This window comes from Eubacterium sp. F2, from assembly GCF_046244355.1.
GTDB lineage: Bacteria > Bacillota > Clostridia > Peptostreptococcales > Anaerovoracaceae > Aminicella.
Genome location: NZ_CP176393.1, coordinates 1,956,774 through 2,014,444, shown reverse-complemented (window position 1 = coordinate 2,014,444; position 57,671 = coordinate 1,956,774). Strand labels below are relative to the sequence as shown.

The 57,671-nt window shown below is 47.8% G+C and carries 56 protein-coding genes and 4 pseudogenes (2 of these 60 cut by a window edge); 7 read left to right on the top strand and 53 right to left on the bottom strand.

The features are described from left to right. Positions 1-248, top strand: partial view of an EamA family transporter gene (locus tag ACI77B_RS08735; protein WP_409336458.1) — the final stretch only. It extends 634 nt beyond the left edge of the window; the window shows 248 of its 882 coding nt (coding positions 635-882); its start codon lies beyond the left edge, outside the window; its stop codon occupies positions 246-248. Positions 249-471: 223 nt separating this feature from the next. Here the strand turns inward: ACI77B_RS08735 and ACI77B_RS08730 are convergent, their stop codons facing one another. The 12 genes from ACI77B_RS08730 to ACI77B_RS08675 form a co-directional block, all read right to left on the bottom strand. After that, the gene (locus ACI77B_RS08730) at positions 472-918 is read right to left on the bottom strand and encodes an Rrf2 family transcriptional regulator (protein WP_409336457.1); all 447 of its coding nucleotides are present in this window, start codon (positions 916-918) and stop codon (positions 472-474) included. Positions 919-955: 37 nt separating this feature from the next. After that, entirely contained in the window at positions 956-1,741 is a 786-nt protein-coding gene (locus ACI77B_RS08725) for a protein-ADP-ribose hydrolase (protein WP_409336456.1), read from the bottom strand. 19 nt (positions 1,742-1,760) lie between these two features. Further along, positions 1,761-2,699 carry an SIR2 family NAD-dependent protein deacylase gene (locus ACI77B_RS08720; protein WP_409336455.1) on the bottom strand — a complete coding sequence of 313 codons (939 nt, stop codon included), beginning with the start codon at positions 2,697-2,699 and terminating at the stop codon, positions 1,761-1,763. A gap of 387 nt (positions 2,700-3,086) precedes the next feature. Next, the gene (locus ACI77B_RS08715) at positions 3,087-4,703 is read right to left on the bottom strand and encodes a DUF438 domain-containing protein (protein ID WP_409336454.1); all 1,617 of its coding nucleotides are present in this window, start codon (positions 4,701-4,703) and stop codon (positions 3,087-3,089) included. Positions 4,704-5,006: 303 nt separating this feature from the next. After that, positions 5,007-6,338, bottom strand: coding sequence for a M18 family aminopeptidase (locus ACI77B_RS08710; protein WP_409336453.1), 1,332 nt, complete (start codon positions 6,336-6,338; stop codon positions 5,007-5,009). Positions 6,339-6,491: 153 nt separating this feature from the next. Continuing rightward, positions 6,492-7,046: a phosphodiesterase gene (gene yfcE, locus ACI77B_RS08705; protein WP_409336452.1), complete on the bottom strand. Its 555-nt coding sequence runs from the start codon at positions 7,044-7,046 to the stop codon at positions 6,492-6,494. Positions 7,047-7,049: 3 nt separating this feature from the next. Next, complete coding sequence (locus tag ACI77B_RS08700) at positions 7,050-7,643, bottom strand: uracil-DNA glycosylase family protein (protein ID WP_409336451.1); 594 nt, start codon at positions 7,641-7,643, stop codon at positions 7,050-7,052. An 18-nt stretch (positions 7,644-7,661) separates the two neighbouring features. Continuing rightward, a complete protein-coding gene (locus ACI77B_RS08695; RefSeq protein ID WP_409336450.1) occupies positions 7,662-8,369 on the bottom strand; it encodes a Crp/Fnr family transcriptional regulator in 708 nt (235 codons plus the stop codon). A gap of 188 nt (positions 8,370-8,557) precedes the next feature. Beyond that, entirely contained in the window at positions 8,558-9,562 is a 1,005-nt protein-coding gene (asrC, locus tag ACI77B_RS08690; RefSeq protein ID WP_409336449.1) for a sulfite reductase subunit C, read from the bottom strand. A 47-nt stretch (positions 9,563-9,609) separates the two neighbouring features. Then, entirely contained in the window at positions 9,610-10,407 is a 798-nt protein-coding gene (asrB, locus tag ACI77B_RS08685; RefSeq protein ID WP_409336448.1) for an anaerobic sulfite reductase subunit AsrB, read from the bottom strand. Continuing rightward, positions 10,408-11,424, bottom strand: a complete 1,017-nt coding sequence (asrA, locus tag ACI77B_RS08680) for an anaerobic sulfite reductase subunit AsrA (protein ID WP_409336447.1) — start codon at positions 11,422-11,424, stop codon at positions 10,408-10,410. 303 nt (positions 11,425-11,727) lie between these two features. After that, positions 11,728-12,846 (bottom strand): cation diffusion facilitator family transporter, encoded by a 1,119-nt coding sequence (locus tag ACI77B_RS08675; protein WP_409336446.1) that lies wholly within the window; start codon positions 12,844-12,846, stop codon positions 11,728-11,730. A 747-nt stretch (positions 12,847-13,593) separates the two neighbouring features. Here ACI77B_RS08675 and ACI77B_RS08670 point away from each other — a divergent pair. Beyond that, positions 13,594-14,514 carry a carbon-nitrogen hydrolase family protein gene (locus ACI77B_RS08670; protein WP_409336445.1) on the top strand — a complete coding sequence of 307 codons (921 nt, stop codon included), beginning with the start codon at positions 13,594-13,596 and terminating at the stop codon, positions 14,512-14,514. A gap of 85 nt (positions 14,515-14,599) precedes the next feature. Here the strand turns inward: ACI77B_RS08670 and ACI77B_RS08665 are convergent. The 17 genes and pseudogenes from ACI77B_RS08665 to ACI77B_RS08585 all read right to left on the bottom strand — a co-directional run. Further along, positions 14,600-14,761: pseudogene (locus tag ACI77B_RS08665) on the bottom strand (DNA-3-methyladenine glycosylase I); the annotation flags it as partial. 243 nt (positions 14,762-15,004) lie between these two features. Next, complete coding sequence (locus tag ACI77B_RS08660; protein ID WP_409336444.1) at positions 15,005-15,799, bottom strand: hypothetical protein; 795 nt, start codon at positions 15,797-15,799, stop codon at positions 15,005-15,007. 255 nt (positions 15,800-16,054) lie between these two features. Beyond that, positions 16,055-16,282, bottom strand: a pseudogene (locus tag ACI77B_RS08655) (arsenate reductase ArsC); the annotation flags it as partial. Positions 16,283-16,694: 412 nt separating this feature from the next. Then, on the bottom strand, positions 16,695-18,116 hold the full coding sequence (locus tag ACI77B_RS08650) for an EAL domain-containing protein (protein ID WP_409336443.1): 1,422 nt from the start codon (positions 18,114-18,116) through the stop codon (positions 16,695-16,697). A gap of 789 nt (positions 18,117-18,905) precedes the next feature. Beyond that, on the bottom strand, positions 18,906-20,675 hold the full coding sequence (gene ade, locus ACI77B_RS08645; protein ID WP_409336442.1) for an adenine deaminase: 1,770 nt from the start codon (positions 20,673-20,675) through the stop codon (positions 18,906-18,908). Between the two features lie 61 nt (positions 20,676-20,736). Beyond that, positions 20,737-21,147 (bottom strand): peptide deformylase, encoded by a 411-nt coding sequence (locus ACI77B_RS08640; RefSeq protein WP_409336441.1) that lies wholly within the window; start codon positions 21,145-21,147, stop codon positions 20,737-20,739. A gap of 32 nt (positions 21,148-21,179) precedes the next feature. Next, the gene (locus ACI77B_RS08635; RefSeq protein WP_409336440.1) at positions 21,180-22,334 is read right to left on the bottom strand and encodes a hypothetical protein; all 1,155 of its coding nucleotides are present in this window, start codon (positions 22,332-22,334) and stop codon (positions 21,180-21,182) included. A 9-nt stretch (positions 22,335-22,343) separates the two neighbouring features. After that, positions 22,344-22,673: a hypothetical protein gene (locus ACI77B_RS08630; protein WP_409336439.1), complete on the bottom strand. Its 330-nt coding sequence runs from the start codon at positions 22,671-22,673 to the stop codon at positions 22,344-22,346. Between the two features lie 192 nt (positions 22,674-22,865). Further along, a complete protein-coding gene (locus tag ACI77B_RS08625) occupies positions 22,866-25,913 on the bottom strand; it encodes a type III restriction-modification system endonuclease (protein ID WP_409336438.1) in 3,048 nt (1,015 codons plus the stop codon). Between the two features lie 12 nt (positions 25,914-25,925). After that, positions 25,926-27,935, bottom strand: coding sequence for a site-specific DNA-methyltransferase (locus tag ACI77B_RS08620; RefSeq protein WP_409336437.1), 2,010 nt, complete (start codon positions 27,933-27,935; stop codon positions 25,926-25,928). Then, positions 27,928-29,010 (bottom strand): ATP-binding protein, encoded by a 1,083-nt coding sequence (locus tag ACI77B_RS08615; RefSeq protein ID WP_409336436.1) that lies wholly within the window; start codon positions 29,008-29,010, stop codon positions 27,928-27,930. Before ACI77B_RS08615 ends, ACI77B_RS08620 begins: the two co-directional genes overlap by 8 nt. After that, positions 29,003-29,662, bottom strand: coding sequence for a DUF4391 domain-containing protein (locus tag ACI77B_RS08610; protein WP_409336435.1), 660 nt, complete (start codon positions 29,660-29,662; stop codon positions 29,003-29,005). The genes ACI77B_RS08615 and ACI77B_RS08610 overlap by 8 nt, the downstream gene beginning before the upstream one ends. A gap of 11 nt (positions 29,663-29,673) precedes the next feature. Continuing rightward, entirely contained in the window at positions 29,674-32,907 is a 3,234-nt protein-coding gene (locus ACI77B_RS08605; protein WP_409336434.1) for a helicase-related protein, read from the bottom strand. Between the two features lie 75 nt (positions 32,908-32,982). Continuing rightward, positions 32,983-33,216 (bottom strand): annotated as a pseudogene (locus ACI77B_RS08600) (BrxA family protein); the annotation flags it as partial. A gap of 260 nt (positions 33,217-33,476) precedes the next feature. Beyond that, positions 33,477-34,007, bottom strand: a complete 531-nt coding sequence (locus tag ACI77B_RS08595) for a methylated-DNA--[protein]-cysteine S-methyltransferase (RefSeq protein WP_409336433.1) — start codon at positions 34,005-34,007, stop codon at positions 33,477-33,479. A 134-nt stretch (positions 34,008-34,141) separates the two neighbouring features. After that, on the bottom strand, positions 34,142-34,420 hold the full coding sequence (locus ACI77B_RS08590; RefSeq protein WP_409336432.1) for a hypothetical protein: 279 nt from the start codon (positions 34,418-34,420) through the stop codon (positions 34,142-34,144). After that, positions 34,417-34,818, bottom strand: coding sequence for a histidine phosphatase family protein (locus tag ACI77B_RS08585; RefSeq protein ID WP_409336431.1), 402 nt, complete (start codon positions 34,816-34,818; stop codon positions 34,417-34,419). The genes ACI77B_RS08590 and ACI77B_RS08585 overlap by 4 nt, the downstream gene beginning before the upstream one ends. Positions 34,819-34,938: 120 nt before the next feature. Between ACI77B_RS08585 and ACI77B_RS08580 the strand changes: the two genes are divergently transcribed. Beyond that, complete coding sequence (locus ACI77B_RS08580; RefSeq protein ID WP_409336430.1) at positions 34,939-35,427, top strand: low molecular weight protein-tyrosine-phosphatase; 489 nt, start codon at positions 34,939-34,941, stop codon at positions 35,425-35,427. Between the two features lie 331 nt (positions 35,428-35,758). After that, a complete protein-coding gene (locus ACI77B_RS08575; protein ID WP_409336429.1) occupies positions 35,759-36,301 on the top strand; it encodes a VanZ family protein in 543 nt (180 codons plus the stop codon). A 98-nt stretch (positions 36,302-36,399) separates the two neighbouring features. Here the strand turns inward: ACI77B_RS08575 and ACI77B_RS08570 are convergent, their stop codons facing one another. From ACI77B_RS08570 to ACI77B_RS08505, 14 genes are all read right to left on the bottom strand, one after another. Beyond that, positions 36,400-36,513, bottom strand: coding sequence for an IS3 family transposase (locus ACI77B_RS08570; RefSeq protein ID WP_409336428.1), 114 nt, complete (start codon positions 36,511-36,513; stop codon positions 36,400-36,402). Positions 36,514-36,610: 97 nt separating this feature from the next. Next, positions 36,611-36,814 carry a hypothetical protein gene (locus ACI77B_RS08565; protein WP_178264325.1) on the bottom strand — a complete coding sequence of 68 codons (204 nt, stop codon included), beginning with the start codon at positions 36,812-36,814 and terminating at the stop codon, positions 36,611-36,613. Positions 36,815-36,872: 58 nt separating this feature from the next. Continuing rightward, positions 36,873-37,478 carry an SOS response-associated peptidase gene (locus ACI77B_RS08560; RefSeq protein WP_409336427.1) on the bottom strand — a complete coding sequence of 202 codons (606 nt, stop codon included), beginning with the start codon at positions 37,476-37,478 and terminating at the stop codon, positions 36,873-36,875. A 1-nt stretch (position 37,479) separates the two neighbouring features. Beyond that, on the bottom strand, positions 37,480-38,301 hold the full coding sequence (locus ACI77B_RS08555) for an ADP-ribosylglycohydrolase family protein (protein ID WP_409336426.1): 822 nt from the start codon (positions 38,299-38,301) through the stop codon (positions 37,480-37,482). Between the two features lie 327 nt (positions 38,302-38,628). Next, on the bottom strand, positions 38,629-39,225 hold the full coding sequence (locus ACI77B_RS08550; protein WP_409336425.1) for an N-acetyltransferase: 597 nt from the start codon (positions 39,223-39,225) through the stop codon (positions 38,629-38,631). 236 nt (positions 39,226-39,461) lie between these two features. After that, a complete protein-coding gene (locus ACI77B_RS08545) occupies positions 39,462-40,100 on the bottom strand; it encodes an MBL fold metallo-hydrolase (RefSeq protein ID WP_409336424.1) in 639 nt (212 codons plus the stop codon). A 24-nt stretch (positions 40,101-40,124) separates the two neighbouring features. Next, entirely contained in the window at positions 40,125-40,766 is a 642-nt protein-coding gene (locus ACI77B_RS08540) for a helix-turn-helix domain-containing protein (RefSeq protein ID WP_409336423.1), read from the bottom strand. 166 nt (positions 40,767-40,932) lie between these two features. After that, complete coding sequence (locus ACI77B_RS08535; RefSeq protein WP_409336422.1) at positions 40,933-41,799, bottom strand: 4Fe-4S binding protein; 867 nt, start codon at positions 41,797-41,799, stop codon at positions 40,933-40,935. Between the two features lie 318 nt (positions 41,800-42,117). Further along, the gene (locus tag ACI77B_RS08530) at positions 42,118-42,888 is read right to left on the bottom strand and encodes a formate/nitrite transporter family protein (protein WP_409336421.1); all 771 of its coding nucleotides are present in this window, start codon (positions 42,886-42,888) and stop codon (positions 42,118-42,120) included. 405 nt (positions 42,889-43,293) lie between these two features. After that, the gene (locus ACI77B_RS08525; protein WP_409336420.1) at positions 43,294-43,779 is read right to left on the bottom strand and encodes a hypothetical protein; all 486 of its coding nucleotides are present in this window, start codon (positions 43,777-43,779) and stop codon (positions 43,294-43,296) included. 316 nt (positions 43,780-44,095) lie between these two features. After that, positions 44,096-44,299: a hypothetical protein gene (locus tag ACI77B_RS08520; protein ID WP_409336419.1), complete on the bottom strand. Its 204-nt coding sequence runs from the start codon at positions 44,297-44,299 to the stop codon at positions 44,096-44,098. Between the two features lie 13 nt (positions 44,300-44,312). After that, entirely contained in the window at positions 44,313-45,281 is a 969-nt protein-coding gene (locus ACI77B_RS08515) for an InlB B-repeat-containing protein (RefSeq protein ID WP_409336418.1), read from the bottom strand. Positions 45,282-45,373: 92 nt separating this feature from the next. Further along, positions 45,374-45,763 carry a hypothetical protein gene (locus ACI77B_RS08510; RefSeq protein ID WP_409336417.1) on the bottom strand — a complete coding sequence of 130 codons (390 nt, stop codon included), beginning with the start codon at positions 45,761-45,763 and terminating at the stop codon, positions 45,374-45,376. 224 nt (positions 45,764-45,987) lie between these two features. Then, positions 45,988-46,575: a helix-turn-helix domain-containing protein gene (locus ACI77B_RS08505; RefSeq protein ID WP_409336416.1), complete on the bottom strand. Its 588-nt coding sequence runs from the start codon at positions 46,573-46,575 to the stop codon at positions 45,988-45,990. A gap of 376 nt (positions 46,576-46,951) precedes the next feature. Between ACI77B_RS08505 and ACI77B_RS08500 the strand changes: the two genes are divergently transcribed. Further along, positions 46,952-47,767, top strand: a complete 816-nt coding sequence (locus ACI77B_RS08500; protein WP_409336415.1) for a LytTR family DNA-binding domain-containing protein — start codon at positions 46,952-46,954, stop codon at positions 47,765-47,767. A gap of 216 nt (positions 47,768-47,983) precedes the next feature. Next, positions 47,984-48,208 (top strand): annotated as a pseudogene (locus ACI77B_RS08495) (hypothetical protein); the annotation flags it as partial. Between the two features lie 33 nt (positions 48,209-48,241). Here ACI77B_RS08495 and ACI77B_RS08490 read toward each other — a convergent pair. The 5 genes from ACI77B_RS08490 to ACI77B_RS08470 form a co-directional block, all read right to left on the bottom strand. Continuing rightward, complete coding sequence (locus ACI77B_RS08490; RefSeq protein WP_409337735.1) at positions 48,242-48,895, bottom strand: hypothetical protein; 654 nt, start codon at positions 48,893-48,895, stop codon at positions 48,242-48,244. A 476-nt stretch (positions 48,896-49,371) separates the two neighbouring features. Further along, complete coding sequence (locus ACI77B_RS08485) at positions 49,372-49,605, bottom strand: hypothetical protein (RefSeq protein ID WP_409336414.1); 234 nt, start codon at positions 49,603-49,605, stop codon at positions 49,372-49,374. A 30-nt stretch (positions 49,606-49,635) separates the two neighbouring features. After that, entirely contained in the window at positions 49,636-50,403 is a 768-nt protein-coding gene (locus ACI77B_RS08480; RefSeq protein WP_409336413.1) for a carboxymuconolactone decarboxylase family protein, read from the bottom strand. Positions 50,404-50,421: 18 nt separating this feature from the next. Beyond that, entirely contained in the window at positions 50,422-50,892 is a 471-nt protein-coding gene (locus tag ACI77B_RS08475) for a flavodoxin (protein WP_409336412.1), read from the bottom strand. A gap of 141 nt (positions 50,893-51,033) precedes the next feature. Further along, complete coding sequence (locus tag ACI77B_RS08470; RefSeq protein ID WP_409336411.1) at positions 51,034-51,930, bottom strand: LysR family transcriptional regulator; 897 nt, start codon at positions 51,928-51,930, stop codon at positions 51,034-51,036. A 514-nt stretch (positions 51,931-52,444) separates the two neighbouring features. Here ACI77B_RS08470 and ACI77B_RS08465 point away from each other — a divergent pair. Continuing rightward, a complete protein-coding gene (locus ACI77B_RS08465; protein ID WP_409336410.1) occupies positions 52,445-52,963 on the top strand; it encodes a methylated-DNA--[protein]-cysteine S-methyltransferase in 519 nt (172 codons plus the stop codon). Positions 52,964-53,120: 157 nt separating this feature from the next. Here the strand turns inward: ACI77B_RS08465 and ACI77B_RS08460 are convergent, their stop codons facing one another. From ACI77B_RS08460 to ACI77B_RS08440, 5 genes are all read right to left on the bottom strand, one after another. Then, positions 53,121-53,906, bottom strand: a complete 786-nt coding sequence (locus tag ACI77B_RS08460; RefSeq protein ID WP_409336409.1) for a DUF4116 domain-containing protein — start codon at positions 53,904-53,906, stop codon at positions 53,121-53,123. A 218-nt stretch (positions 53,907-54,124) separates the two neighbouring features. Beyond that, entirely contained in the window at positions 54,125-54,943 is an 819-nt protein-coding gene (locus tag ACI77B_RS08455) for an ExeA family protein (RefSeq protein WP_409336356.1), read from the bottom strand. Next, on the bottom strand, positions 54,940-56,343 hold the full coding sequence (locus tag ACI77B_RS08450; protein WP_409336408.1) for a DDE-type integrase/transposase/recombinase: 1,404 nt from the start codon (positions 56,341-56,343) through the stop codon (positions 54,940-54,942). The genes ACI77B_RS08455 and ACI77B_RS08450 overlap by 4 nt, the downstream gene beginning before the upstream one ends. Beyond that, positions 56,261-56,896, bottom strand: coding sequence for a DUF6431 domain-containing protein (locus ACI77B_RS08445; protein WP_409337719.1), 636 nt, complete (start codon positions 56,894-56,896; stop codon positions 56,261-56,263). Before ACI77B_RS08445 ends, ACI77B_RS08450 begins: the two co-directional genes overlap by 83 nt. A gap of 158 nt (positions 56,897-57,054) precedes the next feature. Next, positions 57,055-57,671, bottom strand: partial view of an IS1634 family transposase gene (locus ACI77B_RS08440; RefSeq protein WP_409336407.1) — the 3' portion only. 1,096 nt of this gene lie beyond the right edge of the window; only the last 617 of its 1,713 coding nucleotides appear in the window; its start codon lies off the right edge, out of view; it ends in the stop codon at positions 57,055-57,057.

Genomic DNA, 57,671 nt, shown 5'->3' with positions numbered 1-57,671 from the left:
TTACGATCATCCTCGGCATTCTCGGAATCGCCCTCCCGCCCTTTCTCTACGCGGTCGGAATGCCTCACACCGGCCCGGCACTGGGCAGCATTCTGTCATCCTCAGAACTTCCGGTTTCCATGCTCATGGCATTTTTTATTCTCCATGAATCCGTTGCCCCGCTTCAGTGGGCCGGCATGGCACTGATTCTGATCGGAATTATTCTGCCGAATACGCAGGCGGTGAAAGAAGCGCTGCGGCGGAAATGATAAAAAGTTCAGCCATTCCGGCACTGAAGCGCCGGGCGGATGCCCGGGAATCTTGTCGTCGTCTGACGTAAAGACGATAAAAACTGACCTGTCACACCTCCTGATGTGACAGGTCAGTTACCCGGCAGTATGGTTTCCGTCCGCTGGGTCAGATCAAATATGACCAAATCCGAAATCATCCATCATCTTTATCATTAATGTAAATAAAACTCTTTTGTACATTCTACACAGCTTTTTCTTTCCGGATCACATCGACAGTTGAATCATACACATCCTCGATCGTATGCCGGCTGAGTTCCGTCTCAAATTTCTCCTGAATTTCTTCCAGTGTCTGATTCAGGCTCTGATGAATATTCCGGCCAACCGGACACAGCGGATTTGGATTTTCATGAAAGTGGAACAGTTCTTTCTGGCTGCCGGTTTCCACTGCGCGGTAAATGTCCAGGAATGTGATCTGATCCAGCGGACGGGTAATTTTGGCGCCGCTCTTTCCCTGACGGCTTTCGATGATCCCCGCCTCTCTGAGATTAGACATGAGATTCCGGATAATTACCGGGTTGCTGCCCACACTCGCGGCAAGAAATTTACTGGTTATCTCGTAATCATCCGAAAAATAGGTTATTGCGGTCAGAATGTGAATTGCGATTGTGAATTTGGTTGATATCTGCATAAACCCTCCATTTCTCCTGCAGATGGAATATCTTTAATTATCCAAGCAGATGCTCATAGATTTCCCGGTCACTGTCCTTAAAGACATTGAAGATCACTTTCTGAAGCGGCGCATCCGGGTGGTCATCCAGCCATTTCCGTACCGTCGTTACCGCAATCTCTGCGGCCTCCTTCTTCGGAAACATAAACACACCGGTAGAAATGCAGCAGAAGGCCGCGTTTCTGCAGCTGTGAGCGGATGCTGCTTCAAGGCATGACCGGTAGCAGGATGCCAGCTGACTTCTGTGTCTTGCTGTAAGCGGTCCCTGCACGATCGGTCCGACCGTATGCAGAACATATTTTGCCGGGAGGTTATATCCGGAAGTGACCTTGCACTCTCCGGTTCTCTCATCGTGTCCCTGCCTGCGCATCATATTATAACAGGCCAGACGCATCTGTACACCCGCCATTGTATGTTCGATGTTATCGATGCAGTTGTGGTTCGGCTGAAAACATCCCAGCAGTTTGCTGTTGCAGGCATTGGTAATGGCGTCTGCCGCCAGGCGGGTGATGTCCCCCTGCCAGATATAAAGCCGGGGATCAAGGGATGACGGGGTCAGCCCCTCCGGATCCACCTGGCCTTTTTCTTTTGTCCGCTGCTGAAGATAGGCGTTCTGCACCTTCAGAAATTCATCAGACGCCGGGCCTGGCATGCGGACGTTCATCAGCCCGCGGAGAAGCCAGCGCTGCCCCTGTTCATCTTCTGGAATTTCAACCTCTGCATATTCCGGCATCTCCTGCTGAAGCGCACGGATCAGCCAGATTCTTCTTTCTGTCTGTGTCATGTCCCTCTCCTTTCCTATCCTATGCCAGCAGGTCGCGGAGCACCCGGGCGATGTCTGCGTCCAGGCAGACGCTGCGGTTTGAGATCGCCTCACTGCAGGCGGCCTCTCCGTAATTCACGCAGGCATAGAACGCATTCTTGTTCTTCATCGTATACTGCCAGAACGGGAACTTGATAATCACCGGCGTGTTCATGCCAACCCCGAGTTCGAGATAAAGCACATGCAGGTTCCTGTGTCTTCTGAGGAAATCCTCATAGCGGTCTGCCGCACGGTGCCATCCCTCATCCTCAACAAAAGCGGAGTCGACACGCAGGTTCGTGGTCAGCGGACTTCCGTCTTCCGGGCTTCTTGGAATCAGTTCCGTCGGAATTTCCATCTTCAGCGGCTGGTCCTCCGGCAGCTGGAAGAATCCGTCACTTCCGTGGACGAATCCCTGTGCTTCCATGGTCTTCTCCACCCATTCCTGATTATCATAGGTCTTTCCGTTTCTTCCGTCCTCCGTCTGGAAGAGGCCGTAATCGCCCTGCGTGTAGAACAGACGCTTCTTATCGAATCCGGCTTTCTGGAAGCAGTGGTCGACATTGGTGGTCAGGACAAAATAATCCTTATCAAGAACGAGCCTGTGCAGGTTGTCGTACACGTCGGATGGGATCTTCACATAACGGTTGAAGTAAATCGCCCGGCTCCACCAGGCCCAGAAAATCTCCGGCCGCTCGAATGGATAGAATCCTCCGGAATACATATCCCGGATTCCATACCGCTCATGGAAATCCCGGAAATATTTCATAAACCGCTCTCCTCCGTAAGTAAACCCTGCCGACGTGGAAAGGCCCGCTCCCGCACCGATTACCACAGCATCTGCCTTTTCCAGCTGCTCCTTCAAGAGCGCAATCTGCTGCTCGTACGAGCGCTTATCTGTTGTTACTGTTCTTCCCCCTGTAAAAAGCTCTTCAAACATCACCGCACTTCCTTTCTGATTTTGGTGCTGGTCCGGATTCCGCGCAATCGGGCGCCATTCCAGACAGGCCGCAGCCTTCAGCCTTTTCCACCGCTTTTTCCTGCTGGTTATTCTCCATCAGGATTTATTGCTTTATATATCTTATGATTGTAATATATATTATTACATAATGCTTGTCAAGCGGTTTGTTACAAGTTTTTGGAGACTTCGCTATCATGATTCCACGTGCCGACGTGAATCTTGTTGTCGTCTGACGAATAGGAATAGACGACAAGAAAAAAGCCGGGAAAAGGCTCTTATAAGCAGATTTCCCGACTTTTTTCCATATATTTATTCATGCTGTTGCATGAATACCGGCTTCCAGACTCTTCCGTTTTATTTTCCACTTTACTCTTCATCAAAGTGTTTTTTGGCGAAGCCCATTCTCTGAACGAGTTCCATCGTGCCCAGGTAGTTTCCTTCTTTATCGCGGACGGCCATGTAGCGGATCAGCACAGGCTCGCCTGCGCGGCTGTTCCAGACTTCTACGGAATCTTCTTTTCCATCGCGGAATTCCTGCAGGATCATTCTGACCATCGGCTCGATTTTTGGCGGATGGCAGGAGAAAACTTCACGGTCCAGGGCCATCAGCGGACGCTTGAACAGCTTTGGCTCGCCGTTATCGTTGAAGTAGCGGTTGATGTTCTGATCATCGATAAAGGTAATTTCCATCGGGATCGTATTCAGCATGGCTTCAAGCTGATCCCTGTTCATGTGACCGGAACCGAAAACGATTTCCTGATCTGAGCCTTTCGCCTCTGCACCCTTAGCCGCAGCCAGCTCCTCGCCTGTCTTCTGACCGTTATAGGATGCGGCGGTCAGCACCTTATCTTCGCTGACAGCCTCTTGCCAGACCGGTGCTTCATTGATCAGGCAGAGCTCGTAGTCCTGGTGGTCTCTTGCGATCTGCTTCCACTCTTCCTCAGAGAATAACTTGGCGCAGAGCGGGAACAGAATGTTTTCTTCTTTATAGACCATCTCTTCTGCGCGGGTCAGAACAGCATCCATGCGGGAATTCCAGGCCTTGTCGCGGATCATGGAAGAATCGCGCTGAAGGTCTTCTGCCAGGACTTTCAGATCGTCACGGATTTCATCGTCCACACTCCACATGACATCGGACGGGCCGGAGAATTCATATTTATTCTTCAGAAGCGGATACAGAAGATCGCCCTTCTTCGCGTAATGCAGCGCAATCTGGCGGGTGCGGTCAAGCTGAGCCGGCACGTCCTCGCCGGATTTCATCGCGGCACGCAGATTTTTCAGCTGACTGCTGATGGCGTCGTTTTCCAGTCTCAGAATCTGCAGCGGATGGCCTTCCGTCTCGCAGAGCTTGTGGTATTTCTCATCGGCGCCGTCCTGACGGTGCAGCGGCGCCGGTTTTTTATTCTGGCCCTGAAGGGACGCCTGCACGGCTTTCTCCGCATTGGCAATCTGCTCCGTTCTGGTTGCGCCGTGGAAGAGCGCGGAATGCACGTCGCACAGTCTCTGGACATCCGTGACCGGAACACCGGAGGAAATCAGTGTCTGCTCAGCCTTTGCGATTTCAGCCGCATCGACGTCCTTAAAGTTCTTTACGAAATCTTCCCTTACCTTCTCCAGGTCTTCGCCCTCGCTGAGTCTTTTTACGTAACCGGCCAGCTTTGCTTCCCGCTCTGTAACCGTTCCGCTGCTTTTCTGAGCGGGAGCCTGTGAAATATCGTCACTGTCCTGATGAGGATAGGGTCTGAAGCCCTCCGGAAGGCCCACCAGAGTAAATCCCGCTTTCTGCAGAACCGAAACAACATAATGAAAATCAATATCCTTGATCTCTGCTCCCTTCGGAATCGTCATCATCCGGCCCACCGTATTCAGCGCCGCCTTCTTCGTGATCTCCGTGAAGCCGAGGGCCGCCATAAGTTCAGCCAGCTCCGGATATTCCGTTACCAGTTCATAAACACTTTTCTTTAAATCTAAAATTCTGCTCATCGTACTCTTCCTTTCTTGCGGTTTCTATTTTGTCTGCCGGCGGATCCTCCGCCCTGCGTCTTTTCATCTCTTACGGTAATTACTATACCCAATAAGAAAGAAAGATTCCGTGGTAATGACCACGGAATCCTGAACATCTCAAGAAACTTTTATTTTCAACTGGCAGGAACGCACCATGCTGATGGTCAGTTCATACTGCTGATAAACCCTCATTCTGCAGCTTATTACTGATTTCACGAAAGTGATCCATCCGGCGTTTTTCGGCAGGCGTTAATTCCCTTGCCTTTTCTTTTTTGTCCGGGTTCATGCGTCAACCTCTGAGAAATCAAGCGGCTGGGCGATAAAAAATGCGGATGCGAGGCGGCGGAGATATTCCGGGTCCCGGGCGCCTGCAGTTTCATAAGCGGAGTGCATGGCCAGCTGCGGAAGGCCGATATCCGCAGTGCGCATGGAAACGTGTGCCTGGGAAATGTTTCCCAGCGTGGACCCGCCCGGCATGTCGGAGCGGTTAGTGAAGACCTGCACCGGAATGCCCTGCTGTTCGCAGAGGAGTTTCACGTAAGCACCGGAAAATCCGTCGGTCGTGTATTTCTGGCTGGCGTCATACTTCAGCACAATGCCGTGATTCATGCGGGGACGGTTCACCGGGTCCGCCTTTTCTGCGTGGTTCGGGTGGACGGCGTGGGCATTGTCGCAGGACAGCATGAGGCTGGCGGCCGCGGCAGCCAGGAACTCGTCACGGGAACAGCCGCAGGCTTCTGCGATTCTCGTCATGACATCCTGCAGGAAGGTCGAGTCCGCGCCCTGGGCCGTTCCGCTTCCGACTTCTTCATTGTCGAACACCGCATGCATGCGGACCACGTCTTCCAGATCCTTTTCCGCAGCGTCCGTAAATCCCAGCAGCGTCGTGAAACAACACTCCAGATCGTCCAGTCTTCCTGAAGAGATGAACTCCTGATTCTCTCCCCAGACGATCGGCTTCATCCTGTTATAGACAAAAATATCCCCGCCAAGGATGTCTTCTGCCGGAAGGCCGGCTTCTTCTGCCAGAAGCGCCTTTACCTTTCCTTCCGCCGCTTCATCTTCACGGCCTTTCTCCCCAAATGAGGAAACTACAGGAAGCATGTCGGTCTGCAGGTTCAGCGACTGTCCCTGGTTCACCTTCCGGTCCATGTGAATCGCCAGAGACGGAATCATCAGAAGGTCGCGGTCGATATTTACCAGTTTTTCGCGGAGGCCGCCATCTTCCCGGACAAAAATCCGCCCGGCAAGGGAAAGAGGCCGGTCGAGCCAGCTCCGGATAATCATGCCCCCATAACGCTCCACGTTCAACTTAATGTAGGCGCCGGATGCCTGCATCTCAGGATCCGCCTTCAGCTTGAAGCATGGCGAGTCGCTGTGACTTGCGGTAACGCGGAAACTGCGCGGCTTTTTCTCCGGCATCCGGAAAGAAATTACCGAAGAATGATTCCGGATGACATAGTAGCGGCCGCCGGGCTGCAGGGCCCACGGACGAGTTTCCTGCAGACGGATAAAGCCCCGCTCTTTCAGCTCATTCCTTACGGTTTCAACGGCATGAAAAGCTGTCGGACTCTGCTGAATCATCTGTAGAATGCGTTCTGTTGTTTCTGTCATTATTTTCTTATCTCCATTCTGAATCGATTATCGCCGCTTCTTTTCATCTTTCTGCGGAATGTTGTCCTGATTGAAATATCAGCGGCTCCGACAGCAAATCCTTAAATCGGTACAGATGTCCGGACGCTGCTCAGCCAGCATTCCGTGCATTAACTAATTGTCCAGCTCCAGCAGATGGTACTCTCCACCGTTCTCCAGGTTTTTCCAGATAAAGGTCTCATTTTCCAGCGTCATATAGCTGTTCGGGCTGCCGTCCTTAGGAATGGAAACAGATCCCGGATTCAGGTAAATATTATCCTGTCCAAAATCTTCCCAGGCCGGAACATGGGTATGCCCGCAGAGCATGATGTCCCCTTTCTGAAATGGCAGCGGGTTATGCTGATTATAATGATGGCCGTGAGATGCATAAATCAGATGACTGCCGGCTGAAAATACTGCATATTCTGCCATGATCGGAAATTCCAGCACCATCTGATCCACTTCCGTGTCGCAGTTTCCGCGGACAGCGAATATCTTTGATTTCTGCTCATTCAGCATCGCAAATACTTCTTTCGGTGCGTAGTCCTTCGGGAGATCGTTGCGCGGACCGTGATAGAGAATGTCGCCAAGTAAAAGAAGCCGGTCTGCCCCTTCCTCTTTAAATGCTTCCATCAGCATTCTGCAGTAATACGCGGATCCATGTATATCTGAGGCAATCATTAGTTTCATAAATTAATATATTCCTTTCTCCAGCACAGCCTTGACCCTCTTTCTGAGCTCCGGCACAACATCTTCCTCAAACCACGGATTTTTCTTTAGCCAGATGTTATTCAGCGGGCTCGGGTGAACGATCGGGAAAAATTCCGGAAGGTAATCGCGAAAAGCTTTTACAGTTTCCGTCAGGTTTTTCTGCTCTCTTCTTTTCAGATAGTAGTGTGTGGAATAGCCGCCGCTCAGAATGGTCAGGCCGATTTCCGGCATTTCACTGCGCAGCGCCTTATGATACTCTTTTGCGATGAAGGGACGCGGCGGCAGGTCGCCGGTTTTGGCTTTTCCCGGATAATAGAAATCCATTGGCATGATGGCGACTTTCTCGGAATAGAATACATCCCGGCTGATTCCCATCCAGTCCATCAGACGTTCGCCGGATTTATCATTAAATGGAATTCCTGTCTCCTCAACCTTTTTCCCCGGCGCCTGGCCGATAATCAGGATGCGGGCCTTGGGACTGATCTGGAATATCGGTGAGATTCCCCTCTCTGTATAGGACTGATTCCGTTCATCTTCCTTTAATTTCTCTACGATTTCATCTAAACTGTTCACCATTTACCTCCTCGGATTTTCCTAAATCAGTTTTTTCAGCGCCTCGCTGTCTGCGATATAAATCCGTTTATCTTTAAGCTTGATCAGACCGTCATCCCTCATTTTCATCAGCTCGCGGGAAAGCGACGGCCTGGCGACATTGAGGTACTCTGCCATTCTCTCGCGATTCATCGCTACCGGAGTCTCAGCGCTTCCATGCGTCCAGATCACCAGCATCTTCGCGATTTTCTGACGGATGGATCCCCCGCTCATAATCTCCAGCCGTTCATCCTGCTGCTTGGTTTTCCATGCGAACACATATAGCATATTCGAAATCAATTTAGAGTGATAACTGCACGCATTCACACAGGTATGCATCAGAAAGTCCCCCGGCAGCTGAATCAGCTTCGATTTCCGTACCGCCTGCGCATAACAGGAATACTCCGGTTCCCGCAGGAACAGATCTTCCGCTCCCAGTATATCACCGGAATTTGAAAATGACGCGATAATCTCTCGCCTCCCGCCTGAACTGTCTCTTCCGAGAAAGACAGAACCGCTCACAAGCAGGAACATTTTCTGCGGCGTCTCATTTTCCGAGAAAATAAATTCTCCCTTCTCATAGGTCACGATTTCCGCCCCGCTGCAGTTGAAACAATTCCAGATATCATCCGGAGTCATTTCCCGGAAGAGTGTACAAGATGTAAGCTTTTCCGCAGCTTCACGATGCAATTTTGCCAGAACTTTCTTCATATAACCTTCCCATAGACAAAAGGCAGACGAGCAAGGGGGGCCGTCCGTCTGCCTGAAAAAATATAAATGCTTAACCGCATTTCTGATTTCATGCACCAGAAACCAGGTGATTAAACACATATACGCCTGTTAACTTGAATGGGCTGTTCCGGCCACATACGACGAGCCCGGAAAACCTCTTAAATAACCTACTCTTCTCTTTCTGAGAAACGGAACATGGAGTGACGCAGCTCATTGGTCTGGTCGTAGCGCTTTCCTCCCCAATACAGACGTCCCTGAATCTCGCACTTCGGATTTGGTGTAACATCTCTCATGATGTACTTCAGGAACTCCTCGAAACCTGTACGGTCAACAATGTAGCCGATATGCTCCTTGCTCTCTACAGCATCTCTGTCCAGATATTTATCAAGGTAATCATAAACATTTACAATGATCTTCTTAACCGTATCGTGGTCTGCCCACTTCATGAAGTCTTCTGCAAGACGCGGATTCTTCTTTCCGGTACGGCCCAGCAGAACGACGCGGAAATATTCTTCCTTGCTTCTGGTCCAGGCTCTGGTCGGGCAGTAATTAATGCAGACGCCGCAGCCGATGCATTTATTCGTATCACGCTCGATCTTTCCGTTGACAACCTTCAGAGCACCGACAGAACGTTTCTTGCAGTATTTCACACACTGCTCGCAGCCGACGCAGCGGTCCCTGTTGTACTGCGGTTCCGTCTGACCCATGATGCCGAAGTCGTTCAGGCGGACATGGGCACAGTCATTGGAGCATCCAGTAAACGCAATCTTTACATGGTGATCATTCGGGAAAATTGCCTTATCGATTTCCTGTGCGAATGCCTTGGTATCGTAGCATCCGAACGGGCAGAGTTTCTTACCCGGGCAGGCAACGACATTTCTGGTTCCTGAAGCCGGATATCCGCCCTCATACTCTTCCTGATTAACACCGCTGTTTTCAATGATTTGCTGCAATGCCTTGTTCACTTCATCGACATCTTCCAGAGAAATTCCCGGGATTTCGAAGCCCTGACGGTTGGTAAGGTTGACCATTCCCTGACCGTATTTCTTTGCAATATCTACGACACGCTGAAGGGATTCTACGTCGATCTCTCCGCCAGGACAGCGGACACGGGATGCCGTCTCGCCTCTGACCTTAGAATAGCGGTAGGCATTCTTCTTCAGCTGCTTCATATTGAAATCTCTAGTATTGGTTTCCAATGAATTCACCGCCTTTCCAATTAGTCGACAAGAGTCTTATGCTCAGTGTAGCGGAATACTGGTCCGTCGATGCAGACATACTTATCGTTGATTCTGCAGTGTCCGCACTTTCCCATGCCGCAGCACATTCTTCTGGAATCAGAAATCCAAACATTGTCTTCTTTTAATCCGAGTTTTACGAGTTCGATAATAGAAAACTTAATCATCGGCGGCGGTCCGACAACGATCGCTTTGCAGGAATCGATGTCGCGGATCGGGACATCCGGAATGTATTTTGTTACCATTCCGACATTGCCTTCATATCCTTCCGGCGCACCGTCTACGGTCAGTGTAAGGTCAATGATATCCTTCCACTCTTCAAAGTCCTTCTTAAACATGATCTCGCCCGGATTCTTGAAGCCGGCGATGAAATGGGTATCCTCCGGGTGATCGGTCTTGCAGAGATACTGTACAACGCCTCTGACCGGGGAAACAGCGGTTCCTCCAGCAACGATGATCATTTCACCCTTTGCGTAATCCTCTACATCAAAACCGTTTCCGTAAGGTCCTCTGATAAAGAGTGAATCTCCTGCTTTATAGTTATCAAACAGATAGTCTGTTACCTTTCCAACTCTTCGGATCGTCAGATCGACAAAATCATCGCCAATTCCGCTGACGGAAATCGGTGACTCTCCAACCTTCGGAATCGAAACCTGGAAAAACTGACCCGGCTTGACCGGTCCGACATAAGTGAAGCGGAAGGTCCACTCCTCAGGGGTATGCTTAATGATGTCCTGAATCTTCGAAGGCATCGGGATATATTCATTCTTGCCCGGCATTTATTCCACCTCCAGTTCTTTTACACGCTTGTTCAGCTTATTAATACAATTTGCAAAGGAGATGTACTCCGGACATACGCTGTCGCAGCGTCCGCATCCCACGCACATGTCATAGCCGAAACGCTTTCTGAAATCATAGACCTTATGAAGAACCTTAAATCTCATTCTTTCTCCGTTGGCCTTTCTGAACTGCAGGCCTCCGGCAACATCCGTGTATCCGTCTACCATGCAGGACGCATTGACTCTTCTGCGCTCTCCGACCTTTCCGTTATCTGTATAGAACAGATCCTGAATCGTAAAGCAGGTGCAGGTAGGACACACGAAATTGCAGCGTCCGCAGTTGATGCAGCGCTTGCTGTACTCATCCCACATTTCATCGTGGAAAATGCTCAGCGGAACTTCTTCCGGCCGTTCAACATGATATTCAGTTTCTGTTACGAACTGAGGAGTTACTTCTTTCTGGCTATCCGCGTGATCACGGAAAACAGACTCTAACTCTTGCTCTTTTACGTCTGTGTAAACTTTGTCCCCGATCACATCCATCGAGAATACATAGTCTTCTGTCTTATTAGCTCCCATGTCCACGCAGAAGCTGTTCTCACAAGCCTTTCCGCATCCGATCAGCGCGAACTTTACACGCTCTCTAAGGCGTTCGTAGAAATAATCCTTATCCGGTCCATTGTCCAGATACATCTGGTCCAGTCTCTTTACGGCGTGGATGTCGCAGCTTCTCAGCAGTACAATGACTGGAGCCGCGTCATACTCTGACTCCCTGATCTGATCCTCTGTAAAGAAAAACATCGTTTCAGAAAGCGGGATCAGGACATCTTTAAAAGAATAATCCGACCGGACATCCAGTTCCATGTCCTCCAGCCGGTCCACATAATCATAACGGACAACATCGGTATCAGCGAATCTGCCTTCTCCGACTTTTCTGACCGGCGCAAAAATCCGGTACTTTCCTCGCAGAGCCTCCAACGCCTGGTCGAAGCCCTCCCTGGTTAATACATAGCCCATTGAAAATCCTCCCGGTATATTTACCGTAACATAGAAATACCGTTCACTTGCTCACTGATTGTTATCATTATAGCAATGTACTTACAGATATTTCTGTCACAAATGTTACGGATTTTCATGAATACAAGAAAAATATCTGTAAAGGTCCTGTAATTTTGCTGAAATGCATTTTCCCTCCAGCGCACGCTCCATCTTAGACAAAATAACCCCGGCAAGATAAAAACTCCTGTGTTCATCCAGCTGAATGGATGTTCACAGGAGTTACTCTTTCTGTATAGACTGTTTCAAATGCCCAGTTGTCCTTTACACGGTCACTGCCGCATCGATATCCGGTGTGATCGTAATGGAATACTCCGGATACTTCTCTGATATTTCCTGGTAGAGAATTTTCAGGCCCTCATTCCGGTCGATATCAAAATTCAGGACCGCATCGAAGCGGATTTTCTTCTCCTCGTCATCGAGGTAGAAACCATGGAACTGCACGACCCAGTCGTGTGCCATAACTATACAGCGGATATCATGTTCCATGTCCGCTGCCTTTCCGCCTCTGGTGTTATAGGAATGGACACCGACACCGGCGAGAATTACGCCCGTTTCTTTATAGACCTTAGTCTCCAGTTTCCGGGTAATTGCGTCAACCTGAGCTACGGTCATGGTATCCGGAAGTTCCAGATGTACGGAAGCCAGATTCTTATCCGGACCATAGTTATATAATATCAGATCGTATGCACCTCTGACCTGCGGCTCAGCATTCAGGACCGCCTTTACTCTATCTGTCATAGACTTATCTGCACGAGTTCCAATGATTTCATTCAGAGTTTCCATCATCATTTCAATTCCGGATTTAATGATCACGATGGAAATCACGGCACCAACGTAAGCTTCCAGGGAAATTCCCGTAAATTTGTAAATCAATGCCGATGCCAGAACAGACAGTGAAAGCACGGCATCAAACGCTGCGTCTGAACCGGAAGCGATCAGCGCACCGGAATTCACCTTATTTCCCTGCGCTTTGACATAGCGGCCGAGAATCATCTTTACCAGTACCGCAACGGCAATGATTACCAATGCCGTCATGCTGTAGCTGGCTCTCACCGGATGGATGATCTTTTTTACGGATTCTACTGCGGAAGTGATGCCGGCATAAAGAACAAGGCCGGAAACAATCATGGCGCTTAAATATTCAATTCTTCCATATCCCAGAGGATGCTTCTTATCCGGAAGCCGGGAAGCGAGTTTAGTTCCCACGATTGTAATAATTGATGACAGCGCATCAGAAAGATTATTCACCGCATCCAGGATAACCGCAATGGAATTCGATGCCAGTCCTACCGCCGCCTTAAAACCCGCCAGAAATACATTAGCCAGTATGCCAATGACACTCGTTTTTACGATTACTTTTTCCCGCCGTTCATTATCCATTTTCAGCTTCCTTTCCGAACTCTCCGGAATCGCTCCATGGCTCCTCACATGATGAAAAAATGTCCATACCTGAATGCATGGACTAAGGCTCCTGACAAAGTATCTGATTCAGAAACCAAAAGTTATTATACATTGCGCGCAATTTAATGTCAAGCGATGAATATTAGTATGATGGTGTCAAGAGGTAGCGGGAGTTTTTCTTGACAGATCCCCAAGTTTTCTTGAACTGTACGCAGCCGGTGCCTGGAACCGGGGTTTACACCTATAACACCGCAAACACCACTCTCTTACTGATATCCTCCTTTTCCTTCGGATCTGGTTCAGCTGCGATTCCGCCGAACGGCAGCGGCAGCCTTGTCTTACACATCATCCTTTTTCTTTTTGCCAGATTGAATTCTATGATACAATGAATTCATGCATATAAGTGAAAGGAGATTCTGAAATGAAACCAAGTGAACGCTTCTAACAGAAGGCGATGCCCGTCTGGAAAACTTATTTTGATCATCCGTTTGTTCGCGGGATCGGCGATGGAAACTCGACCAGATCCTCTTGGATTGCAGCTACTACGAATATCAGTTCTGGGATATGGCCTGGTCCATGGGAAAGACCTATACTCCGGTGATCCGCTGATCCCCTCGGGCAAAACGAGACAGGCAAGGAAATGCCCCCTGCGTGCAGCCCCTTGCCACATTCTCTTTTTGTCCCGCCCGACAAAATCTACAGCAGCAAGGAGAAAATTTAACCACTATGAAAACATTACAAGACACCTGCAAACTCGCCGTCGTACAGGCCTCCCCGGTCTTATTCAATAAAGAAGAGAGTCTTCAGAAAGCGCTGCGCCTACTGCATGAGGCGGCAGAGAACGGCGCGGAACTCATCGTATTCCCAGAGCTGTTTATTCCCGGCTATCCGTTCGGAATGACGTTCGGGTTCCGGGTCGGATGCAGACAGGAAGACGGCCGCAAAGACTGGAAACGCTATTACGACCAGTCCCTCACCCTAGACGGCCCGGAAGTCCGCCAGCTTGCTGACGCGGCAAAATCACTCGGTGTTTTCTTAAGCATCGGCTATTCCGAACGCGATGCCGTCACCGGCACCCTGTATAACTCTAATCTAATGATCAACCCGGATGGAAACGTTATGAACCACCGGAAACTCAAGCCAACGGGAAGCGAACGCGTGGTCTGGGGCGACGCGGACCGAGACTATTTTCCAGTTATGGACACGCCGTGGGGACCTATGGGCAATCTGATCTGCTGGGAAAGCTACATGCCGCTGGCCAGAACGGCGCTCTACCAGAAAGGGATTTCCCTGTACATTTCTCCGAACACCAACGACAATCCGGAATGGCAGGACACCATCCGGCATATCGCGATTGAAGGAAAATGCTACTTTATCAATGCGGATATGCTGATCCGAAAAACGGATTACCCTGATAACCTGTATGCAGCGGAAGAAATCGCGGCCCTTCCTGAGATCGTCTGCCGCGGCGGAAGCTGCGTCATCGATCCGTTCGGACATGCGGTGACGGACGTGGTCTGGGACCGGGAAGAGATCCTCTATGCCGATCTGGATATGCAGAAAGTCCCGGCCAGTCGCATGGAACACGATCCATGCGGACATTACAGCCGCCCGGACGTGCTGGAACTGACGGTGCATGAGAAATAAAAGGGCCTCACAGTTCCCTTCCGCAGCCTACGCATCGTAGAGAAGGTACTCTCTCGGAGACCGGGTCTATATATCTTACAGTCTTTCAGATTATGGAATCAGGAACATCCGCCATAAACCAGTCCGGTTCGTGAGAAAAAATCACCCCTACTGCCTGAAGGTATGCGTAGATAATTGTAGAACCGACGAATTTCATGCCGCGCTTTTTCAGATCTTTAGAGATGGCATCGGAAAGTGCGGAAGTGGTAATATATGCTTTTCTTTACATTCTCTTCGTAAGGCAGCCGGCACAGATTCTCATCCATGCCGGCTGTTGTTCCATACCGTAATCTGACTGAATCGAACTGAACTAGTACAATCCATATTATTCCTGCTGCTTGCTGGAGCTTTTCCAAATCCGTCACAGGAATCGCTAATGCTTTCTGCATAAGCCAGATTCAGCACTTTTCTCCGCATATGCATTTTCCATCGACAGCGTGGTGCTCGACCGCTATTTCCAAATGGCTGAGTCGACATTTAATTTCACCGCCGCGATGGCCTTTCCCGCAGTTGCGTGGTCATGGTCCGCTTTCCTGACGTACACCGTGCCGGACAGTTTACGGAAGTTGTCAACGCTTCGCTCCTTCAGATCCTCTTCATCTACAGTCAGAACCCAGGTTCCCGTCGCACCGGCGGCAACCTCATCCGCTCCTTCGTCATTGACATCTACTCGCGTTTTATCTGCGTAGAATCGTCCCTCATCCAGCTCGATTCGCTCTGAACGGCTGTTTTTTACCTGCAGAATGACGCGATATTCCTTACCGTCCTCATCGCTGCCGGTCTTCGCGCTGATAAACTGGATCTTCACCTTGTGATTATTATACAGCACCGCATTTGCCTTTGTGTCCGCGGTAATCGCTGACGTTTGTTCTGTCTTCTGATCAGAAGACGTCTGCGCATCATCTGCATCGGTTTCATCACTATCCTCAGAATGCAGAGTGTAAGAGGCCGCGGACTTGCGTTCCATTCTTTCCTCATGCAGCTCAACCGCGCCCCAGACCAGAGCAATTGCAAGCGCCAGAATCACCGCAGCGACGATCCATTTTACTTTTCCCGGATTTTTACCAGGATCCGTACCCTGCTCCTCCTTTGCGGCGATCACCTGATCTCCGTTCATGTATATTTTCAACCGATCTCCGATTTTCGGATCTGCATAGTTAACTGCATCTTCAGGAATCTCCCGAAAAGTTCCGTCCTCCATGCCTACAGTGATTATTCCGTTTTCGATTTTAATAATTCTACCCATCTTTTCCTCCTTAGCTTATCATGTCATCTCCTTTATACGATCATAATCATCGCAATATTCATAATTTTCTATGTGTATATAACAGTGATGAACCCTGTCTCAGTAAGATTACTATACCCTAAAACAGGCCCATCACACACGATCCCCTGTAAATATTTCTGTTCCGTCAATTATTTTCTACACTCTGTTAAATTTATTCCTTGCCGCACCACATTCAGGCGTTAACTTTTTGTCTGAAAACACAACTACCCGGCCTTATTCCGCAAGTCTCTGTTTCAGCTGAAGCACCCGCTTCTCGATTTCCCGGATGACAGAGATAAACGCCTCGTCGCTCTTCCCTGTAGGATCGTCCAAGTTCCAATTCTCATCGAACGCGCGGCCGATGTACGGGCATCCGACATCACAGCCCATAGAAATGGCGATATCCGGCTCTGGGATCTGGTTGAACGTCTTGCTGTACTGGTCCTTTTCCATATCGATACCAGAGAACCAGTCCTGCTTTCAGTGTGATGCTTTTATTATGAATAAAAGTGTTCTCTTGCCCGTCTTCCAGCTGAATACGGCTCACCGATCCTTCTACATACCTGAAATGCTGATCCCGGTTCTGATAATGAAAGCTGATCATCTTAAACTCACCCTGACTAACCGCCAGATCCGTCAACGTCAGATAATCGTTGCGCTCAATCATCCCGTAAAACGTCCCTCCGCTCAGCTCCATAAACTGAGCCTCATCCGCGCAGGCATACATCCCCGGTATCTTATCATTGATAAACAGGATCTTCTCAGAATGGTCAGCGGTGATCAGACAAACACCGCCCGCGAGCCCGTCATAATACTTATGGAGTTCCTTAAATTAATATTCCAATGGTGGGTAAATATTATCCAATCAATAAATTTAACAGTAGTTTTCCAGAAATTCCGCTGCCGGAATCGGACGGGAATAGTAATAGCCCTGGAAATAGTCACATCCGAGCATGCGCAGGGTCTCTGCCATATACGAATCCTCGACACCTTCTGCAACAACAGTCAAGTTCATTTCATGGCAAGCTGCGATGATGTGCGGCAGAATACTGTCCGGACTTTTGAAATAATTCCAGACCATTTTTCGATCCAACTTGATGCTCATGAACGGATTCTCCTTGAGACGGTCAAGATTTGACGAGAAACTGCCAAAATCATCCAGCACAAAGGAAACGCCTTCCTCCTGAAGCCGCGCCATGTGTTTATGAAGAAGCGAAACATCGGTCAACGCTTTCTCGGTGACTTCCAGGTACACCGTTCTTGCGTCCAGATTCTGTGCGTGAATAATCTTCAGAAAACGGTCGGCCAGAGAATCGTCCATGCACTGAATCGGAGACAAATTGACATTAATCCATTCCAGCCGACTGAGTTTCACCCGTTCCGACGCAATGAACGCACACGCTTTCCGGAACATCTGCTCACCAAGAGGAATGATAATCCCATTCTGCTCCGCCGCCGGAATAAACTCATCTGGATAAACAATCTCTCCGTTAAAATCGACCAGCCGTGCCAGGGCTTCACACCCCACAACTTCCTCATTCTCTGCGCACACAATCGGCTGAAGATACATCTGGAGACGATGTTCATCTACCGCACTGTTCAGAACCTTTCGAACCACTGTTTTTCGCCTGTATTCACGCAGCGTCTGTTCATTAATCACAGCAATCCTCGGTGACACCATCCTCCTGACCTGTTCGAATGCATAACGAATGGAACCCGTCACCGTTTCCTCATCCGGCAGAATACAGTCCCTCTCCAGCCTGATCATTCCCACAGACAAACTTAAATCTGCATGCTCATCCATCCAGCGACGCGTAAATCTCGATGCAATTCTCTCAAGAACAACCTCTTCATCGAACCTGTTGAAGGACTGCACGACAAAATGTCCCGTACCAAGGTAGAACACATTCAGTCCCCGGCAGCACTGGTTGAGATACCGCCCAATCATCTTCAGCCCGGCTTCAAACTGTCTATCTCCGTAAATGTACCGCATTTCACTGTAATTCCGGACTACGATCCCCACAAGTGATCCGCGATGGATCTTCTTTCGGAAATACTCCTTCTGCACCAATTTCCAGCCCGCATAATTAAACACATCCAGCCTGGAATCCATAAACGACTCCGGATTCAGATATCCAAGATAAATCAGCACTGTCGAGAACACACAAAACAGACTCATTGCCGGAACCTCGGGAAAGGCCATCCGCGTGGACACCCCCAGTGCAAGAGCCGCAGTATACACATAGCCAGTCGTCCGGTCTCGTCCGCCCCCATGCTCCGCCCGGCGTTCTAACATTACCAGCATCAAAAAAAGACAATACAGAAGCTGCCAGCTCAGCACATCATACAACGGACCATGTACAACCCCATATTCCGTAATTGAGAAGATCCATCCTGTAAATGGACTTATCACGACCAACAGCTCCATCACAATCATCGGAGCATAAACAGCAAGCCAGTATGACAGAGAGTTTTTCCTCCAGACTTCACAGAGGGCAGCCGTAAATTCCAAGAACATAAACCCCCTCAGAATAAACACCAAATAATACATTACATTGCATACTGCAATGAGCCAGACCGCCTGACGATCCCAGTGATCATTCACACCGCGCGCCAGAGAATCTATCGCTATCGCAGCCAGATTCACGACCACCAGCAACAGGAACTCCCTGCTCACCCTGACCGGGAGCCTTTTCCGCGACAAAAATAACAGTAAGATAAACGCTTGGATAATCATGGCTAGAGCCAAATAATCAAACTTTAATATCACCCTCTCAATCCCTTTCTCCATTCAAATAAATGACAGACTTTAATACCGGGCAGACGCTGCCTGTTCCATATTTACATTTGGAATGTGTCCGAATAATCAAATATTAAAAACCAGCTATTCCCATCCGTTCTTCGTTTCATCCTGTTTTACATGTCATCAAAACTGGAACATGAATTATATTCTACTATTCCCCTGATTAAGATTCAAGTCTGTTCCCGCTTTCCCGTCCGTGGCGCTTGTATACACCAATCTTCCTTGTTCATGGTTTTTGTCCCCCTTTGAAGGATATAATATATCAGACCGGAAATAATAATATCAGATATACTTCTGATTGGTTACGTCGAAAACGCCCCTGGTGGTTATCCGCAGCTCCGGTATCACTGGCAGACTGAGAAAACTCAGAGTCATAAAGGGATCGATGGCCGGATTTACCCCGAGAGACTTCGCTGCCGCCTTGGCAGACTCCAACTCTCGTTCCACCGCCTCAAGCGGCTCATCAGACATGAGTCCCGCGATTCCCAGCTTAACTTCTCCCAGGATCTCTCCGTCATTTTCAACAACGATCCCTCCGCGGTTTTCCGTGAGCCTGTTTACAGCCATTGCCATATCCCGATCGCTGGTTCCTATCACAATGATGTTGTGGGAATCATGGGAAAAACTCGTGGCAACCGCCCCGGATCTCAGTCCGTACCCCCGGAGATAGCCAATGCCGAAGTGGCCGCTGCCGCGGTGCCTTTCGATTACTGCTACTTTCAGGATATCATTTTCGACCTGTATCCTGTCAGAGAAGCCCTGACGGGTCGTGCGTATTTCTCCGTCCACCGTGCCTATAACCGCTCTCGTCTTGCTGTCCCGGAAGTCGTCTTCCTGGAAAAACTGATTCCGAAAGGTGTCATGGGCAGCATCATTCAGGCTTTTGCGGATGACCGGAGGGGTGATTTCCACGAGCTGGGTCCTTCCTTCGTTCGCCCGGCTGCCCATGCCGGATTCATCAAATACGAGCTGCCCATTTTTAAAGACCTGAACAACATGGAAGTCGTCAAGATCATCGACCACCGTAAGATCTGCCCGATATCCAGGGGCAATAGCTCCTCTGTCACAGAGCCGGAAATGACGGGCCGTGTTGAAGCTCCCTGCTTTAATGGCCTGTATTGGATCCACTCCTGCTGCCACCGAACGCCTGATAAGCTCATCAATGTGACCTTTTCTGAGAAGATCTGACGGATGCTTATCGTCTGAACAGAACATGCAGTGGTCTGCGCAGCCAGTGGTGAGCAGAGGAATCAGCGCGTCCAGATTATGCGCGGCAGTACCCTCGCGGATCATCACCATCTGACCGCGCTCTATTTTTTCCATCGCCTCTTCAACGTCTGAGCACTCGTGGTCGGTAGAAATCCCGGCAGCGATATATGCATTCAGCTCCTTCCCTTTAAGACTCGGGGCATGACCGTCGATCATCCTTCCGCCAGCCTCCGCATCAAGCAGCTTGCGAAGGCATTCTTCATTTCCTTTTACCACTCCGAAAAAGTCCATCATCTCCGCCAGTCCCAGGACTCTCGGATCACTGTAGTATCTGGCGATATCACGGCTGCTGAGGCATGCCCCGGATTCATCCATCGGAGTGGCGGGAACACAGGACGGAAGCATGAAAAAAACATCCAGCGGCAGACCGCATGTGGCTTCCATCATGTAATCGATTCCGGCAGTTCCCATGACATTAGCGATTTCGTGAGGATCCGTGATCACTGCCGTAGTTCCATGGGGGATCACCGCTTTTGCAAATTCAACTGGTGCGGCCAGCGAGCTTTCAAGGTGGATATGCGCGTCGATCAGGCCGGGGCATATCACTTGCCCGGACATATCAATCTCTGTCCTGCCGTGATAACCGGTATCTCCCCCGGATGCGCCTGATCTTCCGGATCCGCCGATCCCGGCAATCACACCCTGAGTAATTGCAATATCACCTTTCTGCAGCTTCCCTGTAAATACATTTACAAAAACCGCATTCTTCAGCACCAGGTCTGCAGGCTCCCTGCCCGCTGCCACTTCGATAATCTTCTTCTTGATTTGAAAACTCTGATCCATAACCAATCCCCTGTAATTTTTCCTGTTAAAAACTCTGATGTTATTTGGTGCTAACTGAAAACTATATAATCTTCCCTTCCAGGCAATCACACTCGTGCTGGATGATTTCTGCCGTCCAGCCAGTGAACTCCTGTGTGTGCTCCTTCATCTCTGTATCCTGAAAACGGACGCGGATCGTCTGAAAACGTCTGGTTTTACGCGTCCCGGTCAGCGACAGACAGCCTTCTTCTGCCTCATACTCGCCGCGCCGCTCCAGAATGACCGGGTTCAACATCACCAGAGCCATCATTCCCATGGAAACGATGATCATCCGTTTCAGCTCCCCGATCATATTCGCCGCCATACCGACACACTCCTCCCGGTGTGCGGCCAGCGTATCCCGAAGATCCTGCGCAGTCTGCAGGTCACTTGCAGTCGCCGGCTCCGATTTCTGACTGAGGAATAAGATATCTTTTACGATTGGTCTGATCATGGTGTAGTCCTCCTGATCATATTCAGCTTGTTTCAACATTGTAGATAATTACCGGTCAGACATATTTCATCTTGATCTATATCAAATCCCTGAACGTACAAAAGATAGTTACATAGTGATTCGATCAATTGGCGAAGCACATTTATTTCATGAAAAATCGATAAATATCTTCCTGGACCATTATCGTAATACGCTTGGCCTTTTTCTATCTGTGAATCTTCAATACATGAATTTTTCAGAGCCTTATCAAGATTTCTTTCTGCTTCTGCACTACATCTGATAATTGAATGTTCATCTACATACTCAAATAACTCATCGTAACTTTGCACAAAGTGATCCACATTATAACGTGCATATTGGTAATAATCCAAGCCTGTAATTTCAGAATAAATCCTTAAAACGAACATTTTATCATTTATTTCTTTGCATAAGTGTTTTATCTGAGAGTCATTATTACTCATTATAATATGGTCCCTGGCAATGTTCTGATTTTTATAGCAATAAACATCTCCCTGTTTTTCATATCCAAAATCATCAAGTAACATAATTATTACCTTAACATTTTGATCATTTTGTTCTATTCCCAGAAACTGCATTAATTGATCTAAATTCCATGACATCTTTTTTGTAATCGCTTCTTTAACCACTTCGTATGGAACGGGAATAAGGTTGCTTTGATCACTTACATCACTATTCACTTTTTTCTTGCAAAAGCATTTTTTTATCGTCCTTACAATTATTACGCCCAGTTGAACACATCCTGCAATATTATTAATAGCATCTAAGTATGGAATACCATGCTGAACCCAAGATAGAATATTGTCAAGAATGCTAACACCGAAGCCTGCACCACAATGATTCCTTATATTTACTTTGATAATAGCTCCATTCTCGCAACCATTCATATTATAAAAATCTTTGATTGAGACTTCACTGTAAGGAACCATCCATTCAATATGATTGTTTTTTATAATATAAGGAAAGACATCTGCATTTCGCATTATACTATCCAAATTATTATACGAATCGAAAGTTATCGTGTAAAGCTCTTTATTTTCAATAGTTTGAAAAGCTTTATTACAAATATCAATTACTTTTTCTTCTGTCGATTGATAATATACTGGGACGGTTTTATCTTCTCGATTTAGTTCCGACATCCCTAAGCAAACATTTATTATTCCTGGCATTTGTTTCTCTCATTCATCCTTATTATTCTCAAGTTCTGAAAAATCTATACCATATCGATCTTCAAGATATTCCAATACCTGTATGATTCCATTACCAATATACAATTTATTAGCTCCAAATCTATATCGTAATGTTCTAATATATTTGGGGTTTGATATAGGTGCAATACGTCTCGTCTTTGAACTATCAGTGTCGCTGATATTATAAGTAACTGGATACCGATAATCACAGCCATATTCATTTGTCCATCCATTATATGAATCATCATTGCTGCATTGATCACCAATGATACTCTCTAAACGACAAATCAGTTCCATTGTCTTCTTATTAATCTCCATAGAATCATAACTCCTTCCTCATGAATCATAATTGCATTTATAGAATTGGATGGCAATATACGGCAATTATCTCAAATCATTGATCTTTTTCCTTCTGCACATTGCCATCCTATTAAACAGCCAACCCCATAAACACAACAACAGCTCCACATAACATAGTATCTATACTATATGCCAATTATACTATCTCGCTTATTTCATCACTTTTTCCATCAATGACTTGTAGCTATCTACAACATCATATACGACACTGTCATTCGATATTGCCTTGAAGTGCTCTCTGGCGCAGTGAATCTTGGACTCCTCAATTAATCGAAGCTGCATCGACGACATCGAGCCCTTCGTCTCCGCTACAAAATAAATGTGTTTGACGGAGCCTTCATAAAAAGCGATCGCCCAGTCTGGATTGTAATGCCCTACCGGAGTGGAAATGTAGAATCCATCTGGCAGTTTCACGTAGACTGCAACATCCGTACTCGTATCGAGCTGCGATGCGAAGTCGCGCTCGTTCGTCGAGTCGTAGACGATATGGTCGTACAGGTGCTTCTTAGCTTTCATGGCGTTTGTGCCAAGCTTGCCCTTGATGGTCGGCTCGGTGAAGACGTCTGTGCCGTAGTGGTCATCCATCACACTGTAGGTGATATGCTCGATAATTGCAGTCGCTTTTTCGTCATTGATCAGCTGCGATGCCTTAAGGATAAACTCCTCCGGATTGTACTTGAACTGGTCGAACGTAGCCTTATTAATGCCGGTCAGAATCTGAATGACAGCCTTCCGGGTAAGCCCAGTAGATTCCACAATCCTTCCAACAAGATCATACGTTACGCTCTTGCTGGCTACGATCGCCTGCTTTGTTCCGAAAGTAGATGAAGCATCCCTGGCAAATGCCTGGCCGGATCGCAGCTGCTCCTTCGATTTGATCTCCGCCATCGAGCCGGATTCAATCTTGAAATAAATCTTCGCCACGCGTAGCTTGCTGTCGAGGGCTGTGATTGATTTGCGGATAAGCTCATCCGTATCAAAATCCACCACATAAACGGATTTCGCATTGATTCTTGACCAGAGAGCCTTGAACTCCTTACTGTTCAGTTTTTCTTCATCCACCTTGAGTTCCACATTGTTGCTGCGGGCATTTTCAGGTGACATTGCCTTGGCATCATAGATGGAGTCAACAATATCTACGACTGCTGCCTCGAATCCTTTGACTTCCTCAGCCATCTTCAGAGCGCCATTTGCCTTGTCCTCATAGTACTTGTCTGTGAGGATTCCTTTCCGATCCACATAGCGATTGACGGTCATTTCGTACATAATTGCTGAAGCCGTATCAGAATCAATCGTCATCTCATTGCCATGGTCGTCCGTGACAACACGGTTCAGAAACAGATCCCTTGTGACCGCACGAGGCCTATCGATGATGTCTTCTGCAATTTCAGACTGCAGGCCCTTAGCAAAGCTTTCATAGCTTTCGCTCGCAATAACGGTCAGCACATTAACGTTCTGTACATCATTTCCAAGAACGCTTGCATCCTGACGCTCACCATCCTGATTAACGGCAAGACGCATGCCGCGTCCTACTTCCTGACGTTTGCGAACCTCACTGCTTGACGATTTCAGTGTACAAATCTGAAAGACGTTCGGATTGTCCCATCCTTCTCGCAGCGCAGAATGAGAGAAAATGAATCGCACGGGCGAACGCTTCGGATCGCGGTCAAGCAACAATTCCTTGTTCTTCATGATTAAATCGTAGGCATCTATATCGTCTGAAGTTTTCTCTTTCTTCTTTACTTTTCCATTAATCATATGTCCTTTTTTATCAATTGAAAAATATCCTGCATGAGTCTTTTCTACAGGAATTGAATCCAGATACTTTATATATTCATCATCTTCAAACTCCCGTTGCATATTCTTGACCACATCCGCATATTCCTGCTCGAACATGTCGGCAAAGATACCATTCTGAGGCTGTCCGTTCTTATCGTATACACGATAGTGATCTACCTCGTCAATGAAAAACAGCGAAAGTACCTTTATGCCCTTATTGAACAGCTCACGCTCGCGTTCGATATGCGAGAGGATAGTTTCCCTTATCTGAATGCGGCGTAACTGGTTCTCGTCGACCTTCCCAATCACATCTCCAGCATACAGTTTGATACCGTTGAGGAACTCGATAGAGTCGTCTCTGCCGTCGATGCGCTTGACCACGAATCCGTCCCGGTACTCGGGCAGCTCGCCGGAATGGTCGAAGAGGTTGTAGCCCTCCGTCACTGTGGCACTCATTGGCTTGATTCTGGATGCGCGCTTGCAGTCGAACTGTATGGTTGCCGTCGGAGCTGATTTGGAAAGGTTCAGCCCTTCCAGATAAACGAAACTTTCTGTGGCTGTTGTACCACTTTCTGTGATGCCCTTGACAGCGATCTTCTTTACGAGCTTCTTGTTGTAGGCATCCATCGCGTCGAGCCGGTAAATCAGGTTGTAGTACTCCCTCGGTGTGGCAGAATAACGCAGAGTCAGAAGCGGATGGAATTCCTTCAAACGTTTCTTCGTCTGCTTTCCTTCGACAGACTGCGGCTCGTCGATAATCAGAACCGGATTCGTCTTGGCGATGATATCGATCGGTCGGCGGGAACGGAACTCGTCGAGCTTCATGTAAATGCGTCGCGCGTCCTTTCCACGGGCGTTAAACGCCTGCGAGTTGATAATCATCACATTGATGGAGCTGTCGGAGGCAAAACAGTCTATCTCAGTAAGCTGAGAGGAGTTGTAGATGAAAAAGCGTATCTTCTTCCCGTATTCCTCGGCAAAGTGATCCTGTGTCACCTGAAACGACTTGTAAACGCCCTCACGGATGGCGATAGACGGCACGACCACGATGAACTTCGTCCAACCGTATGCCTTATTCAGCTCGTACATGGTCTTGATGTAGGTATAAGTTTTTCCGACGCCAGTCTCCATCTCGATGGTCAGATTGTATTTGCCCTCGAGCGACTTTGACGGCTCGATCTGCCCGTCACGCTGGATCTTCCGAATATGCTCAAGTATCTGTCCGTCGGACAGTTCTGGCACGATCTTTGCGTTCGACCAGCCCGTGAAGTCATCATCCTCGTTCATGCCGAGCTGGTAGGTTCCGGTTCCTCTATCCATCATGTAAGTGGGCGTGAGGTATGGCTGCCCGGCAAAAACATCCACGACGGCTTTGGCGGCGTCAGCCTGAAACTTTTGATGCTTGAATTGCAGCTTCATTCTGCCACCTCCTTAAATGACCTTGACTCTTGTATCCGGCGCAAGCAGCTTGAAAATCTCGCCGACATTGATCTTTTCCGGGCTGCTGGCGAAGCTAGAGTCACGGAACACGGCACGTAACGGCTGACGTTTGGCAATGGTCTTGATAACCGACTCCGGCACGTTTTCATCAAAGCATGCAATCAGATCCCCATCGTTATAGGTATGCACCATGCAGCCGTCAATTGTTTCCGAAGTGTAAGGAAGTGACAGAGGAAGTCCCCAATCAAGCAGGCATCCAAATAAAAGGTCAAGATCGGTTCGATCAGGCTTCACGTTAGACTCAAGCCTAGAAACAAGATCCTGCGTATAATCCCCTGCCGCATAGTAAACATCATTCATGTTTGTATCGTCGAGCTTCAGGACACGGAAGCCGTCGTCAAACGTTGCGTCAGGATTGTCCTCGTGAATCTTCTTTGCAGCGCGACGGATACGCTCCTTACCAATCTCGCAGATATTATGAGGTTTATCTATGCTATCAAGTAATGCTATTGCATTTTTAGCCACCTTTTTACTGCGCTCTGCAGTCGACTTCGATGGATCAATAGTTTCCGGTAATTGCACGAGAATAAACTTGCGTCTCTTATTCTGATGGAGATTTGCCAGAAATACAGCATGCGCTGTTGTAGCGGAACCTGAAAAGAAGTCCATGACAATATCTCCGTCATCAGTACCACACATCTCAATTAACCTTTGAATGATTTCTTCATCCTTTGGATTCTCGAAAACTTTATCTCCCATCAGCGTTGCCAAACGTTTAGATGAAGCTCTTCCATCTTTATAAAAGACACTATAAGGAACCGTATATTCTCTATCCTTCAAATATGATTTTAATGTTGGAACGTATGTTTCGTTTTTTCCGAAATCAACCCTGCCTTGTTTAATCCACTCATGCATGGTTTTCTCATTAGTCAACCAGCCTCGAGATGGAATTTTAACTGGCTTACCAGTTACTGGATGTAACAAGTTATATTTGGGACCGCCCCCACCTGGCCATGAAATATTATCTGAAAAATAAATTCCTCTTTCATCCACCTTGTTATAATGCGCATGTTCTTTGGCCGGCGAACTATCTGGAAGGTTTTTATACCAATTTCTTAATTCGTTTTTTATTCTCTCGTAATCTGTGCCATAGAGTTTTTTTAGTGAATCAAATTCGGCATATATGTCATTTAGACCTTCCTTTCTTTCGCGCCAAACGATATTGTGATCTTTTATGAACTGAGCATCTTTAAAATAGCAAAAGATATACTCATGCGAGACAGATATGTATTTTGAATCATTTTTTCTTCCGGCACTCCATACTAACTGAGCGATAAAATTTGACTCTCCAAAGACTTCATCACATATTAATTTGAGGGTGCCGCTTTCATTCTCATCAATTGAAATGAAGATAACGCCATCGGATGTAAGAAAATTCCGGGCCACTAACAGTCGTGAATAAACCATCGAGCACCAATCCGAATGAAAACGCCCATTGGAGTCTGTGTTTTTAAACATTCGGTTACCTTCTTCATCCACTTGGCCGGACTCATCTGCATATTCTTCGCTGGATACTTTGAAGTCGTCGTTGTAGATAAAGTCATTGCCCGTGTTGTAGGGAGGATCGATGTATATCATCTTGACCTTGCCGAGATAGCTTTCCTGCAGGAGCTTGAGCACTTCGAGATTGTCTCCCTCGATATAGAGGTTCTCAGTCGTGTCCCAGTTGACGCTATCTTCTTTCACCGGGCGGAGTGTTTTACGAATAGGACGGTTCGCCTCCACGATGGACGCCTTCTTCCCTACCCAGGTAAATTCATAAGCCTCATCGCCGTCAATTACAGAGTCAGAAAGCATCTGCTTTAACAGCTCAAAATTAATTGCTTTCTTCAGATGTCCGTCCTCGTCTCGCGCCTCGGTGACGCAGTTTGGGAACAGCGCGGCTATCTTCGCGACGTTTTCCTGCTGGATGTCTTCTGACTCCATTCTCATCTTATCCATTGTTCTTTTCCTCCTGCTTGTTACGGTTTTTATAAGCCTGTCGAATCTTGTCAAATTCCTCTTCGTTATTCTCTAACTCCTTGAGTTTCTCTCGAAGAAACTCAAGTGCAAAATTTGAAAATTTATGTGTTTTACCGTTTCTTGAAACTGTTATCTCCAGGTGATACTTTTTCGATTCTTTCATCTTGAAGTACCAAATAAGGGCATAAAGATCCTGAGTAGTAATTCCAAGTTTCTGTGCCATCTGCTTTTGAATATATGGATGTGTATCATCAGGATTACCTTCAGGAACTGGAACCTCTTCAGCAAGGTCAATATTGCCAGTAACCTTGATAACAGGGATTCCGTCAGTTTCAGTAAAACTGCCTTCCTTGATATATTTTGCCTTTCTCAACACCTGTGTAACGAGTCTACGGTCAAATGCAACATCGACTCCATAAGGAGTTGAAAAATGGCCGTTGCTATAATTGACTATGCCGAGATTTGCTGTGCCACTTTTACGTATTACTTCCAGCACCTTCAATAGATTCTTGCGCTCACGAGTTATACGCTCTGAAATGATTTTCTCCATTTCAGCAGGCTTTATTTTCCCATTTCTTGCCCGATATCTATAAAATACGTCTCCGGCGGTTATACTTTCGCGACTATGGTCTTTGAGCGCAATAACTGGCTTAATATCGGATTCATAAGCGTATATCCAGCCAACTTTTTTACACTCTGTTACAGGCACGCCATTCTCGTCGACCTTTTCAACATCAATATCAAATGTACCTGTTTCCCAGTCTATGGCGGGAGCAAAATATGAATTAATGGTTTCTGTTAACTTTTCCTGTTTTAGATTTTCCAAGTTGTTATTCTTCAACCCCAGTATGCTTCTCGGAGAATCCTCGATACCGAAAATAATGTATCCACCTGTATTATTAGCAAAGGCAGCCATGGTTTTTGCATATGCAGCTGCGCTCCCCATGTTGAACGACTTCTTGAATTCCACAGTATTGCTTTCACGACTCCTGAGTTTTCCATCTGACGTCCTGCGAGAAAGGATTTTCATTACTTCTTGTTCATGTTCATCCATTCAAATCCTCCAATTCCTTCCTGAGCTTCTTGAGTTCCGTATTCATTTCCATCTGCCGGTTCAGCTGCTTTTCCTTTCGGATCTTTGCCTGCAGCTTGTTTATCTGCTTCTGCAAAGCATCTCTACGGTCGTCCCTTGCAACTGATTCCTTCAGTGATTCCTGCGGCGTAGTGGCCTGCAGAACGTCTCCTGCAATTTGCCGTACGAAGTTCTCGTAGACAGCATCAATATTCAATCCTTCCAAATGCACCGGAAGCTCCGTCTCCGGTAGCCACTCAGTCTGATAGTATCTGTCAACCTTGAACACAGCTTTGCCACTGCCTGCGGCTTCCTTGTAACCCATCACAGCTTTGTATTTTCCGTCGTACTCAAGTACAAAGAGAATATGATACGGGATCTCCCGGTCAATCTGCTTCAGCACATTCTCATCGAGTGTTTCCTGATTGAGCCGGATATGGAATACTTCTATCTCAGTGACATTCTTTCCTTCTGCCAGATTGACAGTTGACGGCGCGATTTTATTCGCCCAGTAAATAATTCGTATCTGGTCGACAAAGCTCCGCTTGAGTGTCGGGCTGACGGTCAGGTTATCATAAAACTTCTGTTTCGGAATTCGCTTGTTAAACTCCGTAGATTTCGGCAATCCCAGCATTGGCTCCTCCTTTACATTACCACGAGGAAGGTCACCAGCTCGAAGTCGTCGATACCTTTCACTTCTGAAAGCAGGGCGGATGTGCCGCCGCTCTTGAAGAGGCTGTCGATGTCGCTTTCCTCCTTGGTATCTATGATTGAATTGATGGCATCGGACAGCAGCGCTGACATTTCACTCATGTTCCTGCCATCATCGGTTTCTTTATTAAAACGGTCGTAGACCTCTGCAATCGGTTCAGCCTTTCCACGACACAGAAGCCTCATATCATCAAGCAGCTTCTTCGGATTCAGATAGTCGCAGACGACTTCACCTTCCAGACTGATATAGACCATGTAGAACGGGTGAATGCGATTCAGACTGTCAATGTTCACACCGTTGTTGCGATTCTTCAATACAAAAAGCACTCCTTCTGGCAGGTCTTCCGTCTTCTTCACCACGGAATGAAGACCGAATGGCATGTGGTCGAGATCCGGATGCGTTTTGATGTATTCGAGAAGATCAAGTCTGAATTCATTAAGACCGAGATCCATGATGGATATCCCGCCTGACATGTCTTCCAGATCCACCACTTCGGTCTGCAGCTTCTTAAGCTGCTCGCGGCGATATTCCAGGTCTCCTTTCTCTTCCGGGCTGATAGGATTGTCGTCACCAGTAGAAGTCAGAACGGATATTTTCATCCTTGTTTCAACACGGGCTTTCAGATTAATGTACTCGTCAAGCGTCAGATCTGGCCAGAAGTTCACGAGCTGGATCTGCTTGTTCTTGCTGCCGATACGGTCGATACGTCCGAATCGCTGGATAATACGAACTGGATTCCAGTGAATGTCGTAGTTGACGCAGTAGTCGCAGTCCTGCAGGTTCTGGCCTTCGGAGATGCAGTCGGTTGCGATCAAGATATCGATGTCCTTTTTGCTCTCCGGCATAAGGACATCTCGGTCCTTGGAAACCGGCGAGAAGCATGTGAGGATGTTGTTGAACGTCGCCTTGAAGTCCTTCAGCGTGGTTCTGCCGTCGACCGTGCCGCTGATCATGCCACTGTTGAGGCCGTACTTGTCCATGACGTAACGGCTGACATTATCGTACAGGTACTCTGCCGTGTCGGAGAACGCTGTGAAGACCAGCACCTTCCTGTTGCCTGGATTGATCGGATTCTCGATCTTCTGTGAGATGAGCTTGTAGAGCTCCTGCAGCTTCGTGTCATGTTCCGGCGTAATATCCGCAATCATGAGAATCAGAAGTTCGAGCGTATCCGCATCTTTTTGCAGCACGTCCTTCCAGCTCTTGTAATCCATATCGGCAAGGTCAATTTTTACTTTACGTCCAACGGTGAAGTAGTCGGTGTTCTGGTCCGCCATGTCGAAGTCATCGGAATCAGCTTCATACATGTCGATGTTTGCTTCTCCATATTTCTCGTACTGAGTGATTCCCTCGATTGTCTCCATAATGAATTTGCGGATGCGTTCCAGTGTAAGCCGGAAGGATGAGACCGAGCTTTCCAGCCGCTTGAGGAGATTGACACTCATCAGCCTGCGGATACCTTCTTCACGTCCAGACTGCGTCAGATTGTTTCCCTTGTGATGTGTCAGATCAATATATTTCTGCATCTTGCTCGGGAAGATATAGGCAGAAGGCGTGTAAATCTCCAGCTGAAGCTGAGAAAGCTGTTCATATATTTCGTTGTAGTTGATGGCGCTCGGAAGATCCGTCAGGCTCGGCCTAAGTGAGATTGGTTTGCGCCGTTCCGGGAACTTGCCGATCTTCTCCGTGTTGTAGTATTTCTCGATATGTTTTCGTGACCGTGCAATAGTTACAGAGTCGAGCACTTCAAAGAAATCAAAGTCCAGTCGGCGCAGCAGGTTATCCGTTGTCCGTTCCTCAGCTGGGAGCTTGCTCCAAGCGTTGAATGAGGTCTGGGCCTGACGGAATATCTCGTCAATTGACTTTGACGTATTCAACTTCTCATCCATCAGCTCCGGCGTTCCTTCATATGCGAGAGCAAGTTGATTCTTGAGGTCGTTAAACCGGTTATTGACAGGAGTTGCTGACAGCATGAGTACTTTCGTCTTCACTCCAGCGCGCACAACTTTGTTCAGAAGTTTTAGATAGCGGTTTTCCTTCTGGTCCTCGCCGGAAAGTTCTCCGCCGTTTCGGAAGTTATGTGACTCGTCAATAACTACAAGATCATAGTTTCCCCAGTTGAGCCGGTCGAGATCAAGACCGTTTGATGTGCCGTGATCGCGCGAAAGATCGGTATGGAAAAGAACATCATAGCGGAGTCTGTCTGCAGCGATGGGATTGTTGACGTAGTTATCTTTATATGTATTCCAGTTTTCTGCCAGCTTCTTCGGGCAAAGTACAAGGACAGATTTATTTCTGTTTTCATAGTATTTAATGACAGCGAGAGCCGTGAAGGTTTTACCAAGACCGACACTGTCGGCCAGAATGCAGCCGTTGTACTTTTCGAGTTTGTTGATAATGGCAAGCGCTGCGTCTTTCTGGAAGTCATAGAGCATATTCCAGATTTTGCTGTTCTTAAAACCTGTCGCTTCGTTAGGCAGTACGTCCTCAGATACATCCTCCAGGAACTCACTGAACACGTTGTAGAGCGTGATGAAATAAATCAATTCAGGAGAATTCTCATTATAAGCAGTCGTAATGTTTTCCAGAACAACATCAGTGACGTCCTGCAGCTTTTCTTTATCGTTCCAAAGAGAATCGAAGACCTGCAAGTACTGCGCCGCGAATGGAGTCTCGAGGCTGTTCACCATATTGTAGCTATTGTTGCCGCGTTCACATCCAATATCTACCGTCGTGAATCCGTTCAAAGGCATGTAAGCTGTTTTTTCAGTTCCGGAGTCGGTAACCATGAATCCCGCCATGTTCTCGGTGGTTGTATTTGATTTAAATGTGGCCTTTCTCCTGATCCAGTCGGCGCACTCTTTTGCGATTGCCTTCTGCGTCATTTCATTACGCAGCTTAATTTCAAATTCCGTGCCGTAAAGACTCTGCTCACGAGTGAGCCGAGGAATGTAAAACTCGCGCTTTTGCTTTTTCGCTTTCTCTGTTACAAAGGTCGGCGATGTGAAGATGAAGCGGAACTCATCAATGCTTTCGAGCTGCTTCTTCAATTCACTATAGGCATACATAGAAAAGCAAGCCGCTGCCACGGAAACCTTACTATTCCGCTTTATCGTTTTTTTCATGTCGTCTCGAACGATACTCGTGACATTATCAAACACCTTCATAATAAACGACTCCAATCAACAGTACATTATTTCTATCTCACATATACTTATACTCATCAAGCATGCAGATCTATTTCAATTTTTTCTGTATCGTTCTAGCCTTAACTGTATGACAACCCAAAAAGGCATCAGAAGCCCCAGTCTCGTCCGCACGGTATGAAATATCAAATCACCTCGCGCCGGCGTTGAGGCATCATACAGGTTCTCCTCTTTGCACGCAGTCCGGATCCGTTCAAACGTCCATCCCTTATCCAGCAGCTCTGCGGTCCGCTCCGCCTCATGCAGCCAGAACGACCACTTCACACCGCCAGCTGTATACTTTGTTTTCTACATCCCTGCCACCTTTATCTGTATAATATCCATAATATTATATTATACTTGGACCCGTATTTCTACAAGAAGACCTTTATGCACCTGAGGCTTCGCTGTCTGTTGACATTTTTCAATGTCGACGCATCTGTATACCAACCGCTCCCACCCCTGTTCACCATGCACTTCTTTTTCTCAAGTAATACATTGACATCCTCCATGTCTGCTCGCCCGCTGCAGCGTTCAGACAAAATCTTTCCCTACTCCGGCACGCTCATTTTCCTCACATCTACGCCTTCCATCTCCAAGAGTCTGATTTTACGTTCAATGCCGCCGGCGTATCCGGTCAGGCTTCCGCTGCTGCCGATCACGCGGTGGCACGGGATGAGGATGGAGATGGGATTGTGGCCGACGGCGCCGCCGACGGCCTGGGCGGACATGTGCGGAAGGCCCTGTTCGGAAGCGATCCTGGAGGCAATCTGACCGTAGGTCATGGTTGTCCCGTATGGGATGGTCAGCAGAATATCCCATACACTTTTCTGAAACGCAGTGCCCTTCGGATCAAGCGGCGGCAGGAATCCCGGCTCCTGTCCGCGGAAATACCGGTCGAGCCAGCGGCGGACCTCCTGAAATACCGGAAGAATATTTTCTTCTGTACATTCTTCATGTTCAGGATCCAGACCTGCGGCACAGTATTTCTGGCCGTCGAACCACAGACCGGTAACAGCGTTCCGGCTGCCTGCGATGATGATGCCGCCGAGAGGCGATGTATAGTGGCTGATGTACTCCATGATTTTCCCTCCTGCATCCATTCTGTTCCGCTTCATTGTTTTACAGAATCGTAACATAAAAACGGTCCTGAAAGAAGAGGGACTGTTGCATCAGCATGATTTTCCCGCTTCATGCTTCATGCAACAGTCCCCGATTAAGATTTATTCAAACCGCAGGGCGTCGATCGGGTTGAGGCGTGCGGCGCGGCTGGCCGGGTACCGGCAGTTTCAGAAACTCCGATGGATTTAATCTCTGACTTATAGTGTTTCTGAAGTGCACAGAGCATGTCGTCCGTCACCATGTCTTTTGCTTTCATAGTGACGCCGGAACCGGCCATCATGGAGCTGACGTCCATGGATGCGGCGTTTGCGTTATGTTTTGACTGAACCATAAAAGTGACGTTGTTTGCGCCAAGAGAACCCATGCTGCTCATAACAGATTTCTCCATGCCGCTTCCGATCTCTGAAATACGACTCGATGAACTGGGAAATCCCGTTGTGTGCTGTGAGCAGATATGGTCTTATCTGGCTGACTCTTCAGATCGTCTAGCAGGTTGTAAATCCGCTGCGCGACTCGCAGCATGGATTCCCTGCCGTCATAACTGTCAATGAAATTCTCTTTTGCAAGCCGAAAATCCAGTTCATCGCGCGGTGTCGATTCCCATTTTCCAAAATTCTGTTCCATCAGCTGTTCTTCCACTCGCATCGGAACACCCGTCATCTTTGCGATTTCTTCTGCTGTATCTCTGGCGCGGCTCAGCGGCAATGTCAAGATCTCGTCAATTGCGATTTCCCCGTCATCAATTTTGCTTCTCAGCAGCCGTCCGGTCATCGAACCGTTGCTCGTCAGATACTAGCCCGCCCACCCAGAATCTGCTACAATAATTCAATATACACCTGCCAACCCGATAACCAACCCGTTAGCAAACTTTATCACGTTTGGAGGATTACCATGATCAAAATTCTTTTCATCTGTCACGGAAACATCTGCCGTTCGCCGATGGCACAAGTATATATGCAGCACCTGGTCAACGACCGCGGCCTTGCCAGTCAGTTCCTCATCGATTCCGCCGCAACTACCACAGAAGAAATCTGGAACGGCCGCGGCAACCCCATCTATCCGCCTGCAATGGCTGAACTCAACCGTCACGGCCTGGGCGGAAAACTGGCCGACTCCCTGCGCGCATCACTTCTGACGAGAGAAGAAGGGCTGAAATTCGACTACCTCATCGGCATGGATCAAGAAAATATGCGCGGCATACGCCGCATTCTCAGAAACGAGGCCGCCGGAAAGCTCTCCCTGCTGCTGGACTACACCGACCACCCGCGTGATGTTGCAGACCCTTGGTACACCGGTAATTTTCAGAAAACATGGCAGGACATCGAGACCGGCTGCCAGGGACTGCTGGCTTACCTGAAGACCCGGGGACAGATCCAGTAGTTCATGCGGCAAAAAGCAGACATCTCAAGGAAATCTCCTTGTCTGTCTGTCATTCCGGCCTTTTTCAACTGTAGAACCGTCATTCAAACCGAATATTTCTTTATTTTACAGAACTGCGGTAGAAAGGAACTGCATATTCTTGATATCTTTCAGACAGGAGGTACTGAACAAGGAGCAACCCCCGGAATCCTTCTTGGATTTGCACTGCTGTTCTCCATAATGCTTTACTCTGAAAGCAAAAAATAATATAACTTGATTACAAAGAAGCATATATGATACCTTAAATATATCAATACACCATTTTTTCATCATGTGGAAGGAGACTTTCAGAATGTTAATTGATATAGAAACGGGAATTTATGCTTCTTTAACTCTTTATATATTTGTATTAATTATCAGATGTATGAAACATAAGCATCTTTCACGCTCACTCAACAAGAAACATGAACTGCTTGTATTTCTGGCATGGGTCTATTTTAGCGGATTAACCGTCTTGACACTACTCCCGATTCAATGCCCGCCAGCAAAACTGAATATCCCCATATCCTCAATGATTCAACTGAATCCATTATCAGCTTTATATCCATCACGTGGATTTAGTCTCCGGAATATACTCGGTAATATTATTCTCTTTCTGCCCTTGATTCCAATATTATCCATTGTCAGAAAAAGGATCTTTCGCCTCAGAAATGCTATCCTGATCTCACTCTTGTTTTCTTGTTCGATTGAGTTCATGCAGCTTTTGGAGAACATCAGCGGATTCTGTTCCTACTATTTCCGTCAGGTAGACTCCGCCGATGTGATACTAAATATCATCGGCGGAATACTCGGATTTTCATTATATTCATTATGGAAATCAAAATCAGAGCATTGACAATCTCTTTCTGTCGTGGACTCCTTAGACGATACATTGGGCATTACGCTAAGAATTGCTGGTCACTCTGTATCGACAGGGATGGACTCATGGGCAAGTTAGACGGCATGAACTTCCCTGTATTGCTTAGGAGTCAGGTAGTTGAGTGAATATGCCGGTCTCTCTTCGTTGAAAAAGGCGACATATTCATCTATTATAAGACCCGTGTCCAAAAATTAACCCCTCCGTGTCTAAAATAAGTTTACCCCTTCATTCTGTTGTCAAGTTTTTTAAATTTCTTGTTTTAAGCTGCTGTTTATCTGGATAATATTACAGCATGCTGATCTCAAAACATTGATTTTTCCAGGAAATATCGTCAATGCGGAATCCGTATTTTTTCAGCTCCTCCTTATGATACTGAAAACGGTGGTCGATCCTGACATCCGATACTTCTTCAGCCTTAGAAAACGTCATGACCTCATGCGGCCCGCAGTTTACCTGGATATATCTCCAAAGTGGATCATATTTACTCATTCTGTATGTTTTTCCTCCTTCGATATGTAAAAAACCATTCCTTTCATTTCTCTTCTATCTACAGCAGACTCAGCTGCTGCGGACCTCCTACGCGGTGTTCATCCAGATGCGGAAGTTTCTGATCCAAAAGTTCAGAGTAATTCTGCCCCTCCTCAATCCACCGGAATGCATCCTGCCTGGAAAACAGAAGCGGCATCCTGCCGTGAACATCCCGCACCGACGAATTTGCTTCACGGGTAATGACCACAAAGCGGAGCACATTCTGGATCATGCGGAATACTGCGCCCAGATAAATCACCGGTGCAGCTTCCCATGTGTAACGGACCTGCTCCTTCTCTTTTGTCCATTCATAGAAACCGGCAGCGGGAGCGATGCAGCGATGGTGCTGCAGAGCCTCCCGGAACATCGGTTTTTTATCGAGGGTTTCACTTCGTGCATTGATAATCAGACTCCCTTTTTCATGGGAATCTGGAAATCCCCAGCTCATCAGATCGCAGACGGTCCTGCCTTCAGAATCATACAGAACCGGAACGGACATTCCGGGAACGATATCAGCATTCCCGAATTGATCCGCACACAGCTGAGACAATGCGCCTCTGATCTCTGGAAAATCCGCTTCCATACCGCCAATAATTCCCTGATTTACGTAATATCTTCCGCACATCTTATTTCTCTTTCATCCATTTCTCCTGAAGATCAAGACAGAGGCGTGAGAAATTCCAGACAATCTGCCGCTCTTCCTCATCCAGTCTCCAGAGGACATCTTTCTTCATCGGCTCCGGCATTCCGAAGTACGGTTCGGCGATTGCTCCTGCCATGCAGGCAATCGTATCGCTGTCTCCTCCCAAGGAGACAGCCTTCCGGATGACATCTTCATAGCTGTTCCCTTCAAGAAATGCGATAATCGCTTCCGGAACGGACTTCTGACAGATTTCATAGAAGGCATATCCGGGACGGATTTCATCCAGCGTTCTTGTCAGATCGTAATCGAATTTTTCCGTGATGAACTTGCGGATGTGTTCTTTGTCTGAACCGGTGCGTGCAAGAAAAATTCCCGCTGCGATGGCCTGTGCTCCCTTGATTCCCTCAGGATGATTATGGGTCACATCTGCGGTGATTTCCGCTGCGTGAAGAGTCTCTTCCATCGTCGGATACAGCCAGCCGGCAGCGGAGACGCGCATCGCGCTTCCATTCCCGTAGCTGTTATAAGGCTTTGGATTGTATTCCTGCAGCCAGCGGATGAATGTTCCGCCGTATCCGGCGCCCGGGTGTTTTCTTCCAAGATCCTGCATGTCACGGACTATTGCGTGACGAAGGTCATCATCAGACTCACCGTAATGATCGGTCAGAGCTTTCGCCACTGCAAGAGACATAAAAGAATCATCCGTTGGTCTGGATTCTTCACTCAGCAGCGGAAAATTATAGTCATTCGTATTATTAAATTCATATACAGATCCGACAACATCTCCAAATATCGCTCCAAGCATTTATGTTTCCTCCTTAGATTATTTCATCATCACGTTACTACTCAGAAGTTTTTATGTAGCGGGTTCTTCTGCCCCGTCCTTCTTTTCGCAGGCTTCCGTCATCGACCATTCCTTTCAGCAGTCTCTCGGCTGAAGAAGAACTTGAGTCCGTAATTTTTTCTGCCTGCGCACGAGTAATACTATCGTTATGGTCGAGGCGGAGCATCACCTTTCTGTGACGATAGTCACCCGATGGGAAAGCTGCGAACACTGTTGCTGCCCCTTGATAAAAGAAAAAAGAAAGGGAGCATGATCTCTGCCCCCCTCCATTATCCAATGTGTAATTCCTTAGCAGCCTGATCCGTCAATGCTGCAGGCAGCTCCCTGCACTTCCTGCGGCTGTTCATCCACCGGGCGGGATCTGAGGCCTGCTTCTTCCGGCGTCAGTGTCACGAATCCATCTTCTGTGACAAAGCACGGAATTCCAACACTTCCGCTGTCTCTTACCTCATTAAATGCATCTTCTGAATCACGCAGGCTCAGGAACGCCTTCAGATTCTTTACATGCTCCCCGATGTCAATGAACTTGAACGACGGGTTATCAGATGCCTGTTCTTCAACATAAGTGCAGTCCGGGCAGGTTTTCATTCCATAAACCGTGATGACAGAATGGTCTTCCATGGCCGCATATTCCGCATTTTTCTCAAACAGATATGCCGCGAACGGGCAGAACGGTTTTACTCTGACCCCGGCAGCCTTTGCCGCCTCCATAACGCAGTCCACCAGCTTTCCGGCGATTCCCTGGCCGTTATAGTTGATGTCCGTCGCGGTGTGGCGGATAATCCAGAAGGACTTGAGTACGGCAACCTTACAGGTTCCTATGCACTTATCGCCATCGTATGCTGCGGCGCGGTTCTGATCATTTTCAAATCTGATGTCAATCATTATCTATATTCTCCTCTCCTGATCTGCGGCGGACATGGGCCGCTGCGGGAACTCCTTTTTTCATACAGTGTTTTTATGCCACAGGCGGAGTGTCAGCAAACATATTCCCTGCTGTTCTTCCCTCTTGCTTTCCCTGCCGTCCATCCGGCCAGCATCCCCGCTGCGGACATTCCTGTGCCGATAAGAAAATCCTTCCACTTCCTGCGTTTCTCCGGCTTCCTGAATTTCTCCAGCAGCTATTCCTGCCTCAGTTCCGGCTCCAGCGTAATAACCTCATCCAGAACATCCGAAGAATCCACTGTAATCTCAGATTCCTTCAATCTCTTAACACCCGGAATCACTTTCATGATATCCTGAATGGATTCCTGCACATCGTAGCCGCGCATTCCGTCTCTGAAATGCATCAGGATTTTCAGGCTCGGCGATTTCATCCTTGCGAGGATGGTTTTTGCCTGAGCAGAATCGATGGTGTAATAGCCTGCGCATGGGACCAGAAGAACATCGGCCTGCGAAAGCCGCTCATATTCTTCATCACTCGGAAGCCGTCCAAGATCGCCCAGGTGCGCAACAGTCAGCCCGCCTGCCTGAAGGAAGGTCATTCTGCAGAGTCCGCGCTTCTTTCCGTTAACATCGTCATGCGGCACCGTGATAAAGGACACCGGAAACGGCTCTGCCTTCCCAGTCAGCTGAACCATGCCTGCCGCATTGTGGTCGTGATGGTCATGGGAGCAGTACACCGCATCAGCCTCCAGGCCGCGTGGCATCAGCGTTCCCGGGACACTTCCGTCCTCATAGGGGTCCAGAATCACCGAAGCAGCGCCAGACCTGACCTTAAAACATGAATGTCCATAATATTTTATTGTAATCCCGCTCATCACTATGCACTCCTTTCTGAAATTTTACTCTTCCAGCTTCAGATGCTTCTGGGACACGACCTTCACTTTTCCGCCGCGCTCTGTGAAATAGTCTTTCAGATGAGCAGCAGCCTTGTTGGCGTCGTCGTACTGGTCCATATCTACATGGTTGTCGATGAAAGCGTCCCCGCCGCTTGCCAGAATCTGGTAATCTTTATTATAGCTGACCATGTAGTCGTAGGTTTTCCCGTTCAGCGTGCAGGCCCAGGACGTCCTTCCGGCCTCCTGATTATTCTGCGCACGGTTGTGAATTCCAACCGCAATTCCAGAGCAGAGTCCGATGATCAGCACCAGCAGAATAATTCCCGCCGCCTTCCAGAAGCGGTGCGCCCTGCGGTTCTTAATCGCCAGCTGTTCATTAATCCTGGAAAGCTGCTCCACCACCAGATCCGGCTGCGTACTTTCAATCTTATCCGCACCCAGAAGTTCAGAAACCTGCACATTAAAGATGTCCGCCATCTCGCTCAGCAGCTGCGCGTCCGGAACAGAATATCCCCGCTCCCATTTTGAGACCGTCTGCCGCGTCACATGCAACCTGGCCGCAAGCTCCTCCTGCGTAAATCCCTTGTTTTTTCTGATTGTCTTAATGTTTTCATTCAGCATATCTGCCATCCCCTTATTCATCATATTTTTCTGCAGAACCGGAAGCTCCTTAAACTCCGGCTCTCTTTCTTTTCATCCACAGAATAACGCAGAAGGACCCAGATCGCACGCAACGCATATTAACATGCGCATTTTCCAATGCTTTCAGCGATTTTCCACGGACAAAAGAAACACGCGCAAGGGGACAATGTTAATTTCTCGCGGCCGCCTCACGAAAGGCTTTGGCCGGAATCTGCGACTCGCAGGGAACCCTGGTCTGGCACTTTCCGCAGCCGTAGCGCGGAGCGTAGAGCTGCGCCGTCCGCGTCAGCCAGGGCCCGCAGATCGTATGATCCTTTCCCTTTTCCATCGTGATCGCTTCCGCCGGACAGCGCCTGACGCACGCCCCGCACATCACGCAGTAATCGTAAATGCCCTCATATATCCGCTCATCCGGCTCAATTATTTCAGAAATGATTATGCTGCTGAAACGCCCGGCTATTCCCTTCCGGGTAATGAGCCCCTTTGAAAGCCCAAAAGTTCCCAGTCCGGCCGCATACGCCGCATGGCGTTCCGACCAGTTGCTTCCGTATGTCTTTTCTGTAATCCCGGGGAAACCGTCCATGCCTTTTCCGCCCTTGATCGCATGAAATTTCGGATCAATTCCCGGCGCGCAGGCGGAAATCCCCAATTCCGTAAACCGATTCCGTACGGCTTCCGCAAAACGGCTGATAAGATCCTGTCCTTCGACTCTTCCGATCAGCCAGAGATCTGATGGAACCTCCCGGTCTTCCCGGTTGCTCTTCTTCACCGCATCAGAAAAAGGAAGAAAAATTGATACAACGGTTTCTGCATCGGAAAGCCATTCCTTCGGCCCCATAAACCAGGGTCCGATGACGCCTTCCTTTTTATATTCCCGAAACAGAGGATCGTCCGCCGACGCGAACCCGAGCAACGGCTCATCGAAAATCCGGGTCCCCAGAAGTTCAGGATTTTCCGTCATTTCTTCCGTAACCAGATTCCCCGGCGCATCATGATAACATGCCTGTATTTCTTTATAAATTTCATTTTTCTCCATCGAAACACTTCCTTTCAGGCTGGCCAGACTGTTCCTGCGGTCTCAGAGCCTGCCGGCCTGATGCTTCCTGTGACGTTATCCGTAATTTTATCATACCACAGGAGTTTTTTTCTTGCTGAGGATTTTCCGCTATTTTACCGCGATTAGAATACTAATAAAATAGCACAATGACATAAAGCGCTTTTGGTCACTAGCAGCGGGCCGTCAGGGACCAGCATCCTCTGACTGGCGCGGTCATCATAATAAAATACGGAGCCGCCGCCCGAAGTCAGTTTTCCTGACTTCGGGAAGCAGCCCCGATTTCCCGGATAAAGCAGTTTACCCCCTCACCGCGTCTCTGGAAGACAGCATGTAAGGAACGGAGACGAACAGAATTCCTCCGATCATGTTTCCGATGGTTACCCAGAGCAGGTTGTAGCCCGCGCCGAGCGCGTTTACGCCCGTTCCGGCAGGATCCAGAACGGCGGCAGAGAAGAGTGTCATGTTTGCTACACTGTGTTCAAATCCAGTTGTAATGAAGGCCAGCAGGCACCAGAACACCATAATCAGTTTACCCGAGTCGCTCTTGCAGCGGAAGGAGCACCAGACGGCCAGGCAGACCAGAATGTTGCAGAGAATGCCTCGCATGATCAGAGGAACAATCCCGGCAGACATCTTTCCAAGGGCCGCGCCGGCAAGGAATTTCGCTGTCGCGTCCACGTTCAGTCCTGACCAGTGAAAGACCAGACCGAGGACGAACGATCCTGCCAGATTTCCAATCCAGCAGACAATCCACAGAAGAAGAGCGTCAGAGAAACGGATGGTCTTCCGGAACAGTCCGGACGACATGACCATCGTGTTTCCGGTAAACAGCTCTGCTCCGGCGATGACAACCAGGCTCAGCGCGATTCCGAAAACCAGTCCCATGACAAGCTTGGTCGCAGGAGATCCCGCAAGCTGTCCTCCGACGGTCATAATCAGAAGGACACCGAATCCGATATACATTCCCGCCAGCATGGATAAAACAAAATATCCAAGGGGATTTCTCTTTAAATATGCGATCTTGTTTTTTGCCGCGTTGGACGCAGCCGTATATTCTTCATTATACATACATTACCTCCACGTAATAGTCGTAAGTTTCTGCGGAAAAATGTCGTGAATACGTTGCGCAATAATTTCAACTATTGCTTAACTTCTTGAAGCATTTCACTTTTCCGCATATCCCACACTTCCAGTAATCAAGAGCAGGTGAACGGTAACGCATATACAATTGTCAATAAAAATGATACCTACAGATTCCGGCATCTGTCTGATCATAAGAATCATCAGTGAGCAGAAATGATTCTCATTTTCAGTAATCCCAGAAACTCTACCTTTCTAAGAGTATAACTGATTTTCCCCTGCACTGCAACAAAAACAATACAGCGGAGGCGATTTTACGCCCCCGCATTGATCATTCATATACAATGTAATCCGATCATCCGCATTTAATAATATTTGACAGAACTCCAGCAGCTACTGTGTCACCTTGACCATCACCACGCCGCTGGTATATTCCTGCGGCCTTGAAATCCGAATATACAGTGTGGACGCCTTATACATCTTCAATTTTATGCCAGATGATTTTCCGTTATCATTCGCGGAGCGGTTCACCGGAATCCTCATGTTGTTCTTCAGTACGCCGGATGCAGCTGTGCATTTAACGTACATACTGTTATCAACATAGCCCTGAGTCAGAAGTCTGACGGTGCCTTTCTTTACTTTAACCTTCATCCAGGCAGAGGTTCTGCTTCCTGCCGGAAGAACCGCGCTGTATGTCGAGTTCTGAACAGCATAACCCGTCAGATATTCTGCGTTTACTGTTGAACCGGCATTGACCGAGACCGCCTGCGCTGTATCTGTCGTATCCGCAGAAACAGGCAGAACCGGAAGCAGCGTGATCATAAGCGCAAGGCCTGTAATTATACATATAGATTTAAATAAGCGAATTTTCTTAACCATAATAATCTCCTTTCCTAAATCAGAAAACGCATAAAGCCGCAAGCTTTCGGCATCCCATCTTCTGATTTCAGAATAACCGAAGAAATTCAGAATCGTCAAGGAAATATTTTTTGAAAACAGTAAATTTTATGCAAAACAGGCTCGCTATGGTGCATATGCGATAGAAAAATGCCGGAACAGTGGGATAAAAGACAGCTTTTCCACCGATAAAGAACAGATTGAACAGCAGATTTTCCTATCGCCTTTTCGGAATAAAAAAAGCCCCTGCCCTCATGTGAATTCTGCACATAAAAGCCGGGACTGAATGTTCCTGATTCTATTTCTTTCCTCGTCTCTGTTTATCTTTTGCGACGATCGTGTTGAAGATCAGAATCAGCACAAAGAAGATCACTGTACTGAATACGAACGTCATCAGTTTTACATTGGTCTTCAGAATATAACTGATCACAATCTGAAGGACAAACAAGATGACGGAATCCCTTACCGAAGATAAGATGATCGGTTTCATATCAATATGCATAGATTATCCCTTTCTATTTTACCGTCACAACGACAGAATCACTGGATCCGTTGATTCCCAGCACATAAATGACGGCTTTTCCTTTATTCACTGCCTTTACTTTACCAGTCTTTCCACCGACCGAAGCCACAAACCTGTTTGAAGTCTGATAACGGAATCTGCTACAGCCTTTTACGGAAAGGAGGCCTTTCCCAGAGAGCACGCCTGACGCAGATGCTCTGACGACGTACGTTTTCCCCCGTTTCAGAGTAATCTTATGGCTGACTGCTTTCACAGATTTTACATTGGTCTTTCCTGCTCCGGAATTTCCCGCAACGGAGTATACTTTCGGGCTTGTTTTTACGACAACATTTTTCCCGCCTGTACTTACATATGCAACAACATAATATCCGTATATTTTCCCCTTTTTCAGGTTTTTTACGAGATAGGAGCCGGAAGAAGCGCTTTTAACATCAGCGATCTTCTTAAAACCCTTCACGCTGCCGGAAGCCGTAACACTGCATCTGTAAATATAGTATCCGTCAACTTCATCCAGACTTTTCCATGTCAGCTTCTGGCTGCTGCTTCCCCTGGCTGTAACCCTGGAAAGCATGAGACCGTTAATAAACGGAATCGGCTTATTGACTTTCGTCCATTTTGCATACAAATTAAGGTCAGAGGTCACCGGACTGCTGAAATCATACTGCTGCGCCATCATGCTGTCTGTGTACCAGCCGCTGAATGTATAGCCTTTATTAACAGGTGCTGTCGGCTCAGACAGCTTTCCGCCGTCCACGACAGTCTGCGTAAACGTATCCGCCCCGTTTCCCGGATGGAAGGTGACCGTATGTTCATTCGCAGACGTCTGGCTGACTGCTCCGCTCCCTGCGCTGGTATCTGCGAACGATGCCTCAGAAATCCCGCATATTCCAATCAGTGCCGCAGACAGAACCGCAACTGCAGCCGCGCGGCCTGCGCACTTTAATCTATCATTCATGTTCATTCATTTCCCCCTTTAATCAAGGAACCTTCTCTTGATCTAATTATCGCACATTTTACATATACTTTCAATAAGTGGAGGAAAGGCTCTTGCAATTATGTTTGCCATTTCAGACAAAAATTACTTGTCCAGGAATTAACTTTGCTTTTCCCTTCCGGAAATAATGTGAGCATTTTCCGGGTTTCTAAGGCTTCCTGGCCCAGGGTCCTTATGAAGTTGGAAAAGAGAATGGCGAAAAACAAGTTAAAGGCCAGCAGACAGAGATAAACCTCTGTCGCGTTGATTTTTGTCGAAAATGCGCCCTTCGCATGCGGCGCATAGGTTCCTACCAGTCCGATCAGGCCTAAAAGACTGATCAGCATCGCCGCGCTGAAGCAGAAGAATAAATCCCTGCGGATCCATTCTTCCATAAAAGACGGTTCGCTGTAGAGGTTGTTCTTCTCCTCACGAAATAAAAAACCTGTTTTATCGAATAAATGTTTCAACTGCCTTACCCCATACGCTCTGCCGGGCATTCAGGCTCCTGCTGCGTCAGCAGAGTGCGTTCTCTCTCCGAAAATTACCGCAAATACATGTGAATTCGATAGAATTATAGCACAGCTGGTATATGAATTCCATGAAAGAATCAATAAAACCAATGGTTTAAGCAATTCTCCACGGGGTTCCATAAACGCCGGAAGAATGGGTTCGTCTGGGGTATTAATACAGCCTACAGGCGGATTTTCACCAGCTCGTGCCGGTTGCAGTATGCATAGATATACCCGTGCCGGCTCCTTGCCGTGAATCTTGCCTCTGCGGATCCTTCCGGATAGAGTTTCACCAGTTCGAAACTGCTGTCTGTGACATATGCAAGGAAGGAAATGTAGTGGTCCTTGGTCATTGGGTGATTCAGAAAGACATGGTATTCTCCGTCCATGACTTCTGCCTGAATCAGATGCTGCTCATCCGGTTCTTCTGCTTCCAGAGCCGGCAGAGTGATTCCGCAGCAGCTGACCACCGCATTTCCGATTGACCGTATTATATTACCGCAAATCGGACAGACATAGATTTTCGACCGCCGAATATTCGCAGAACGGTTGAGATTGGTCACACAGTCCCCGCTCAGAAGCTCCATAACCGATACCTGAAGCGCCTTTGCAAGCGGTTCAATCAGCGTGATATCCGGAAGTCCCCTGCCCGTTTCCCATTTTGAAACCGTCTTATCGCTGACTCCGATTGTGTCCGCCAATTCCTTCTGCGTCAACTTCTTATTTTCTCTTAACTGCCGGATCGTCGTTCCCGTTACGTAATGATTCATCTCTTTCTCCTTTTCTGTTCGACAAAATATATGAGCAAGAAGCATTTCTGCCTCTGTTTTCCTGACTGAATGCCAGATTTCCGTGTGTTCTCTTTTCTCCATTTCTGGCTCTCCATAAGAGTAGCAGGAATTAAGCTCCAGCACAATCTACGCATCGTAGAACGGCCGCAGAAAAGCCGTATTTCCTTGCCTTTGATTTTTGTCTATCAGGAAAATCCGATAGATAATACGTCAATTTCGCTGCCTGCTGCATCTGAATCAGTGATATAATACCAAGGCAGGAATATGCAGAAAACAACCGGCAGCCCAGCGATATTGCTGCCGTATGATGAATTAAGAAAGGAACAGCCTTATGCAGATAGATATGAGGACGGCCATGTCAATAACAAAAGATATCATAAAATCGTATCTGGAACATGATGTGGACGAGTTCTTCAAATACATGGATGAAAAGTCGATTTTTATCGGGCCTCGGAACGGGCAGTTCCTCACTTCAGGGACCAAAATCCGGAACGCCCGGCTTTCTGATGCACCGAAGACGGAGTTTTCAGTGGAAAATATCCGCACATTCGCGCTCCCGGTGACTTCGATCTCCTGCGAGATCATCTGCATGTACACGGTCATCTGGAAGAAAAAGGACGGTACGATTATCCGCCATCCCCAGACTCTTCAGGTCACTTATGTTCTGCGGCCTTCCATGGCATCAGAAGAAGATAAAACGCTGGCCTACCGCATCATCTGCGTACACATCTCTAATCCGATGGAACCGGATGAACGTGACCTGCACTATAAAACCTTCGGCGATATGTCGACCGCGCGGATCGGCGCCCTTCCTGGTGAAAGAACCGCTGATGCCGGTGTCCGGGTCATCATTCCCAGTCTCTATGGTTCTGTTTACACCTATCCCTCTGCTGCACTGGTCTGGATTGAATCTGCAAGCGGCGGCCATCAGTCCATCGTGCACACCAGAAGCCAGGAGCTCCGCTGTTCCAGGCCCCTCTCCTATTTCACCAGGGAGTATCCGGATGTATTCCTGAAGCCTTCTGTCAGCTATCTGGTTAATCCGAATTACATCAGGCAGGTCCGCCGCTGTGAGGCTGAACTCTGGAACGGGACAATCCTGCGCGTGCCGGAGAAAAAATTCACAGCCTTCAAAAAGCAGTTCCTGGAACTGACAAAAAGAGGAAAGTAAAGAAATCCCGAATAAGAACCCCCATGAAAAGAGGCGGCCGCCCTAACTGGACTGCCGCCTCGAACTGTTGCGATATTGTATTCTTTCACTTACACTGTAGTAATAGTATATGTTTCTACTTTCTGCGGAGCGGACGGGGCTGACGGAGTTGACGGAGATACCTGCTCATTTGTGTTCTTCAGCGTGTAAAGACGCTTGCCGACGCTTCCGTTTTTGATGGTCTGCGCATCATCTGCAGAAATCGCGGTCTCAGTGTATAAAATTATGTTTATCTGCCACGGAAACATCTGCCGCTCGCCGATGGCACAGGTATATATGCAGAATCTGGTCGAAAGGCGTGGTTTACAGAATCAATTTCTGGTTAATTCATCCGCTACAACGACGGAAGAAATCTGGAATGGCCACGGCAATCCCATCTACCCGCCTGCAATGGATGAGCTGCGGAGACACGGCCTGAACGGCCCCCTCGCTGACTCACACTCGGATTTTCTCCGCCTTCGACCATGCGCCATAATACGTTTTCCCTTTAACCACTTTATATGCCCGCACTTTCACAGAAGCAGCTCTGCCCGCCGTGATTTTCTTCGTGATCAGCGAACGTTTTCCGGCTGCCGCGTACTGCCATTTCCGGCTTCCCCGCTTCCTTACCGCAAGCTGATAGCTGCATCCGCCCGGGACCGTCTTATAGCCAACAGTCAGTTTCTTCCCTTGCTGACTTGCCGTTTTCAAGGCGACCTTTGCCGGAACAATCCGAAAGTTTCCTTTCAAAGTTCCTGAACATCTGCCCTTCCCGGTCAGGATGATCGACGCCCTGCCGATGGCCTGATTATTGGAAAAGACTGCAGAATAATCCGTCCCTTTCTTCAGAACGATCAGGTATGTGGTGCGCGTCACCGTGCCATCGCCGTTGTCCTTTTCCTTCACGACCTCACTTTCCACCTGAAAGCCCGGCCTTACCGGCTTTCCCTGATAGGCATAACTTTCCCTCATCTGGACAAAATAGGAATCTGCAAGGTCTATATGATCTGCCGAATTCCCCGCCCCTGCTTCCGCAGATGCAGTAAATGGAAACACCGCCGCAAACAGCATGGCAGCAGCTGCAAGGAAAATCAGATTCTTGTATCCCATTTTATTGTTCACCCCCATCAATAAATTCACCTTCCGAGCGTTGAGAGAATCGTATGTTCATTTTGCAGAAATAAGAAATAATAGTGCCAGACCATGGCTCTTCATTATTTATACAACCGTCACACGCAGATTCCCTTACCATTTATAAATAATTTCCAGATTAATTGAGTGAGAGACTCTAAAAAACGCCCTTTTTACCAAGTATACAACACAATTTTGGTAAGATAAACCGAAATCGTTCTTCCATACCTAATACCTATTATTCCTAAGGACAGCTGGGGTAAAGGACTGTGACCAATCTCTGCTGTTTTGCTTAAAAATATTACACCCCATTCTGATAATTACGTTGAAAACTAGCATTCGCCAGATAGTACAAAAAGAAAGTAAGAGTATCTATTCATAATAATTTATTTTTATAGATTCTGATACTTTGACAGCTTTATCGTTCCTAAATCAGTACAATATTTTGGTATAAATCATGAGTTTTTTCCAGCTTTACCAATGTTCTTCTCCAGACAGAGCAGACCCTTCTGAAGATGAACTTCTGCCGGATAATCGATGAAAGTGAGATTCAGCTGCCCGTCGCTGAGCTCCTGCCCACCGCGCTTTGCAATGATTTTCCCATCGTAACCGTATCCCGGAAATTCCCGGGCCGCCAGTTCTCCGCAGATTACCTGAAGTCCTGCATTTATTTTCTTATCCAGCAGCATGACGCACGACGGATTTACATCTCTTCCCTGCTATTTCAGGCTGCTGTAGATTTTGTCGGAAACTGGCTCGCACCACTCGTTGGAAGCATCTTCTCCCGGGACCTCGATGGCCAGATGGGAGAACCACTCGTCCGGCGCAGCGCCGTGCCAGTGCTTTACTTCCGGCGGAATGTTGATGCAGTCGCCCGGCTTCATCTCAACAGGCTCTTTGCCTTCTTCCTGATAGTAACCTCTTCCCGCAAGGCAGACGAGGATCTGGCCGCCGCCCTGCTTTGCGTGATGGATGTGCCAGTTGTTGCGGCAGCCCGGCTCAAAGGTGACGTTGAAAATTCCGACCTGCTCGGTGGAAACCGGTGCCAGATAGCTGTTTCCGGAGAAATACTGGGCGTATCCGTCATTTGGTGCTCCGATCGGGAAAACCATGGACTTCGCATGAGCGCGCATGGCTTCATCTTCATACGGCAGATCACCCTCATCGTTCTGCCAGATGTCTTTGGCCAGGTTGAATACGGCCCAGGCCTTCGGCCAGCCGGCGTAGAATGCCACGTGGGTGATTACTGCGGCAATTTCTTTCTGAGTCACACCGTGCGCCTTTGCATTCTGCAGATGGTAGACCAGAGAAGAATCCGTAATTCCAGAGGACATCAGTGCCACCACCGTAATAATGCATCTGGTCTTCACATCAATATCCTGATTATTCCAGTTTTCCCCAAACAGTACATCATCATTAAAATGCGCGAACTGAGGAGCGAACTCTCCCAGTGCTTTCTTCCCTGCCTCCTGTGTAATTTTCTTCATTTCGTCTTCCTCCCGATTCTAAAGTGTGTCCATCCATTTCTTAATCTCGCCAGACGATGCGCGGGTTAACAGCTTACCCTCTGTGATAACCGCATCCGGTGCGGACGGCTGAAGTTCTCTGACTGTGTTTCCGAATCCGCTTCCCCCTGATGTCGCAAACAGGACGATTTTCTTCCCGGAGAAGTCATAAGATTCCAGGAAAGTGTTGATGATCTTCGGCGCCACATACCACCAGATCGGAAATCCCAACACGATTTCATCATACTCCTGCGGATTCAGCTGTCCCTCCTTCATTGCCGGACGGCACTTAGGATCCTTCATCTCCACCGTGCTTCTTGCTTTTTTATTCATCCAGTTCAGGTCCGCATTCGTGTACGGCGTCTGTGGAACAATCTCGAATGTGTCAGCCCCGATATATTCTGCGACTTTTTCCGCGGCTTCTTCCGTCGTTCCCGTCGCGCTGAAGTATGCAACTAACTTCTTTCCCATATCATTACCCTCCATTTATTTCCCGGCGGCATTCCGCCGTCTTTCTGACAAAAAAGATGTGCAAGAGAAAACTCATTTCCTTACACACCTACTATAGTCTGCAGCCGGATATTATGTCCAACACCTATTTTTTATCATTTATTATGCCTTAAAAGCATTGACCTCTTGAATGAATCTTTTTGCCGCCTCTGCATATGGGATATTCCTCCGCCAGGCAAATACCGTTCCCGTAGGAATTTCCGGATAGAGTCTTCTCTGCACCAGCAGTTTCTCTGTCCAGTACTTTCCCGCACCTTCAATTGACACGAAATATCCAAGGCCCTTCGAAGCAAGAACCGCGGCGTTCGTTCCCAGGTTGCTGGTATAGGCAATGTGAAGCCGGGAAAAGTCTTCTCCGAACCAGTTGGCCAGCTCACTCTGCACGCCCAGGCGCTCCGGCAGAATCAGAGGCTTGTCCAGAAGATCTTCTTTCTCAATATATTCTTTCTCTGCAAGCGGGTCATCCGGACGCATTCCTACAACCCAGTTATCCTGATTGACGACCCGGATATAGTCAAAATTCTCCGTGCTGACCGGCTCCATGAACAGGGCGATGTCAACCAGCCCTTGATTTATCATCTCATAGACCGCATCCGCGGTTCCCGTATGAAGCGCGATCTGAACCAGTGGATATTTCTGCCTGTAACGCCTGCAGATTTCTGCCAGTGTCTCTACAGCAGCGAACTCTCCGCAGCCGATCGTCACCGTACCGTCGACAACCTCATTTTCTCCCTTGATTTCCTCTATGGTTCGCACTTCCAGATCTATGATTTCCAGGGCTCTTCTTTTCAGCAGAATTCCATCATCCGTAAGATAAATGTGTTTTCCGCTGCGGTTGAAGAGCCGCGTGTCCAGCTCCTCTTCCAGTGCCGCAATCTGCCGGGAAAGCGTCGGCTGGGTGATGTGAAGCTGGTCTGCTGCTCTGGTAAAGCTCAGCTCCCGCGCGACCGTAAGAAAATAGCGAAGTACACGGATTTCCATACATTCTGTCCTTTCCATATCTCATTCTGCACAGCCATCTCATGCTCCGCAGCTATACATCATCTCGTCCTATGCCTATATTATAACAGTGTTACCAAAGATAAGGAAAGCATGCGGCGCAGACTCTGCCCTGGCGCTACGGTGGGGACAGACAAGATAATCCTTGCTTCCATTTCATAATAAGAACCCCACCCTTCCACGACGCTGAAGCGTCGGGCAGGTACCCGGGAAACTTGATGTCATCTGATGAAGCGGTCCGAACTTCCATCATATGACAAGTTCAATATCCGCAAGTAAAATGTGTAAACTGCCGTGCTGTCATTAATTACCCAGTTTATCAGATACCCACGATGAAATACTGCAGACCACAGCAGATTGTGAAACGGAAGACCTTCGGCTGCACGAAATGACGTCTCACAGTGCTGGCCGCTCCGGGCAGGGAAATCCATCCTTTCTGCTTGCCTGCACCTTCGGAAAACGATATACTGAAGATAGCAAGAACTGACGTTCACCTGTAAAAGGAGCAGCAGATATGGACTTTACATACCACTACGATTCCCCGCTCGGCGGAATCACCCTTGCAAGCGATGGAGAAAATCTGACCGGTCTCTGGTTCGACCGGCAGAAATACTTCGGCTCAACATTATCGGAAGAGTCAGACGAAGAGGAACTTCCGATTTTTCACAACACCCTGAAGTGGCTTGACATTTACTTCAGTGGAAAAGACCCGGGATTTATGCCGTCCCTCTCTCTTCACGGGACCCCATTCCGCAGGGAAGTCTGGGATATTCTCTTGACCATCCCCTACGGCCAGACCATGACATACGGTGAAATAGCTAAAGAAATGGCCAGGCGCCGCGGCCTTGAAAGAATGTCCGCGCAGGCAGTCGGCGGCGCAGTCGGACACAATCCGATTGGCATCATCGTTCCCTGTCACCGCGTCATCGGTGCAGACGGCAGCCTGACTGGCTACGCAGGCGGAATCGATAGGAAAATGGCCCTGCTGGGACTGGAAAGAGTTGACATTTCCAAACTTACGATGCCGAAATAATACCGGAGAACATGCAGGCACACGGGAACCTCGTTCCTGCGTGTCTGCTGATATTTCTAGATATGTGGCTTTCCATTTTTCCTTTTTTGAGATTCAACTGTATGAACGGACCTTTACAAAATTTTCATCTGAATCACGACGATAAAATTTTATCATATCACGCATAGTACCATGCCAAACGTTCTGAAGCATATTGAATATTACTTCCATCCGCCTTAAGAGCAGTCTTTACATATGTCTCAATATCCCGATAATATCTCATGCATGGCATACCCAGGGCATGTCCGCGCATATTGCTAAGCGCCATCTGAAGGCATTCCGGTTCATAGCGAAGTTCTTCGTTGATATATTCGATTGCGTCTCCATTCTCCGATAATGCAGCGAATATAACGTCCGGATCATCATTAAATGCAGGAAACCTCTGAAGTGATGTCCCTAAAGCACTTACCGCTTTTATTACAGCATCTTTCCTGTGGAAAAGAAAAGCTGGTGCCTCCAAAGAAAACTCTGGATAATATTTCATCACAGCCTGAAGCATATTAAGGTACTTCTTTCTGACTTTCATTTCAGGAATGTCACTTCCCAATACGATCAGATCATATGGAATAACAAATTGATATTTATTATTTGTTTCATCCACATATTGCTTGTAAGTCTCTTTTTGCTGAACACCGATTTGATATTTATTACATAGCTGTTCAAACCGTTTTTCATTCAGAACAGCATTTTTTACAGCATCTACCGCCTGGAGTGAAGCCTGAAACTCCTCAGATTCATCTGTAGTCACATATTCATCTATGATGTCGTCCGGCAGTTCACCAGTGATTAGATAATACAGCCTTCTCAACAGACCGAAATTCCAATTTTCGTACACATAGTAATAATACCTTATGCTGATATCATAATTCGGGATGATCATCGAAGCAAGTCTGGCTACAATCATTGACGAAACATGATCCGCTTCGCATCTCACGTGAGCATCATAAATATACTTGTTCCGAATGACCATCCCAAATCCAAACATATGATCAATGGTACTTGGATTGTTTCTGATTAGCTTCTAAGTCCAGGAACTGCCCTTTCTGAATGTCCACATCCTGCTTCTTCGCCTGTCCAATTCACCGTCTCAAAAGGCCGCCGATTGGATGGCGGCCTTCGTCTCTACATTACGATGATGTTCTCATGTTCGCTGACGTATTTCACCATATGATCGTCAATCAGCCGTTTCCTCTGCTGATAGGCGTACATCAGGCTTTTTTCGCAGAATCGGTTGATCATACGCGGTATTCCGCAGGATTGTTTGTAGATTTCCTCCACAGCTCCATCAGTGAATATCTCCTGTCTGCATTCCGCGTAACTGAGGTGTGCGCGTATATATTTTTCTGTCTCCGCCCGGTCCAGATGATGCAGAACACAGCTGATATCAATGCGCTGACGAATCGCTGCATACGCAGGCTTACGGAGTTTCTGATCCCATAATTCACTCTGTCCGGATAAAATCAGCGCCAGAGGACTTTCCGAATCAAAGCGGTAATTTAGGAGAAACCGGAATTCTTCAATGGTTTCTTTTCCAAGAAGGTGCGCTTCATCCAGAATACAGACCAGCTTTTTATGCTGAACGCCGCGGATAATTTCAATTTCCTTCAGCAGCATTCTTTTGGCATCTCCCCGGTAGAATCCCGCTTCCAGTCCCAGCTGATCCAGAAGCCCTTTGTAAAACCACCGCGGAGTAAGTTTGGAATCCGAAAGATACAGAAGAATATACCGGTCCTTCGGCAGTGTCATCGCAAACCGCCTGATTAATGTGGATTTTCCACAACCTGGATCAGAGGTAAGAACCGCGAACAGCTGCTTTTCTGCTGCGTACCTCAGCCTGCCGAGTGCTTCATCCAGCTTCGGGGACTGGTAGAGCTGTTCTACAGGGACGTTACGGACAAACGGTGTATGCGTCATTTCAAAGAATTCTTCATACATGATCATTCACCATCCTTTCCGTAATCTGCAAAGGAAATGGCGTCGGTTTTCTTTTCGACAGTCTGCTTCCGTTTCTTCCGCAGAACCTTAAGAAAACGTGAAGCTTCCGGCTCTTCAGGAAGAAGGGCGGCAGGAACCGGTTCCGATGAGTCGCAGTAGGAACCGATCTGAATCGGTTTTGCCTGGATCGGATCCATGTTTCTGCTGTAGACGGTAATCTGATCCCGGCTGACAGGATCATAACCGATTTCTACTTCCGCACCGATCAGAGATGTGCTGACCTCGTAGGTGATCCCGTGGAATTTCAGGCATCCTGCCGAATCAACACGCCGCTTTTCACGATGCTGGAACGCTTCTCCAATGACCGATGCATCAAGGAAGGTCAGACGCCTCTGGTCCCGATGCCACTCCACTTCCGGACTAATTCCAAGAAGAGATACCGGAATTCCCTGACTTTCATAGTATTCCCGGATACCGTCATGCGGCCGTTTCTGGTAATATTCTTCCAGATAGGCAGTCCAGGCCGCGTTCAGTTCTTCCAGAGTCTTTATCTGATCGGCTTTTGCTTCTGCAAGAAAGTCGTCTGTGACCTGATGGAACTTCTCGATCTTTCCTTTGGATTTCCCTGAATACGGCGGTGCATACCGGACCCGGATATCCAGCCGCTGAAGTGCACGGACAAGTTGTTTGGAGCGGTACTGGGCTCCATTATCGATATATACGCTGTCAAAGCGTCCATGCTTGAGAATGGCCTGACGGAAGGTATCTTCCACAATCTGCGCGCCCTCATTGTCGTAAAACTGCGAGTGCAGGATGTAGCGGGAATGGTCATCCAGTACAGAGGAAAGATAGGTCTTTTTCTTCTGTCCGTTTTTTCCAATTGGAAGATAGATGCCTTCTTTGATATCCGCCTGCACAAGCATCATCCGGTTCGGCTTACAGAAGCGCTTGGAGGAAGTTTTCCTGCTTTCCATGTATCTCTGCATCTGACGCCGCCCAAATCCCGCATCGTAAAGGTGCCTCTGAAGCGTTGAACGTTTTAATTTCCCAGGTTCTGCTTTTCCTTCCCCTTCCAGGATAAAGATAATCTGCTCAACACTGCGTCTTGGAACTTCCCGTTTCAGCTGGATTGCTTCCTGCAGCAGCTCATCAAAATTCTCCGGGAGTTTCCTGCTCCTATGATTATCTCTGCTTCTGGGCTTCAGGCCGTTAAATCCTTCTTTCCGGTAGGCCTGTTCATATCTGCGGATGGTCCGCTCACTGCAGTGTGCCTGCCTGGCAATTCTATGCCTTATCTGCACCCGCATGGACCGGTCCATGCTTTCAACCAGAAGAGGGGCTATGAGCATCAGGCGCTCCTGTGCCTGCTCTTCCTTCCAATCGTGAACTTCTTTTTTTCGATTCATTGTTCTTCACCTCCTGCCTCAAGAGTACAGCAGATGAAGAAAGGACACCGGACAAGTCAGGTGCACATTTTGGACCCTCTGGCTGCAGCATCATTTTTCCTGCAGCATTAATCATGATCCGGTTCAATTTAGCCAGCCACTGCTGGCCTTCCTGACGAAGCCCGTCGAAAAGAGAAACAGAAGAATACAGCAGATGCTCAGGATGCGGCAGGATGGATGATACGGCTGCTTTCAGAAGTCCGTTAATCTGGCTGTGGTTCTCTCGGATCCAGGAGATCCAGCGTTTCATGGTACGTTCACAGGGTGCTGCGCAGGTTGTGCTGTCATTGATCGTAGAAATGCCATCGACAACATTTTCAATGATTTCCGTTTTGAACTGCTTATACGGAGTAACACAGTCCGGAAGTTCAACATGCAGATGTCTGCAGCTGACGCACTTCAGACGCCGAACCATCAGAAAATCAACCTCTTCCGAATATCCGCGCATGATTCTGCGCCGCCGGTCGCGGTAGACCAGTTCGCCTCCGCAGAAAGGGCAGAATGATTTTTCCAGAGAGATGACGGTGAATGTGGAATTATTCTGGTTGCGGCGGAGCCGATAGTTTGATACAATCCCGTCTTTGACAGTTTAAAAAGAGTAAAAGTGCCATAACCGTCGAATTTACAACGGCTGTGGCACTTGTTTTCTTTTGTGAAATTGTAGTATTTTCTCTATGATCTTGTCTCTTTCAAAATTTTTTTCATCTGTTTATCAGAGATGAACTCGACATCTGTCTGGAAGCCGCATGCTTTGTGCAGAGCATCCGTTATCCGATCTCTGGTGTAGCAGGGAATATACCCTATCCCTTCAATCCTTCGGAATTTCATCGTCTTCATAGCATCAATGATCTCGCGGATTGTAAACTTTCCATCCAGCTTAATTTCAAGCGTCCGATATACCAGCAGGGCAAGGAAGCAGGTCAGGAAATGCGCTTCAATCCGCTCGTCTCTTTGAAGATAGACAGGACGTGAACGGAACTCTGATTTCATGACGCGGAATGACTCCTCGATTTCCCATCTCTGCTTGTTGATCCTGATGATGCTGCCAATATCATCTTCCAGGGTTGTACATATTGCATAAAAACCATCATAGTGTTCTTCTTCTGCTATTTTCTCATCATTCAACGCCTGTGTTTTTAGTTCTGCCAGAACACCGTCTATGGTCATCTGCTGCTCCTCAATGAATCTCCTTGGGTCGTTCTGATTTCTGGTCTCCTTTTTCTTTCCCTGATCGATGATTTTCAGTGCTCTGTCGATCTGTCTGGAACGGATCGACCGCTGATATTCCC

What these genes read in the sequence shown, in the direction of transcription:
- ACI77B_RS08480 (WP_409336413.1), bottom strand. Translation starts at nt 50,403, where the DNA reads ATGAAGAAAATTACACAGGAGGCAGGGAAGAAAGCACTGGGAGAGTTC.
- ACI77B_RS08660 (WP_409336444.1), bottom strand. Translation starts at nt 15,799, where the DNA reads ATGGGTAGAATTATTAAAATCGAAAACGGAATAATCACTGTAGGCATG.
- ACI77B_RS08525 (WP_409336420.1), bottom strand. Translation starts at nt 43,779, where the DNA reads ATGGTTAAGAAAATTCGCTTATTTAAATCTATATGTATAATTACAGGC.
- ACI77B_RS08720 (WP_409336455.1), bottom strand. Translation starts at nt 2,699, where the DNA reads ATGTTTGAAGAGCTTTTTACAGGGGGAAGAACAGTAACAACAGATAAG.
- ACI77B_RS08700 (WP_409336451.1), bottom strand. Translation starts at nt 7,643, where the DNA reads ATGGTGAACAGTTTAGATGAAATCGTAGAGAAATTAAAGGAAGATGAA.
- ACI77B_RS08630 (WP_409336439.1), bottom strand. Translation starts at nt 22,673, where the DNA reads ATGGAGATTAATAAGAAGACAATGGAACTGATTTGTCGTTTAGAGAGT.
- ACI77B_RS08595 (WP_409336433.1), bottom strand. Translation starts at nt 34,007, where the DNA reads ATGGAGTACATCAGCCACTATACATCGCCTCTCGGCGGCATCATCATC.
- ACI77B_RS08485 (WP_409336414.1), bottom strand. Translation starts at nt 49,605, where the DNA reads ATGCTGCTGGATAAGAAAATAAATGCAGGACTTCAGGTAATCTGCGGA.
- yfcE (WP_409336452.1), bottom strand. Translation starts at nt 7,046, where the DNA reads ATGAAACTAATGATTGCCTCAGATATACATGGATCCGCGTATTACTGC.
- ACI77B_RS08560 (WP_409336427.1), bottom strand. Translation starts at nt 37,478, where the DNA reads ATGTGCGGAAGATATTACGTAAATCAGGGAATTATTGGCGGTATGGAA.
- ACI77B_RS08555 (WP_409336426.1), bottom strand. Translation starts at nt 38,301, where the DNA reads ATGCTTGGAGCGATATTTGGAGATGTTGTCGGATCTGTATATGAATTT.
- asrC (WP_409336449.1), bottom strand. Translation starts at nt 9,562, where the DNA reads ATGAAGCAGCTGAAGAAGAATGCCTACCGCTATTCTAAGGTCAGAGGC.
- ACI77B_RS08550 (WP_409336425.1), bottom strand. Translation starts at nt 39,225, where the DNA reads ATGATTGACATCAGATTTGAAAATGATCAGAACCGCGCCGCAGCATAC.
- ACI77B_RS08490 (WP_409337735.1), bottom strand. Translation starts at nt 48,895, where the DNA reads ATGGGATACAAGAATCTGATTTTCCTTGCAGCTGCTGCCATGCTGTTT.
- ACI77B_RS08635 (WP_409336440.1), bottom strand. Translation starts at nt 22,334, where the DNA reads ATGCCAGGAATAATAAATGTTTGCTTAGGGATGTCGGAACTAAATCGA.
- ACI77B_RS08675 (WP_409336446.1), bottom strand. Translation starts at nt 12,846, where the DNA reads ATGGATAATGAACGGCGGGAAAAAGTAATCGTAAAAACGAGTGTCATT.
- ACI77B_RS08580 (WP_409336430.1), top strand. Translation starts at nt 34,939, where the DNA reads ATGATCAAAATTCTTTTCATCTGTCACGGAAACATCTGCCGTTCGCCG.
- ACI77B_RS08470 (WP_409336411.1), bottom strand. Translation starts at nt 51,930, where the DNA reads ATGGAAAGGACAGAATGTATGGAAATCCGTGTACTTCGCTATTTTCTT.
- ACI77B_RS08715 (WP_409336454.1), bottom strand. Translation starts at nt 4,703, where the DNA reads ATGAGCAGAATTTTAGATTTAAAGAAAAGTGTTTATGAACTGGTAACG.
- ACI77B_RS08710 (WP_409336453.1), bottom strand. Translation starts at nt 6,338, where the DNA reads ATGACAGAAACAACAGAACGCATTCTACAGATGATTCAGCAGAGTCCG.
- ACI77B_RS08650 (WP_409336443.1), bottom strand. Translation starts at nt 18,116, where the DNA reads ATGTTAGAACGCCGGGCGGAGCATGGGGGCGGACGAGACCGGACGACT.
- ACI77B_RS08505 (WP_409336416.1), bottom strand. Translation starts at nt 46,575, where the DNA reads ATGAATCATTACGTAACGGGAACGACGATCCGGCAGTTAAGAGAAAAT.
- ACI77B_RS08515 (WP_409336418.1), bottom strand. Translation starts at nt 45,281, where the DNA reads ATGAACATGAATGATAGATTAAAGTGCGCAGGCCGCGCGGCTGCAGTT.
- ACI77B_RS08640 (WP_409336441.1), bottom strand. Translation starts at nt 21,147, where the DNA reads ATGATCAGACCAATCGTAAAAGATATCTTATTCCTCAGTCAGAAATCG.
- ACI77B_RS08530 (WP_409336421.1), bottom strand. Translation starts at nt 42,888, where the DNA reads ATGTATAATGAAGAATATACGGCTGCGTCCAACGCGGCAAAAAACAAG.
- ACI77B_RS08460 (WP_409336409.1), bottom strand. Translation starts at nt 53,906, where the DNA reads ATGATTGTAGCCAGACTTGCTTCGATGATCATCCCGAATTATGATATC.
- ACI77B_RS08500 (WP_409336415.1), top strand. Translation starts at nt 46,952, where the DNA reads ATGTCAATAACAAAAGATATCATAAAATCGTATCTGGAACATGATGTG.
- ACI77B_RS08540 (WP_409336423.1), bottom strand. Translation starts at nt 40,766, where the DNA reads ATGATGAATAAGGGGATGGCAGATATGCTGAATGAAAACATTAAGACA.
- ACI77B_RS08610 (WP_409336435.1), bottom strand. Translation starts at nt 29,662, where the DNA reads ATGCTGGGATTGCCGAAATCTACGGAGTTTAACAAGCGAATTCCGAAA.
- ACI77B_RS08575 (WP_409336429.1), top strand. Translation starts at nt 35,759, where the DNA reads ATGTTAATTGATATAGAAACGGGAATTTATGCTTCTTTAACTCTTTAT.
- ACI77B_RS08620 (WP_409336437.1), bottom strand. Translation starts at nt 27,935, where the DNA reads ATGGATAAGATGAGAATGGAGTCAGAAGACATCCAGCAGGAAAACGTC.
- ACI77B_RS08475 (WP_409336412.1), bottom strand. Translation starts at nt 50,892, where the DNA reads ATGGGAAAGAAGTTAGTTGCATACTTCAGCGCGACGGGAACGACGGAA.
- ACI77B_RS08565 (WP_178264325.1), bottom strand. Translation starts at nt 36,814, where the DNA reads ATGAGTAAATATGATCCACTTTGGAGATATATCCAGGTAAACTGCGGG.
- ACI77B_RS08455 (WP_409336356.1), bottom strand. Translation starts at nt 54,943, where the DNA reads ATGATCATGTATGAAGAATTCTTTGAAATGACGCATACACCGTTTGTC.
- ACI77B_RS08465 (WP_409336410.1), top strand. Translation starts at nt 52,445, where the DNA reads ATGGACTTTACATACCACTACGATTCCCCGCTCGGCGGAATCACCCTT.
- ACI77B_RS08585 (WP_409336431.1), bottom strand. Translation starts at nt 34,818, where the DNA reads ATGACCGGACGGCTGCTGAGAAGCAAAATTGATGACGGGGAAATCGCA.
- asrB (WP_409336448.1), bottom strand. Translation starts at nt 10,407, where the DNA reads ATGCCGGGCAAGAATGAATATATCCCGATGCCTTCGAAGATTCAGGAC.
- ACI77B_RS08625 (WP_409336438.1), bottom strand. Translation starts at nt 25,913, where the DNA reads ATGAAGCTGCAATTCAAGCATCAAAAGTTTCAGGCTGACGCCGCCAAA.
- ACI77B_RS08520 (WP_409336419.1), bottom strand. Translation starts at nt 44,299, where the DNA reads ATGCATATTGATATGAAACCGATCATCTTATCTTCGGTAAGGGATTCC.
- ACI77B_RS08695 (WP_409336450.1), bottom strand. Translation starts at nt 8,369, where the DNA reads ATGAAGAAAGTTCTGGCAAAATTGCATCGTGAAGCTGCGGAAAAGCTT.
- asrA (WP_409336447.1), bottom strand. Translation starts at nt 11,424, where the DNA reads ATGGGCTATGTATTAACCAGGGAGGGCTTCGACCAGGCGTTGGAGGCT.
- ade (WP_409336442.1), bottom strand. Translation starts at nt 20,675, where the DNA reads ATGGATCAGAGTTTTCAAATCAAGAAGAAGATTATCGAAGTGGCAGCG.
- ACI77B_RS08605 (WP_409336434.1), bottom strand. Translation starts at nt 32,907, where the DNA reads ATGAAGGTGTTTGATAATGTCACGAGTATCGTTCGAGACGACATGAAA.
- ACI77B_RS08730 (WP_409336457.1), bottom strand. Translation starts at nt 918, where the DNA reads ATGCAGATATCAACCAAATTCACAATCGCAATTCACATTCTGACCGCA.
- ACI77B_RS08590 (WP_409336432.1), bottom strand. Translation starts at nt 34,420, where the DNA reads ATGAGCAGCATGGGTTCTCTTGGCGCAAACAACGTCACTTTTATGGTT.
- ACI77B_RS08545 (WP_409336424.1), bottom strand. Translation starts at nt 40,100, where the DNA reads ATGAGCGGGATTACAATAAAATATTATGGACATTCATGTTTTAAGGTC.
- ACI77B_RS08535 (WP_409336422.1), bottom strand. Translation starts at nt 41,799, where the DNA reads ATGGAGAAAAATGAAATTTATAAAGAAATACAGGCATGTTATCATGAT.
- ACI77B_RS08450 (WP_409336408.1), bottom strand. Translation starts at nt 56,343, where the DNA reads ATGAATCGAAAAAAAGAAGTTCACGATTGGAAGGAAGAGCAGGCACAG.
- ACI77B_RS08615 (WP_409336436.1), bottom strand. Translation starts at nt 29,010, where the DNA reads ATGGATGAACATGAACAAGAAGTAATGAAAATCCTTTCTCGCAGGACG.
- ACI77B_RS08670 (WP_409336445.1), top strand. Translation starts at nt 13,594, where the DNA reads ATGAAAACATTACAAGACACCTGCAAACTCGCCGTCGTACAGGCCTCC.
- ACI77B_RS08725 (WP_409336456.1), bottom strand. Translation starts at nt 1,741, where the DNA reads ATGACACAGACAGAAAGAAGAATCTGGCTGATCCGTGCGCTTCAGCAG.